General features: G+C 40.5%; 58 protein-coding genes and 1 tRNA gene (1 of these 59 running past the window's edge). 35 read left to right on the top strand and 24 right to left on the bottom strand.

Annotated elements, in window-relative coordinates; all coding sequences use genetic code 11:
* The 5 genes from KO534_RS23295 to KO534_RS23275 form a co-directional block, all read left to right on the top strand.
* A protein-coding gene (locus tag KO534_RS23295; RefSeq protein ID WP_215933920.1) for a metallophosphoesterase crosses the window boundary here: on the top strand, positions 1 to 150 show its 3' portion. Its footprint begins 819 nt before the window's first position; only the last 150 of its 969 coding nucleotides appear in the window; its start codon lies off the left edge, out of view; it ends in the stop codon at positions 148 to 150.
* Positions 151 to 152: 2 nt separating this feature from the next.
* On the top strand, positions 153 to 2,102 hold the full coding sequence (locus tag KO534_RS23290; protein WP_215933918.1) for a phytase: 1,950 nt from the start codon (positions 153 to 155) through the stop codon (positions 2,100 to 2,102).
* A gap of 268 nt (positions 2,103 to 2,370) precedes the next feature.
* Positions 2,371 to 3,912, top strand: coding sequence for a glucan biosynthesis protein (locus KO534_RS23285; protein WP_215933916.1), 1,542 nt, complete (start codon positions 2,371 to 2,373; stop codon positions 3,910 to 3,912).
* A complete protein-coding gene (gene mdoH, locus KO534_RS23280) occupies positions 3,888 to 5,993 on the top strand; it encodes a glucans biosynthesis glucosyltransferase MdoH (protein ID WP_215933914.1) in 2,106 nt (701 codons plus the stop codon). The genes KO534_RS23285 and mdoH overlap by 25 nt, the downstream gene beginning before the upstream one ends.
* A gap of 83 nt (positions 5,994 to 6,076) precedes the next feature.
* Positions 6,077 to 6,538 (top strand): EVE domain-containing protein, encoded by a 462-nt coding sequence (locus KO534_RS23275; RefSeq protein ID WP_215933911.1) that lies wholly within the window; start codon positions 6,077 to 6,079, stop codon positions 6,536 to 6,538.
* Positions 6,539 to 6,647: 109 nt separating this feature from the next.
* On the opposite strand, the gene KO534_RS23270 is transcribed toward KO534_RS23275, so the two are convergent.
* Both KO534_RS23270 and KO534_RS23265 read right to left on the bottom strand, forming a co-directional pair.
* Positions 6,648 to 6,980, bottom strand: a complete 333-nt coding sequence (locus tag KO534_RS23270; protein WP_215933909.1) for a DUF1820 family protein — start codon at positions 6,978 to 6,980, stop codon at positions 6,648 to 6,650.
* Between the two features lie 224 nt (positions 6,981 to 7,204).
* Entirely contained in the window at positions 7,205 to 7,780 is a 576-nt protein-coding gene (locus tag KO534_RS23265) for a TetR/AcrR family transcriptional regulator (protein WP_215933907.1), read from the bottom strand.
* Positions 7,781 to 7,927: 147 nt separating this feature from the next.
* Between KO534_RS23265 and KO534_RS23260 the strand changes: the two genes are divergently transcribed.
* A complete protein-coding gene (locus KO534_RS23260) occupies positions 7,928 to 9,568 on the top strand; it encodes a M28 family metallopeptidase (RefSeq protein ID WP_215933905.1) in 1,641 nt (546 codons plus the stop codon).
* Positions 9,569 to 9,631: 63 nt separating this feature from the next.
* On the opposite strand, the gene slmA is transcribed toward KO534_RS23260, so the two are convergent.
* Entirely contained in the window at positions 9,632 to 10,222 is a 591-nt protein-coding gene (slmA, locus tag KO534_RS23255; RefSeq protein WP_215933903.1) for a nucleoid occlusion factor SlmA, read from the bottom strand.
* 9 nt (positions 10,223 to 10,231) lie between these two features.
* A complete protein-coding gene (coaBC, locus tag KO534_RS23250; RefSeq protein ID WP_215933901.1) occupies positions 10,232 to 11,446 on the bottom strand; it encodes a bifunctional phosphopantothenoylcysteine decarboxylase/phosphopantothenate--cysteine ligase CoaBC in 1,215 nt (404 codons plus the stop codon).
* Between the two features lie 118 nt (positions 11,447 to 11,564).
* On the opposite strand from coaBC, the gene radC reads away from it, so the two are divergent.
* The 5 genes from radC (at position 11,565) to mutM (ending at position 14,316) form a co-directional block, all read left to right on the top strand.
* Positions 11,565 to 12,239, top strand: a complete 675-nt coding sequence (gene radC / locus KO534_RS23245; RefSeq protein ID WP_215933899.1) for a RadC family protein — start codon at positions 11,565 to 11,567, stop codon at positions 12,237 to 12,239.
* Between the two features lie 279 nt (positions 12,240 to 12,518).
* Positions 12,519 to 12,755, top strand: coding sequence for a 50S ribosomal protein L28 (gene rpmB, locus KO534_RS23240; RefSeq protein WP_007625404.1), 237 nt, complete (start codon positions 12,519 to 12,521; stop codon positions 12,753 to 12,755).
* An 11-nt stretch (positions 12,756 to 12,766) separates the two neighbouring features.
* The gene (rpmG, locus tag KO534_RS23235; RefSeq protein WP_006008015.1) at positions 12,767 to 12,922 is read left to right on the top strand and encodes a 50S ribosomal protein L33; all 156 of its coding nucleotides are present in this window, start codon (positions 12,767 to 12,769) and stop codon (positions 12,920 to 12,922) included.
* A gap of 104 nt (positions 12,923 to 13,026) precedes the next feature.
* A complete protein-coding gene (locus KO534_RS23230; RefSeq protein ID WP_215933897.1) occupies positions 13,027 to 13,500 on the top strand; it encodes a hypothetical protein in 474 nt (157 codons plus the stop codon).
* Between the two features lie 3 nt (positions 13,501 to 13,503).
* Positions 13,504 to 14,316: a bifunctional DNA-formamidopyrimidine glycosylase/DNA-(apurinic or apyrimidinic site) lyase gene (mutM, locus tag KO534_RS23225; protein ID WP_215933895.1), complete on the top strand. Its 813-nt coding sequence runs from the start codon at positions 13,504 to 13,506 to the stop codon at positions 14,314 to 14,316.
* Between the two features lie 19 nt (positions 14,317 to 14,335).
* On the opposite strand, the gene coaD is transcribed toward mutM, so the two are convergent.
* The 4 genes from coaD to KO534_RS23205 all read right to left on the bottom strand — a co-directional run bounded on the left by coaD (position 14,336) and on the right by KO534_RS23205 (position 17,239).
* On the bottom strand, positions 14,336 to 14,821 hold the full coding sequence (gene coaD / locus KO534_RS23220; RefSeq protein ID WP_215933893.1) for a pantetheine-phosphate adenylyltransferase: 486 nt from the start codon (positions 14,819 to 14,821) through the stop codon (positions 14,336 to 14,338).
* A gap of 80 nt (positions 14,822 to 14,901) precedes the next feature.
* On the bottom strand, positions 14,902 to 15,933 hold the full coding sequence (locus tag KO534_RS23215; RefSeq protein WP_215933891.1) for a CDP-glycerol glycerophosphotransferase family protein: 1,032 nt from the start codon (positions 15,931 to 15,933) through the stop codon (positions 14,902 to 14,904).
* The gene (locus KO534_RS23210) at positions 15,930 to 16,325 is read right to left on the bottom strand and encodes an adenylyltransferase/cytidyltransferase family protein (protein ID WP_215933889.1); all 396 of its coding nucleotides are present in this window, start codon (positions 16,323 to 16,325) and stop codon (positions 15,930 to 15,932) included. Before KO534_RS23210 ends, KO534_RS23215 begins: the two co-directional genes overlap by 4 nt.
* A gap of 191 nt (positions 16,326 to 16,516) precedes the next feature.
* Positions 16,517 to 17,239, bottom strand: coding sequence for a 3-deoxy-D-manno-octulosonic acid kinase (locus KO534_RS23205; RefSeq protein ID WP_215933887.1), 723 nt, complete (start codon positions 17,237 to 17,239; stop codon positions 16,517 to 16,519).
* A 107-nt stretch (positions 17,240 to 17,346) separates the two neighbouring features.
* Between KO534_RS23205 and KO534_RS23200 the strand changes: the two genes are divergently transcribed.
* On the top strand, positions 17,347 to 18,423 hold the full coding sequence (locus KO534_RS23200) for a glycosyltransferase family 4 protein (protein WP_215933885.1): 1,077 nt from the start codon (positions 17,347 to 17,349) through the stop codon (positions 18,421 to 18,423).
* A gap of 18 nt (positions 18,424 to 18,441) precedes the next feature.
* Here the strand turns inward: KO534_RS23200 and waaA are convergent, their stop codons facing one another.
* Positions 18,442 to 19,743, bottom strand: coding sequence for a lipid IV(A) 3-deoxy-D-manno-octulosonic acid transferase (gene waaA, locus KO534_RS23195; RefSeq protein ID WP_215933883.1), 1,302 nt, complete (start codon positions 19,741 to 19,743; stop codon positions 18,442 to 18,444).
* Between the two features lie 199 nt (positions 19,744 to 19,942).
* On the opposite strand from waaA, the gene KO534_RS23190 reads away from it, so the two are divergent.
* The 7 genes from KO534_RS23190 (at position 19,943) to glpG (ending at position 27,618) form a co-directional block, all read left to right on the top strand.
* Positions 19,943 to 20,398 carry a substrate-binding domain-containing protein gene (locus tag KO534_RS23190; RefSeq protein WP_252732383.1) on the top strand — a complete coding sequence of 152 codons (456 nt, stop codon included), beginning with the start codon at positions 19,943 to 19,945 and terminating at the stop codon, positions 20,396 to 20,398.
* Positions 20,399 to 20,404: 6 nt separating this feature from the next.
* Complete coding sequence (locus tag KO534_RS23185; protein WP_215933881.1) at positions 20,405 to 21,586, top strand: TonB-dependent receptor; 1,182 nt, start codon at positions 20,405 to 20,407, stop codon at positions 21,584 to 21,586.
* A 3-nt stretch (positions 21,587 to 21,589) separates the two neighbouring features.
* Positions 21,590 to 24,049, top strand: coding sequence for a putative bifunctional diguanylate cyclase/phosphodiesterase (locus tag KO534_RS23180; RefSeq protein WP_252732382.1), 2,460 nt, complete (start codon positions 21,590 to 21,592; stop codon positions 24,047 to 24,049).
* A gap of 126 nt (positions 24,050 to 24,175) precedes the next feature.
* Positions 24,176 to 25,369, top strand: coding sequence for a glycine C-acetyltransferase (locus KO534_RS23175; protein WP_215933879.1), 1,194 nt, complete (start codon positions 24,176 to 24,178; stop codon positions 25,367 to 25,369).
* Positions 25,369 to 26,394, top strand: coding sequence for an L-threonine 3-dehydrogenase (gene tdh / locus KO534_RS23170; RefSeq protein WP_215933877.1), 1,026 nt, complete (start codon positions 25,369 to 25,371; stop codon positions 26,392 to 26,394). Before KO534_RS23175 ends, tdh begins: the two co-directional genes overlap by 1 nt.
* Positions 26,395 to 26,428: 34 nt before the next feature.
* On the top strand, positions 26,429 to 26,746 hold the full coding sequence (gene glpE / locus KO534_RS23165) for a thiosulfate sulfurtransferase GlpE (protein WP_215933874.1): 318 nt from the start codon (positions 26,429 to 26,431) through the stop codon (positions 26,744 to 26,746).
* A 14-nt stretch (positions 26,747 to 26,760) separates the two neighbouring features.
* Positions 26,761 to 27,618, top strand: a complete 858-nt coding sequence (gene glpG, locus KO534_RS23160) for a rhomboid family intramembrane serine protease GlpG (RefSeq protein WP_215933872.1) — start codon at positions 26,761 to 26,763, stop codon at positions 27,616 to 27,618.
* A 13-nt stretch (positions 27,619 to 27,631) separates the two neighbouring features.
* On the opposite strand, the gene KO534_RS23155 is transcribed toward glpG, so the two are convergent.
* Positions 27,632 to 28,048: a flagellar basal body-associated protein FliL gene (locus KO534_RS23155; RefSeq protein ID WP_215933870.1), complete on the bottom strand. Its 417-nt coding sequence runs from the start codon at positions 28,046 to 28,048 to the stop codon at positions 27,632 to 27,634.
* Positions 28,049 to 28,202: 154 nt separating this feature from the next.
* On the opposite strand from KO534_RS23155, the gene KO534_RS23150 reads away from it, so the two are divergent.
* Positions 28,203 to 28,769: a chorismate--pyruvate lyase family protein gene (locus KO534_RS23150; protein WP_252732381.1), complete on the top strand. Its 567-nt coding sequence runs from the start codon at positions 28,203 to 28,205 to the stop codon at positions 28,767 to 28,769.
* A 6-nt stretch (positions 28,770 to 28,775) separates the two neighbouring features.
* On the top strand, positions 28,776 to 29,654 hold the full coding sequence (gene ubiA, locus KO534_RS23145) for a 4-hydroxybenzoate octaprenyltransferase (protein WP_215933868.1): 879 nt from the start codon (positions 28,776 to 28,778) through the stop codon (positions 29,652 to 29,654).
* Between the two features lie 85 nt (positions 29,655 to 29,739).
* On the opposite strand, the gene ubiK is transcribed toward ubiA, so the two are convergent.
* Positions 29,740 to 29,985 (bottom strand): ubiquinone biosynthesis accessory factor UbiK, encoded by a 246-nt coding sequence (ubiK, locus tag KO534_RS23140; protein ID WP_215933866.1) that lies wholly within the window; start codon positions 29,983 to 29,985, stop codon positions 29,740 to 29,742.
* Between the two features lie 148 nt (positions 29,986 to 30,133).
* Here ubiK and rep point away from each other — a divergent pair, with 148 nt between their 5' ends.
* Positions 30,134 to 32,149 (top strand): DNA helicase Rep, encoded by a 2,016-nt coding sequence (rep, locus tag KO534_RS23135; RefSeq protein ID WP_215933864.1) that lies wholly within the window; start codon positions 30,134 to 30,136, stop codon positions 32,147 to 32,149.
* Positions 32,150 to 32,165: 16 nt separating this feature from the next.
* Here rep and KO534_RS23130 read toward each other — a convergent pair whose 3' ends face one another.
* Both KO534_RS23130 and KO534_RS23125 read right to left on the bottom strand, forming a co-directional pair.
* A complete protein-coding gene (locus KO534_RS23130; protein WP_215933862.1) occupies positions 32,166 to 34,757 on the bottom strand; it encodes a bifunctional diguanylate cyclase/phosphodiesterase in 2,592 nt (863 codons plus the stop codon).
* 160 nt (positions 34,758 to 34,917) lie between these two features.
* Positions 34,918 to 35,313, bottom strand: coding sequence for a c-type cytochrome (locus tag KO534_RS23125; protein WP_354667973.1), 396 nt, complete (start codon positions 35,311 to 35,313; stop codon positions 34,918 to 34,920).
* Positions 35,314 to 35,544: 231 nt separating this feature from the next.
* Between KO534_RS23125 and KO534_RS23120 the strand changes: the two genes are divergently transcribed.
* Complete coding sequence (locus KO534_RS23120) at positions 35,545 to 36,675, top strand: PQQ-dependent sugar dehydrogenase (RefSeq protein WP_215933860.1); 1,131 nt, start codon at positions 35,545 to 35,547, stop codon at positions 36,673 to 36,675.
* Positions 36,676 to 36,767: 92 nt separating this feature from the next.
* Here KO534_RS23120 and KO534_RS23115 read toward each other — a convergent pair.
* The 3 genes from KO534_RS23115 to mutY all read right to left on the bottom strand — a co-directional run bounded on the left by KO534_RS23115 (position 36,768) and on the right by mutY (position 38,413).
* Positions 36,768 to 36,843: transfer RNA gene (locus KO534_RS23115), tRNA-Phe, on the bottom strand.
* Positions 36,844 to 37,026: 183 nt separating this feature from the next.
* Positions 37,027 to 37,299, bottom strand: a complete 273-nt coding sequence (locus KO534_RS23110) for an oxidative damage protection protein (protein ID WP_215933858.1) — start codon at positions 37,297 to 37,299, stop codon at positions 37,027 to 37,029.
* Between the two features lie 46 nt (positions 37,300 to 37,345).
* Positions 37,346 to 38,413 (bottom strand): A/G-specific adenine glycosylase, encoded by a 1,068-nt coding sequence (gene mutY / locus KO534_RS23105; protein ID WP_215933855.1) that lies wholly within the window; start codon positions 38,411 to 38,413, stop codon positions 37,346 to 37,348.
* A gap of 78 nt (positions 38,414 to 38,491) precedes the next feature.
* On the opposite strand from mutY, the gene KO534_RS23100 reads away from it, so the two are divergent.
* The 11 genes from KO534_RS23100 to KO534_RS23050 all read left to right on the top strand — a co-directional run bounded on the left by KO534_RS23100 (position 38,492) and on the right by KO534_RS23050 (position 48,621).
* On the top strand, positions 38,492 to 39,220 hold the full coding sequence (locus KO534_RS23100; protein ID WP_215933853.1) for an alpha/beta fold hydrolase: 729 nt from the start codon (positions 38,492 to 38,494) through the stop codon (positions 39,218 to 39,220).
* Between the two features lie 98 nt (positions 39,221 to 39,318).
* The gene (gene trmB, locus KO534_RS23095; RefSeq protein WP_215933851.1) at positions 39,319 to 40,038 is read left to right on the top strand and encodes a tRNA (guanosine(46)-N7)-methyltransferase TrmB; all 720 of its coding nucleotides are present in this window, start codon (positions 39,319 to 39,321) and stop codon (positions 40,036 to 40,038) included.
* On the top strand, positions 40,038 to 41,063 hold the full coding sequence (locus tag KO534_RS23090) for a methyltransferase (protein WP_215933849.1): 1,026 nt from the start codon (positions 40,038 to 40,040) through the stop codon (positions 41,061 to 41,063). Before trmB ends, KO534_RS23090 begins: the two co-directional genes overlap by 1 nt.
* Positions 41,064 to 41,082: 19 nt before the next feature.
* Positions 41,083 to 42,501 (top strand): glycogen synthase GlgA, encoded by a 1,419-nt coding sequence (gene glgA, locus KO534_RS23085; RefSeq protein WP_215933847.1) that lies wholly within the window; start codon positions 41,083 to 41,085, stop codon positions 42,499 to 42,501.
* 41 nt (positions 42,502 to 42,542) lie between these two features.
* On the top strand, positions 42,543 to 42,827 hold the full coding sequence (locus KO534_RS23080; RefSeq protein WP_252732380.1) for a hypothetical protein: 285 nt from the start codon (positions 42,543 to 42,545) through the stop codon (positions 42,825 to 42,827).
* Positions 42,828 to 43,028: 201 nt separating this feature from the next.
* Entirely contained in the window at positions 43,029 to 44,678 is a 1,650-nt protein-coding gene (locus KO534_RS23075; protein ID WP_436836599.1) for an ATP-binding protein, read from the top strand.
* A 161-nt stretch (positions 44,679 to 44,839) separates the two neighbouring features.
* A complete protein-coding gene (gene arcA / locus KO534_RS23070; protein WP_215933843.1) occupies positions 44,840 to 45,547 on the top strand; it encodes a two-component system response regulator ArcA in 708 nt (235 codons plus the stop codon).
* A 111-nt stretch (positions 45,548 to 45,658) separates the two neighbouring features.
* Entirely contained in the window at positions 45,659 to 46,147 is a 489-nt protein-coding gene (locus tag KO534_RS23065) for a TlpA disulfide reductase family protein (protein WP_215933841.1), read from the top strand.
* Between the two features lie 12 nt (positions 46,148 to 46,159).
* Positions 46,160 to 46,384: a DUF4266 domain-containing protein gene (locus tag KO534_RS23060; RefSeq protein WP_215933839.1), complete on the top strand. Its 225-nt coding sequence runs from the start codon at positions 46,160 to 46,162 to the stop codon at positions 46,382 to 46,384.
* Entirely contained in the window at positions 46,375 to 47,697 is a 1,323-nt protein-coding gene (locus KO534_RS23055) for a DUF3570 domain-containing protein (protein WP_215933836.1), read from the top strand. Before KO534_RS23060 ends, KO534_RS23055 begins: the two co-directional genes overlap by 10 nt.
* 90 nt (positions 47,698 to 47,787) lie before the next feature.
* Complete coding sequence (locus KO534_RS23050) at positions 47,788 to 48,621, top strand: FAD:protein FMN transferase (protein WP_215933928.1); 834 nt, start codon at positions 47,788 to 47,790, stop codon at positions 48,619 to 48,621.
* Between the two features lie 49 nt (positions 48,622 to 48,670).
* Here KO534_RS23050 and KO534_RS23045 read toward each other — a convergent pair whose 3' ends face one another.
* The 8 genes from KO534_RS23045 to KO534_RS23010 form a co-directional block, all read right to left on the bottom strand.
* Positions 48,671 to 48,946: a peptidylprolyl isomerase gene (locus tag KO534_RS23045; protein ID WP_215933834.1), complete on the bottom strand. Its 276-nt coding sequence runs from the start codon at positions 48,944 to 48,946 to the stop codon at positions 48,671 to 48,673.
* Positions 48,947 to 49,081: 135 nt separating this feature from the next.
* Positions 49,082 to 51,256 carry a glutamine synthetase III family protein gene (locus tag KO534_RS23040; RefSeq protein WP_215933832.1) on the bottom strand — a complete coding sequence of 725 codons (2,175 nt, stop codon included), beginning with the start codon at positions 51,254 to 51,256 and terminating at the stop codon, positions 49,082 to 49,084.
* 114 nt (positions 51,257 to 51,370) lie between these two features.
* Positions 51,371 to 52,078, bottom strand: a complete 708-nt coding sequence (locus KO534_RS23035) for a hypothetical protein (RefSeq protein ID WP_215933829.1) — start codon at positions 52,076 to 52,078, stop codon at positions 51,371 to 51,373.
* Positions 52,075 to 52,854 (bottom strand): hypothetical protein, encoded by a 780-nt coding sequence (locus KO534_RS23030; protein WP_215933827.1) that lies wholly within the window; start codon positions 52,852 to 52,854, stop codon positions 52,075 to 52,077. Before KO534_RS23030 ends, KO534_RS23035 begins: the two co-directional genes overlap by 4 nt.
* Positions 52,844 to 53,215, bottom strand: a complete 372-nt coding sequence (locus tag KO534_RS23025) for a cupredoxin domain-containing protein (protein ID WP_215933825.1) — start codon at positions 53,213 to 53,215, stop codon at positions 52,844 to 52,846. Before KO534_RS23025 ends, KO534_RS23030 begins: the two co-directional genes overlap by 11 nt.
* Positions 53,208 to 54,527 carry an ATP-binding protein gene (locus KO534_RS23020; RefSeq protein ID WP_215933823.1) on the bottom strand — a complete coding sequence of 440 codons (1,320 nt, stop codon included), beginning with the start codon at positions 54,525 to 54,527 and terminating at the stop codon, positions 53,208 to 53,210. Before KO534_RS23020 ends, KO534_RS23025 begins: the two co-directional genes overlap by 8 nt.
* Positions 54,528 to 54,529: 2 nt before the next feature.
* Positions 54,530 to 55,204 (bottom strand): response regulator, encoded by a 675-nt coding sequence (locus tag KO534_RS23015; protein ID WP_215933822.1) that lies wholly within the window; start codon positions 55,202 to 55,204, stop codon positions 54,530 to 54,532.
* A gap of 92 nt (positions 55,205 to 55,296) precedes the next feature.
* Positions 55,297 to 55,800: an FxsA family protein gene (locus tag KO534_RS23010; RefSeq protein ID WP_215933820.1), complete on the bottom strand. Its 504-nt coding sequence runs from the start codon at positions 55,798 to 55,800 to the stop codon at positions 55,297 to 55,299.
* Positions 55,801 to 56,128: 328 nt separating this feature from the next.
* On the opposite strand from KO534_RS23010, the gene KO534_RS23005 reads away from it, so the two are divergent.
* A partial coding sequence (locus KO534_RS23005; protein WP_215933818.1) for a protein-disulfide reductase DsbD occupies positions 56,129 to 57,671 on the top strand: 1,543 nt, incomplete at its 3' end.

Genomic DNA, 57,671 nt, shown 5'->3' with positions numbered 1-57,671 from the left:
TTAAGGAAAGTAGCACAACGATCATTTACGCGTTTTGCCGAAGCCACTGCAGGTATTGCATCCGTTTCTGTGAGCTCCAATGAGTTATTAGTGCAGTTTATTTCTGGCGCAAATAAAGTGTTGTATCAATATAGTATTCATAAGGATTAAGCGTGAAACCAATATCAAACATCGTTTCTTGTTGTGTGCTTTGGGCATTGTTAAGTGCTTGCCAAGCACCCAATCACTCAGCTGAAAATCCCGTTTCTCTATCTTTAATACCACTAGAAAGCAATAGCAATGTAGCGGGAAAAATAGCCAAGCCTATTCGTCATCAACAGACCGAGTATTGGTTGCTTACTAGTGAATCCTCAGGTGTGTTGTTAACGGACCAACAAGGTAACGAACTGAGTAACATTGACGGTCACATTGAACTGCTTGATTGGCGTGACAATATCAAAATTGGTAATCAAACTTTTGGGTTAATTGCCGCTTTAGATAGCAATCTAGGGCAAGTCGTGATTATTCAACTAGATTGGCAAAATTTACAATTGTCAGAACTAACCCGACTCAACAACTTTAGTGCACAAACTGAAAGCCTATGTTGGTACCAAATGCCTCAAGGACACTTATCCTTATTTACCACAGACGCATTAGGGCAAGTAGAGCAGCGAATTGTGATAGATGCTTCGAAACGGGCGTTAACCAATGTGATTGCGCATACTTTTATTGGCGCACCACAAACCAAGTCTTGTGCAGTAAATGATCACACACAATCGCTCTATATAGCAGAAGAGAATATCGGTGTTTGGCGCTATTTTGCCGATCTCGAGTCCGAGCTTTCCCGTGAGTTAGTCATCGCAACTCAACCTCATGGGCCCATTAATAGTGAAGTGAGTCACATTGAAGTCTTAGCATCAGGAGACTTGTTAGTTAGCACACCAGAGCAGCAAGGTGTTTGGCTAGTTGATCCTGAAAACAATGACCAAGCAAGGTTTGTAGATTTTGAAGGCACTCATATGCTAGAAACTGTAACGGCTAGGTTAGATGATGAGCAGCTTAAATTAGGTATATTTGATGATAAAACAGCAAGGTATTTCACATCACAGCTGCATTATTCTAAAAAAGCGCAATCAATTATTCAGCCAATAATGCCTGCCGTGCAAGCGTACGCACAAAGTACACCTATGGCTGCATACGGAGACGCAGCCGATGACCCCGCAATTTGGATTAACTTTGATGACAGCGCCCAAAGCCGAGTCTTGGGTACCAATAAAAAACAAGGCCTAATGCAATACGACCTACAGGGTAACTTATTGCAAGAACTGAATGTGGGGCGGGTGAATAACGTGGATATCCGTTATGGCATGATTTTAGGAGGAAAGCGTTTTGACATCGCTACCGCTAGCAACCGCAGCTCAAAGTCCATTAGTGTGTTTTCAATAGAGCCGAATACAGGTTACATGACCCATATCTCCGATATCAAAACGGATATCGACGACGTTTATGGATTGTGCATGTATACCAATGGAAACCAGTATTACGTATTTATCAATGGTACAGACGGGCATTTTCAGCAGTATTTATTGCAACAAGATGCGGCAAAAATTTCAGGTAAACTAGTCAGGGAGTTCTATGCTCCAAGCCAACCCGAGGGCTGTGTGGTAGACGATCAAAATCAACAACTCTACTATGGCGAAGAAGCCGTTGGGGTGTGGCAAGTTTCTGCAGAACCTATAGAGGAAGCAAGTAGACTCATAATTCAAACCAATGAAACTTTTGTGGCTGATGTCGAAGGTTTGGGATTATATCGCTACAAAGAACAACGTTTTTTGTTTGCTTCGAGTCAAGGCAACGATAGTTATGGGGTGTTTGCTTTAGATAGAAACAATCAATATCTTGGCAGTTTTAAGATAGATATGAACTTGAGCTTAGGATTAGATGGTGCATCTGAAACCGATGGATTAGCTATCACTGCATACCCTTTGGGTGAGAGTCTTCCTGCTGGGCTTTTAGTGGTACAAGATGGACGAAACCGCTTACCAGCGGCTCCTCAAAACTTCAAGCTGGTGGATGGTAGAGATATACAACTGCTATTACAAGACTGGCTGATTAATGAATAGCTGGCATACCTTAAATAGTCACTACAAAGAATGATTACATCAACGACTTGAAACAGCTGCGTCATTTTTACCTAGCCTGAGAAACTCTTAGGCCAAGTGTTTATCTATCCAATTAATGGTAAATAATATTCACTTGGCCTGATTGCTGCAAATACCTTGTTTTATCCAATTGCTTCTGCGCATAACTTTGTTTTTCATAAGGTTATGTGAGCTTACTTTTCAGTAATACAGAGGTCCTTTATGTAGGTAATTAACAAGGAGTTTCATTTTGTACAAGAAATACATCTTTGCTCTAGTGTTAGGTGTTAGTTTAATTCCGTATCAGCCAGCAACCAAGGCACAGCAACCATTAGTAGCGGACAGTAAACCAGAGCGCAAAGATAGATTAACCGAGCCTTTTGACAGAAAATGGCTTGAATCTAAAGCGATGGAACTAGCCACTAAAGAGTATCAAGTAAAACAAATTTCAGCTGACAATCCACTCAGTCAAATGAGCTATGATGACTACAAAAAGATACAGCTTGAAAGAGGATCCACTATTTGGTCGAAAGAGAATAGAAATTTTCGAGTAAACCCATTACATCCCGGTTTTTTGTTCAAAATCCCAGTGAAGCTAAATTTAGTCGTAAACGGTGTTGCAAGACGAGTTTTCTATACAACAAAGATCTTTAATTATGATTCTGAACAAGAGGAGCTTAAAAATACCGATGCGCAAGGTTATTCGGGCTTTAGCGTCACTCACCCTATTAATACACAAGATAAGTGGGATGAGTTTTTGGTGTTTCAGGGGGGCTCTTACTTTAGAGCGGTTGGTCAGACCAATTGGTACGGATTGTCTGCAAGAGGCTTAGCAATAAATACAGCTAAACCTTCCGGGGAAGAGTTTCCAGTATTTACAGAATTCTGGCTCGAGCGACCAAATAAAAACAACGACAAGTTAATCATTCATGCGTTGATGGAAAGTGAATCGTTAACTGGGGCGTTTACATTCACAGTGAAGCCACAGCAAAATACAGAAATACTGGTTAATAGCACCCTGTATCCAAGAAGAGACATCGAATCATTTGGTATTGCCCCCTTAACTTCAATGTTTTTGTTTAACGGCATGAACCGTTCTCGTTTTGATGATTTTAGGCCCGCCGTCCATGATTCAGATGGTTTGTTAATGATAAAAGCCAATAATGAGAAAATTTGGCGACCTTTAGCTAACCCCAAAAGATTACAGGTCTCAGCCTTTGAGGATGATGCGATTAAAGGTTTCGGATTAATGCAACGCTCCAGAAATTTCAATGATTTCAACGATATGGAAGCGCATTATCATAAACGTCCGTCAGCTTGGATTACACCCATAAATGACTGGGGGGCGGGGCATGTTGAGTTAGTAGAAATTCCAACTAAAGCAGAAATTCACGATAACATTGTAGCTTTTTGGCAACCAAATCAAATACTAAAAGCCGGCCAACCGCGAGAGTTTAGCTATAAAATATCTTGGGGCAATGATGCGCCTGTAAAAAATATCGAAGGTAAAATTGTCACAACCGCGGCTGGGAAATCTTTGGGTTCTGAAACAGCTCGAGAATTTGTAATTGAATATGCAGGGCAGTCTATTCCATCTGATTTAAGTATTAATGCGATTACTAGCTCGGGACAAATTGTCGGCGTAACAAGTCAGATTATTCCTGAAACTAACCATCTTCGTGTGGTCGCTAAGTTTGAGCCAGGTGCAGAAAGCGTAGCGGAACTTCGAGTATCGTTGTCTCAAAATGATAAACAATGGGGTGAAACATGGCTATACCGATGGACCAAATAGCTTTTGAAAACTTGGGAGTGCCCTCTGAGTCACCTCTTCACATGCCAGCTCAAGATTTTACAAAAAAACCTCAGGTAAAACATGCGCAACAAGGTTGGACTCAGTTTTTTGCGAGAGTCATTACTTTTGGCGGAGCATTGGCGTTAACAACCTATGCTACCTACCAAATGGTACTCATTGTGTCCCAAGGCACGGTGACTACCATGCAGTGGATAATGGTTGGGTTGTTTTGTCTGACTTTTGTATGGATTGCCTTGGCAGCTAGCGCATCATTTGCTGGGTTTATTTTTGCACGGCAAAGAGTTAATTCTGCTTTGACAGATATAACCCATAAAAAAACAGTGCTACTTATGCCGGTATACAATGAAGAGCCTAGTGAAACCTGCGCCGCTCTTTATAGTATGGGCAAAGAATTGATCGCTAATAACCTTGCTCAGCAGTTTGAAATATTCATTATTTCAGATTCCAATGACCCAGATGTTTGGGTTAAGGAAACTGCCGCAGTAAAGCAACTCAAAGATGCTTTGTCTGGTGAAATTAATGTGTGGTATCGGCGCAGACACAACAACAAGGCCAAGAAAGCAGGGAATGTGCACGAGTTTGTGAGTCGTTGGGGCGCACGATATGACTATATGTTAGTGCTTGATGCCGACAGTTTGCTGTCGGCTAATACTTTGAAAGTACTTATGCAAGAAATGGCAAGTGATGATAATGCGGGCATTATTCAAACCTTACCTTCTTTATATAGAGGTGATACCTTATTTGCTAGGCTTCAACAATTTGCCGGTACTGTGTATGGCCCCATAGTTGCCCATGGTATCACTGCTTGGCAAGGCAATGATGGCAATTATTGGGGGCATAATGCCATTATAAGAGTCAATGCGTTTGCAGAGTCGGCAGGGTTACCCACTATAGGCGGGGTCAAACCATTTAAAGGGGATATTTTATCCCATGATTTTGTTGAGGCCGCACTTATGAGAAGAGCGGGTTGGGCAGTGCGAATGTTACCGGCTCTTAAAGGATCGTGGGAAGAAAGCCCTCCTAGTTTATCTGATGTTGCCACTCGCGATAGGCGCTGGGCGCAAGGAAACATTCAACACCTTGCAGTGCTTAAAGCAAAAGGTTTGCGTTGGCCTAATAGGTTTCATATGTTGACTGGTGTAATGGGATATATGGCATCACCCATTTGGTTTGCTTTGATACTCATTGGAATAGTAATGGCTGTTCAGATCCATTACGTGAATATCGAATATTTCTCCGATCAACCTTCATTGTTTCCGCAATGGCCAGTCTTCGATTCTGAACGTATGGTGGCATTATTTGTCTTTACCATGGGAATTTTACTTTTACCCAAAGTATTAGGCTTAATTCGGGCATTTTTTCAAAGTTCTTTGAGAAAACCATTAGGCGTTATTCGTTTGATTTTGGGGGCCGTAGTTGAGATTTTCTTTTCTGTACTTTATGCCCCCATTTTTATGTTGATCCATAGTCAGCATATTTTCGATATATTTCGTGGCCGAGATTCAGGATGGAATACACAACAAAGGCTGCACAATGGCACTCCTTGGTTGCAATTGTTTAGGCTGCATTTTTGGCATACTGCGATTGGCATTGCCATGACTGTACTGCTTTATCATTACTCTCCCACTTTATTGGTTTGGTTGTCTCCTACTCTAATTGGATTGACCTTTGCTATTCCATTATCTGCAATGAGTGGCAGCAAAAGTATCGCAAAAGTTTTGCGTTTCCTCGGTATTTTGAATATCCCTGAAGAGGTTATTAGCCTAAATATCATTACTCAGCGCGATAAATTTGCAGCTCAACTTAAAGACTATCTACAAGATGTGAGTATTGAATCTTTAATTGAAAAGCATAGCTACCAACATAATCACTTTAGTTTGTTATGTAATCCGCCTAAGCCAACCAGAGGTGAGCCCAATACAGATAGTATCATTGCAAAATATAAAATTAATGATGCTACCCATCCACATGAAGCGTTAAGCTGGATGACCAAATTGGAGAAATTGGCGGTACTTAGTGATAGCACTTTGTTTAATAAGTTAATCAAAGTTCCTGGTTAGCATGGTCTCAGTGGGATGGTTATCTTGCTTGCAAGTGAATGTTTTAAACTATATGGTTTTGCAGGGATTCATGAGGAAAGATAATGCAATATTGGTTGTTTAAAACCGAACCCGATGCTTTCAGTATCGATGATTTAGCCAAGATGCCAAATCAAACTGAACATTGGGATGGTATTCGTAACTATCAAGCGCGCAACTTTTTGCGAGACCAAATTAAGCTTGGTGATCAGGTTTTTATCTATCACTCTAGTTGCAAGGATGTGGGAATTGTTGGCTTGGCTGAGGTAGTGAAAGAAGGTTATCCTGATCACACTCAGTTCAATCCAGAAACTCAATATTTCGATCCTAAGTCTACACAAGATAATCCACGTTGGTACATGGTAGATATTAAGTTCAAACAAAAGTTTGAGACATTATTGCCACTTAAAACTATCAAGCAGATGGCCAATATAAGTGAAATTGGTCTAGTTAAAAAAGGAGGTCGCTTGTCAGTGATGCCGGTTACTGAGCATGAATTTAAGATTTTGCTAAAGGAAACCTCATAAAATAACTGAACTTGAAGATAGATTTTCAATCGATTCTAGGTTCAAAAGTGTTGACGACCCTGATTGAACCTAGCGTATTGAATACTGATAGTGTTCGGCTAATTGAGCACTAATTAGGTGTGTTTTTCGGGGTATAAATAGGTGTAGGGAAAGCGGTCACCTTATCCGAAAGCGTGGTGATTTTTGAAGTGCCTTGCTTTTTTACTTCATCTATTCGCAATACACTATGCATAGGTATGTAGGTGCGCGTGACATCGGCAAATTCATCTTTAAGCTTTTCATGGCTAGGGTCTAACACCAAACTAGTATGGGTGTCCCAAACAAAGTCTCCAATTTCAACAAATCCAAACATACTTCCTTGGCATACTTCACGTACATAAAGTTCATAGCGCTCGCCGTTAGCGATAAATTGGATACGAAACAAATGTTTTTTACTGGTCATATTTACTACTCAATATATTAAGCGATTTTACCCTTTTCTAAATAGGGCTCTCAATAGGATGTTTCAACTCCCTATCAATGGAGGTAGCCTCAACAATAGCAAGGTTAATAACAGCAAGTATGAGAAATTTTTATCGAATGGCGTTTTGATAGGGTAAATGTTTTTACGTATATTAAGAGGCTTTTATTTTACAAAGCCTTTAATTAGAAAAGGAAACCTCTAGATTAACGGGTTACCGCAAGGGGACCCAATAATGCTTGAGTGGCTAATTGTAATTCATCAGTATCACCAGCCAAAATGGCATTAACAGCGAAACCTTGAACATAGCTGGTTAGTTGCAGTGCGGTTGACTCTATATTTATATGCGAATGTACTTGGCCCAAACTTTGGGCTTTTTCTAAACACCCAATAAAATCTATCTGTAATCGATCAAGATAGTGGCGGCCAATTTCTTGTACTTTTTGGTCATCAAAACCCAACTCAGTAATACAATTGATTAATAAACATCCTTTGCCTTTGATGTGCTCTACGTAGTCTGTAAAAAATGCGTTAATAGAATCAAGGCCTTGGTTAGATTCTAAATGTTTAACTAGTTTGTTTAGATGAGCTGTTTGATAGTGTTTTAATACCATGTAAAGAAACGTTTGTTTGCTGCCAAATTCGATATAAAAGCCTCTTCTATTGAAGTCGGTTCTAGCAATAATTTCATCCATAATGGCACCGTGATAGCCATGTTCTAAAAATACATCAATTGCTTGGCTTAACACATCATCAACGTTGTATTGGGCTTTTCGTGGCATCGCAGTTTAACGGGTAATTGGCAGAATAGTTGTTCTTCACAGGGTAGCCCAGTTAAATTATCTGTCAAGGTTGTAGTTGGCCTACATCTCGCTTAATCTGGCCTGCGAAATAATTACAATAACTAAAATAATATTAGGGAGACCATAATGAAATTACGTCTTGGCTTAGGTGCTATTTTGGCGGCTGTACTCATAGTTGGGTGTCAGTCTGAAGGGGTACAGCAAACACCTGAAGTGTCTGCGGATGCATCCCGGATGAAATCTCATCTCAGATTTTTATCCGATGATTTATTGGAAGGAAGAGACACAGGTGCACGAGGGCATGAAATTGCTTCTCTTTATATTGCTGCTGAGTTTGAAAAATACGGTTTAAAGCCAGCTGGGGACAATGGCACATATATGCAGAGGGTGAATTTTGTTCAAGCGAATATTGAACAATCTTCCATTCAGTTGTCATTAAAGGGTTCACAGGGTGAAATGTCATTAAGTTACCCTAAACAATTTCTGACGGCTCCTAATCCACAGCAAGAGTTAACACAGATGGCCGGCAAGCTAGTGTTTGTTGGTTACGGTATTATTGCCCCTGAATTGCAGCATAATGATTATCAAGATATGGATGTGAAGGGCAAAGTTGTTGTGGCCTTATCGGGAAAACCTAAGTCTTTTCCAAGTGAAGAGGGGGCACACTTTGGTTCAAGCCGTGAAAAGCTTCGCCACGCATCCGAAAACGGAGCTATTGGATTTGTCACTATCAGCACACCTACCGCAGAAAAAGTGCGGCCATATCAAAACTTATTGAATTATTTGCATACTCCATCTGTGCGTTGGTTAGATCAAGCTGGCATGCCTTCTGGCGTGTATCCGCAAATTAAAGGTTCAGCATATTTTAGTCAAGAAGCGGCAGAATTAGTGTTTGCCGATGCTGAACAAAATTTAGAGCAAATCTATTCGATGCTTGAAAAAGATGAGTCGCCTAAAGGTTTTGATATACCACTTGAAATCCAACTTGAGTCTACTAGTACTCATAAGCTTATCTCTAGTCCTAATGTAGCAGCAATCCTAGAAGGCTCAGATCCAAAGCTTAAGAATGAATATGTAGTGTACTCGGCACATTCAGATCATATTGGTTTTGCGAAGACAGTAAAAAAAGACAAGATTAATAATGGCGCTATGGATAATGCCACCGGAACTTCTGTACTGCTGGAAACTGCGCGATTATTCAGTTTGCTTGAGGAGCGTCCTAAGCGTTCTATTTTGTTTGTTGCCGTAACGGGAGAAGAAAAAGGGTTATTGGGTTCAGACTATTATGCTAAAAATCCTACCGTTCCAATGGGGTCAATGGTTGCTAACGTGAATCTTGATATGCCAATACTGATCTACGAATTTGCAGACGTCATCGCATTTGGTGCTGACCACAGTGATATGAAAAGCTCGGTGGCAAAAGCCGCTGAAAAAATTGGATTAGAGTTAAGTCCGGACCCTATGCCTGAACAAGCCTTGTTTACACGTTCTGACCATTATAGCTTTGTAAAACAGGGTATTCCTGCGGTGTTTTTAGTGCCTGGTTTTAAATCGGCAGACCCTGAAGTTGACGGCGGTAAACAATTTAGCAATTTCCTTAAAACAAATTATCATAAGCCTGGGGATGATTTTAGCCAAGCGTTTAACTGGAAAGCTGCGACTAAATTTGCTGAGGTTAATTACCACATAGGCATGACACTGGCCAACCAAGCTCAACGCTCTAGTTGGAATGAAGGTGACTTTTTCGGTGAAAACTTTTCAAAGTAGAGTGTAATAATCCAAAAAGCGGACTCAGTTGAGTCCGCTTTTTTATATTAAACGTGTATCAATTTAAGCAAAAAATTGTCTATTAATTAATTGCCATTGTTCATTAAAGTTTTCTGTAGGTCTTTTGGTAAATTCACTGCGAATAAATTGATTAATACGTCCATCAGCAAAACAAATTAATATATTCGCAATAATACCTTCTTCAGCGGGTAGGGTTTTCCCCTCACGTAACTTACGCTCCCGTAACACTTGTTTTAATTGGGTTTCTAAACGTTCAAATAATTGCGAAATACGTTCTCTTAATCTGTCTTGTTCCCCCATCAAAGCATCGCCGTTTAAAATACGTGTGATCCCTGGATTTTTTTCGGCAAAACCTAAAATAAGATGCAATATAAGCTGGCAGCGTGTGGCTGTGTCTTTTTCTTCATTTATTATCTTGTTGATACGCGAAAATAAGGTTTCTTCAATAAATTCAATCAATCCTTCAAACATTCGCGCTTTACTTGGAAAGTGACGATATAAAGCGGCTTCAGATACGCCTACATGCGCCGCTAACTTGGCTGTAGTGATCCTTTGTCCTGGACTGGTTTGTAACATGCTAGCCAGTGCTTGAAGAATTTGAGCACGGCGATTAGGGCGTTTTGTAGCTGGCATTATGGGTTCCTAGGCGATAGTGGCGTTTGTGTCTTCTGTGTATCTTTGGGCTACCAGTTGCATCAACTGCCTAGCGAGTAACTGCTTATCGGCAAGATCCAACTTTTTTTCACCCTTTGACCAAAATACACTTAATGCATTTTGTTCACTGTTAAAACCAATTGAATTATCGGATACATCATTTGCAGCAATCATATTGAGCTTCTTACGCTGTAACTTACCTAAGGCATATTCCCGCAAATTCTGGGTCTCTGCGGCAAATCCTAAAGTAAAAGGTGCATGTTGCAAATGTGCTACATCACTAAGAATATCAGGATTTTTAACAAAAGTAAGTGTTAACTCACTGTCTGACTTTTTGATCTTTTGAGAGGTTTTTTGTTGTATTCGATAATCAGCTACGGCGGCACATCCGATAAAAATATCGCAATTGTGTGTCGTTTGCATTACGGCATCATGCATCTGCTGTGCGCTAGAGACTGATACTGTTCGAATTTTCGGTGGTGGCGCTAAGTTAACAGGCCCACTAATTAAGGTCACTGTTGCCCCTAGTTCTTGCGCAGCGATTGCCAATGCATAACCCATCTTTCCAGAACTATGATTAGAGAGATAACGTACCGGATCGATTTCTTCTCGAGTTGGACCTGCGGTTATCGTTATACGTTTGCCGGCTAATACTTGTTCGGTGGGTTCTTGGGTCAATAAATCTACAATATCGAGAGGCTCAAGCATACGTCCAGGGCCTACATCGCCACAAGCTTGTTCACCTTGAGCCGGACCTAAAACCTGTATCTTACGTTGCGTCAGTAGTTTTAAATTGGCTTGGGTTGCTGCAGCGAACCACATTTGTTGATTCATGGCAGGTGCAATAACAATCGGAGCATTAGTGGCCAGACATAAAGTAGATAATAAATCATCCGCTAAACCATGAGTGAGTTTAGCCATAAAGTTCGCCGTGGCGGGTGCAACTAATAATTTATCTGCCCAACGGGCTAGTTCAATATGTCCCATAGCGGCTTCAGCGTCTTTATCTAATAAATCATCAGATACAGGATTACCAGATACCGCTTGCAATGCTAAAGGGCTAACAAACTCTTTTGCTGACTGTGTGAGTACCACGCGCACGTTAGCGCCATTAGCGACCAGTTTGCGCACTAAATCAGGGGTTTTGTATGCCGCGATACCGCCTGTAATGCCGAGAATAATATTAGTGTTTTCGAGTTGCATTGCTTCTTTTATATTGTTCCATTGTGCTCGATAGACACATTATTGGCTGGAATTGACTCTATTTGCTAGGCTTATTTTGAAGTAAATCACCTTCACCAGCAATTTAAGGCAAGGAAGCATGAAGATCACGGATTGGCCCAAACACGAGCGTCCCCGAGAAAAACTCTTATCGCAAGGTGCTGTCGCACTATCGGATTCAGAGCTGTTAGCAATTTTTCTACGTACCGGTATTAAAGGGTTAAGTGCTATTGATCTGGCAAGAAACTCACTTACAAAATTTGGTGGATTGCGGGGACTGTTAAGTGCTTCTGAGCGTGATTTTTGTGAAACTAAAGGTTTGGGTCAGGCGAAGTTCGCACAACTACAAGCCAGTTTAGAAATGAGTCACCGTTTTATGGCTGAAACCTTAGACAAGAGCGATGCCTTCAACTCAGTAGAACAAACACAAGCCTATCTTATTGCTAAGTTACGAGATCAACCCCACGAAGTATTTGCGATGTTACTACTCGACAGTCAACATCGATTGATAAAATATCGCCCCATGTTTTACGGCACCATAGATAGTGCTTCAGTTTATCCTAGGGTTTTAGTACAACAAGCATTACTCGATAACGCTGCTGCGGTCATCCTAGCCCATAATCACCCTTCAGGCATAGCAGAACCAAGTCAGGCAGATAAAAGCATCACCAAGCGGGTCATAGATGCCTTCAATCTGATGGATATTAAGGTACTTGACCATTTTGTAATTGGTGATGGTATAGCAGTCTCATTTGCGCAAAGAGGTTTACTTTAGCTTTACATCGCTCTTGACTTACATGGCATAGAATAAAAACTATAGGCTTAGTCACTACCACTTATAAAACCAACATTAGAGCGAAAAACTCAGCTTTGATAGGTTTTTACGGCCACAAGCTATAAAAGAGCTGTTTTTCTACACATTATTCTTGAACTCATTCCTAGTTTGCTGTATAAAATGCGCCCTCTTGTTAATAGCGTTAGCTGACTCGTAGATTGATTACGATTAAACGTGAGTCAGAGCTAAATTTTTTTAGATTGTTTGGAGACAAAGGCCATGGCCAAAGTATGTCAAGTTACAGGCAAGCGTCCAGCGGTAGGTAACAACCGTTCTCACGCTAAAAATTCGACTCGTCGTCGTTTTTTGCCAAACCTTCAATCCCACCGTTTTTGGGTTGAAAGTGAAAACCGTTTCGTTAAGTTGCGTTTATCTGTTAAAGGTATGCGTATTATTGATAAAAAAGGCATAGATACAGTATTGTCTGATATGCGTGCCAACGGTGTTAAAGTTTAAGGAATCAGATTATGCGCGATAAAATTAAATTAGTGTCTAGTGCTGGTACAGGCTTTTATTACACTACAGATAAAAACAAACGCAATATGCCTGGCAAAATGGAGATCAAAAAGTTTGATCCTAAAATTCGCCAGCACGTTATGTTTAAAGAAGCCAAAATCAAGTAAATTCGCTAATTTTGTCTCCTGAAGAACCCGGCTTATGCCGGGTTTTTTGCTTTCTCACCTTATGTCATAATCTCCATACTCAATTATTTGGTTGTTATTCTTAGATGGGTAAGTTATCTCAGCGGGCTTGGAACAATGTCATCATAGTCAGTATGTTAATACTGATCATGTTGTTTAATTTCAGTGGTAATTTTCTAAATAGTGGGAGTGATGAAACCTCCACAACCCGTAATCTTGTTCCTAGTGACAAAATAATTACTACTATGGTTTTCGAACAACTCAAAGTAGAGCGCATTGGTCAAGGTTGGCGCGCTATTTCTGGCGAGCACACAATAAAGTACACAAATGAAATGCTTGCGAACTTAATTGAAAATTGGGTCAATGCAGAGATTAGTTTGATTGAGCAACACAATAGTTGGCATTCCCCTACCGCTGCGGTAGAACTATGGTTTGCTGGGCAAGCCTTGCCTACTGAATACCACTTTAAACAACAGCAGGACCAGACTCTGGTCAAGATTAACCAGCAAATCTATGAGCTAATCAGTCCTAGTTATCAATCCTTAACCCCGCAAGAGTAAAACATGCCTGAATTACCTGAAGTAGAAGTGAGTCGTTTGGGCATCAGTCCTCACCTAGAAAATCAAACGATTCAGAAAATTATTGTGCGACAGCGTCAATTACGTTGGCCCATTCCTGAAGAGGTGCATCAAGCTGAAGGTTTAGTGATTAGCTCTATTCGTCGAAGAGCAAAATATTTGTTACTAGACACCGTTAAAGGCAGTATTGTTTTACATTTAGGCATGTCGGGAAAATTGTGTGTTGTGGACAAACATACCGAACTGAAAAAACATGATCATTTAGACATAGTGATGCAAAATGGTAAGTGTTTACGGTTTAACGACGCTAGAAGATTCGGTAGCTGTTTATGGCAAGGTTGTGATGAGCCACAGCTCAGCTTATTGTCTGCTCTTGGTCCTGAACCACTAACCGATAATTTTGATGGTGACAGATTGTTTGAATTGTCCCGTGGCAAATCGGTAGCAGTGAAAAAATTTATTATGGACAATAAAGTAGTAGTAGGTGTCGGCAACATTTATGCAAACGAGTCGTTGTTCATTGCCGGTATTGATCCTAGAAAACCAGCCTCTAAAGTGACTAAAAAACGCTACATGCAACTTGCTGAGATCATCAAAAAAGTATTAGCTAGTGCTATTGAGCAAGGTGGTACTACCTTGAAAGATTTTATGCAAGCAGATGGCAACCCAGGTTACTTTGCACAGCAATTGCTGGTTTACGGTAGAGCAGGAGAGAACTGCGATGCGTGCCTCTCTCCTATTCAATCGGTTACCATTGGGCAACGTAACACATTTTATTGTGAAACCTGTCAACGTTGAGATAAATGGATTGGCACCCTTATTTATCGTGTAATTTTTGTTGTAATGCGTCGATTACCGCAGGATGACAAAACTCATTCACACGGCCTCTGTGAAGTGCAACTTCTTTGACTAAGGTGGATGAAATAAAGGAGTTTTCTTCGGATGGTGTCATAAACACACTTTCGAGTTCCGGGTTGAGTCTTCTATTCATATTGGCTAATTGAAACTCATATTCGAAATCCGAAACGGCTCGAAGCCCTCGAACCAAAACACTGGCACCTTGGCTCTCGGCAAAATCCGCAAGTAAGCCCCTAAAACCAATCACCTCTACATTACCTAAATGTGCGGTTACGTGTTTAATGAGTTCAACCCGTTCTTCTAAGCTAAACAAAGGTTTCTTATTTGGATTAGAAGCTACACCCACAATCACATTGGTAAACATTTTGGCCGCGCGTTCAATTAAGTCGGCATGTCCGTTTGTAACAGGATCGAACGTACCAGGATATATCGCTTTTCTATGCATAATAGGCTTTATTGCTTCGTTTCATTTAGGCTAACCCGATTAGGTAATATTTTACTAATTTATTTGTATTATGTTACGTATTAAAATTTCCAATAGCACAATTTTTTGCGTGTTCTTAACTTCCGTAACCAATTCCTAGGCTTACGTTTTAAACCAGCAGGAGGTGCTTGAATAATTTTTTCTGCCGCATCCAATACTCTTGTAGATGAATTCCCATCTACATAAGGGTGCATCAAACTAGTATTATATCGAATTTTCTCTAATAACAATGAATCTGCCTTTAAGGCTTTTCCAATCGTCGAGAATAAATCTTTTGCCTCGGATATATTTAATAAATGAGGCTCCGGTTCTTTATTTTTGAATGTGACGATTGGTTTATTAAGCAAACCAAATTCGGTAATAATTGATGATGTATCAGAAACGATAATATCCGCAGCTTGCAGTACAGGAGCGAGCGCAGCTGTCTCTATGACATGTACGTTTTCGCTGGTTAGTCCTTGATATTGCTCAACTAAATCCTTGGGCATTTTAGGATGAAATTTTATTATCCATTGCCATTCATTATGGGTCTTACTTAATTCAGAAATTTCAGAAAATAAAGCTCTTGCCGAGCTTAGAGCGGGTGAAAAAGTAGGAGCATATAGTATTGTTTTTACATCGCGTTTATTGGGCCAGTCATATGCTTTTGCGTTGAATAATGTATCTGTTTTTGGCCAGCCGGTTTCTATTACAGAGAAATGAGGGTGCACTGCGCGCATCTTTTCGAAACGTTGTGTGAAAAAAGGGCCTTGAGTGCAATATAAATCAAAACAACCGCGCTCTCGAAAGTGACCTTTTTTCTTCCACTCGAAGCCGTGAAAAACTTGTACTTTTAAGCCGGGGATAAAGTCTGGAACTAAATTGCCGGGTACAAATACCGCTCTAGGATTGTATTTCACCACTTGTTCAACATTTACGAGTACTTTTTCATCAGGTTGAAAGTAACCTACTTCAATTTCGTTTCCTTCGACAAACCAAGCAACCTCATCTCCACGTAAACGAATTTCTTGCTGCAGCGGCCGTAGTATTTCAAAGGAATAATTGTGAGCGATATAGAATAAATATTGCTTCACTTAGTTTCCTTAATTATTTCAATTACTTCAGTAGTAGAAATAGAAGGGGTTCTTGGAAGATATACGACTTTACAGTACTCGTTTAAGTGGTCAAATCGACCCTGCCAATCATCACCCATAACCAAAATATCGGCATTATTCGAAATAATATACTCTGCCTTTAACTCTAACGAATCTTCAACGAATACTTCGTCGACAAACCTAAGTGAAGAAATGATTTCCAATCGACTTTTTAAAGGATATATCGGTCCTCGGCCTTTTTTATTTTGATTAAGTTCATCAGACGAGACTCCTACAATCAGATGACTTCCTAGCGACTTCGCACGCTTGAGTAACTTTATGTGTCCGATGTGTAACACATCATATGTACCAAATGTTATGACTCTACTCATTGCTCGCCTATTGTTAAGAAAACTACAGCTAAGACTAATTTCACTTAGCATAAAGCCGTATGATATCGGTTAGTTAAAGATTATAAAAGCCGCTGACGAAGTCTTACTGAAATCATCTTTGATGGCGGTAAATATTGGAATGTTGAAGTTATCTCGATGTTACCTGAGTGTGCCAAAGCTAATTTTTTGATTCAGCGAGAAATCGCTTGGTTATAAGCACTGATTAGCGATTTCCAGTCTGCTATTTGCCAACGAATATTGCTCAAACCTTGTTCTTTTTCAAAGGAGCGTTTTAGTCGATTCATATTTGAACTCTTCCACTTATTACCTTGTTTTACCTCGCATTTATCAAAGTCGATAAGATAAGTTTCATAGCCATCATCTAACATAATGTTATGGATATTAAGGTCATGGTGATAAATTTGATTGTTATGAAATTCTGCAATTGTGCGTCCAATTTTTTTCCAAATATCTGCGCTCAATTGAGTATTTAACAAAATGTGATGTAAATCTTGAGCCTTAGGTATTTTTGTCGAAATAATATCGGCTCGATAACTGAAACCATTCTTATGCAAAATGGCGGCAATGGGAGTGGGGCAGGGCAAATCCAAGGATTGCATATGTTGCAATAACCTAAACTCTTGCCACGGGCGAGATTGTTCTAGTCCAGTATACAAATATTGGTCATCCAGAACTTTGCCAATTAGTCCCCCTCGACAATAATGGCGCAATACGTATTCTTTTTTGTTGTGCTTGAAAAAGTAAGTCGTGCCGCGCCCTATAGCTTGACCTGTAATTGCATTTCGAGCTTGCCAAAATTGGCCAGTAAACATCTTTGGGGAAAGTTTAGGGAAGTGTTCTTTATCGAATAGCATCACATGTGAGTTAATAGTTTTTTGCTGGATAATAGCCATGTTACAATTTTGTGTCCGTAGTAATATGTGCATTGTATACGTAATACATAGTTAAGTGCAGACTCAGATAGACCTTTATATCCCAACAAATAGAGTAATCCCCACCTATGAAAAAGCAGGTTTCTAGTGAATCATCGTCACATGAAGTTGAATTAATTATTGGAAATTCCAATTCAAACTTTTCAGGTGTGACCTCCACTATGTTGCAAGTCATGTCCTATCAAAAAAACATGGTCAATCTACGTATTATGGGGCCCCATTTTTTGCCTGACCCTAGCTTAGCGATTAGTTTTTGGGAAACCGCAAAAATGTGTCGGTCGCCCCTTAAAAATGGTAAATGGCGAGTATTCCACGCCCGTCGTGTAGATGAAATGATTCAAGGCATACTGCTAAAATACTTGTTTAGAGCGAAAATTAAGTTGGTATTTAGTTCTGCTGCGCAGCGTAAACGTTCCGCTTCAACCGTGTGGTTAACGAGAAAAATGGATGCCGTTATTGCCGTCAGTAAAAGGTCAGCAGGGTTTCTATGTGATCCACCTGATTTAGTTAACCCCCACGGTGTGCAAGTGAGTGATTATTTACCCGCCAAAGATAAACCGCAGGCATGGGCAGAGTTAGGATATGGGGGAAAGTATGGAATTGGTATTTTAGGCCGAGTCAGAAAACAGAAAGGTGTTCATCTGTTAGTAGAAGCCTGTCTTGAATTGTTTGACAAATATCCTGACTACCACTGTGTTGTGGTGGGAGCCATTTCTTCGAGTAATAAAGAGTTTGTAGAACAACTAAAAAGTAAAGCTGCAAAAGCAAAACTATCGGATAGAATCACTTTTACAGGTGAGTTGCCATTTGAAGATATACCTAAAATTTTCAGTGCTTTGTCTTTGGTCGCTGCTTTAAGTGATAACGAGGGCTTTGGGCTAACTGTATTGGAGGCCATGAGCAGTGGTGCAGCAGTGTTAGCGACACAAGCCGGTGCTTGGGAAGAAATAGTACGTCCAGAAGTTGATGGGTACATTGTACCTGTGAATGACCAGCAAGCCGTTACCCAAAAAATGGACATGTTATTGTCTGATCCACAAAAATTAGAACAAATGGGCATAGAGGGGCGAAAGCGAGTAGAGAACCATTATCGTGTTGAAGACGAAGCAACTCGATTAATCGAGTTTTTCCGTAATTTACAATAAAGCAGTGCCATAGAATAATTAGCTGGCGAGTACAGTCAGTGTTTTTTCTAGGGCGCCACTATTATTGGTTAACACTTGCTTAGCGGCAGCTCCCGCACTTTTCCTTTGTTCTGGATCGCTGAGCCAAGTATTACATGCCGATTCAATTTGTTGCGCATCGGATACATACAATAAGGCTCCGCTTTCCGCCAAAGCTTGGCAGATAGCAGGGTTGTTGTATGTAGATTGGCCCATTAAAATAGGCACGCCTACAGCAGCCGGCTCCAACGCATTATGCCCACCTCTTTCCGCTAAACTTCCACCTACAAAACTAATATCAGCTAAAGCATAGATAGAGCGTAATTTGCCCATTTGGTCGCATAATAGTACTTGAGTACTGGATTGACATGGCTGAGATTCGCTCATCAATACCGTTTCTATATTCTGTTTTTGTAATAGTTGATGAACCTTGTCAAAACGCTGTGGGTGACGAGGGACAATAATTAGCAGTAACTGTGGGTACACTTTTGCCAATGTCAAATAAGCATCCACTAAAATTTGTTCTTCGGGTTCGTGGGTACTTCCGGCTACGAGTATAAGACGCTGCTCTAAAGAAAAATTGCTTTTAATCGTTTGGCTTAGCGCGATGTCTTGGTTAGAAACACTTAAGTCAAACTTGATGTTATTGGTTAAGGTCAGTTTTAGAGAGGGCACTCCGAGAGCTAAGTAATTCTGGTAATCTCTGCGACCCTGAGCACAAATAGCGGTTATTTTGGCAAACATAGGTTTAAACAACGCTGGAAAATTTTGATAAGTTTGCTTTGATTTGTCACTCATTCGGCCATTAATAACAATCACTGGGATATGCGAACTCCAACATTGGTGACATAAATTTGGCCACAATTCCATTTCATTAATTAATACTTTAGAAGGGCGTTTGGTTTTTAGAAATAACTTTACGAAGAGTGGGAAATCATAGGGTAGATAAGCATGACTAACACGGTCTGAAAATAGCAATTTTACTCTATCTGCACCAGTGGTGGTGTTTGTGGTAATCGTAATATGTTGTTGCGGAGACTGGAGCAATAGGTGTTCAACCAAACCTTGTATCGCCACTACCTCTCCTACAGAGGCGCAATGGATTACTAACGCATCCATTTTCTTATTTTGATTTTGAGTAAAACCATATCGAGATAATCGTGCTTTTGTGTACCCAGGTTTACGCCTGATCAATTTATAACTAAAGTTAACCAAAGTGAATGGAATAATTATTAGCCACAATAGTGAATAACCGAGTAATACAATATTTTGCTTAATACTGGGCTTAAAAGTCTTAGTCATGTTGTATATATGTAGATGAGAGTTTTTAAAACAAACACAACTGTAGCAGACTTTAGCCATCGAATAAGTGTTTTAGGGTAAATTACCTCAACCTTCAGGTATTCATAACAGTATGAATAATAATTAATTTCTAATAAGTAATAGCTTTTTTATTAAACTCATTTAGTATAAAAATTCACCCCCAGAATGGAGTTCGTTTTTGAATCAAACTCGTCTACATCTTTTCTTGGCACTATTGATTTGTTCGGGCTGCCTATTATTTGTTGCTTTTTCGGTTGGCAGTCAGGTACCTGAGGTAAAAGTTGTGGTGAATCCTTCTGTAGACTCCAAAGATCTGAGTGTCGAACAAATACGTAGAATTTTCTCGATGCGGCAAACCACTTGGTCGAACGACCAAACAATTACAGTGTATGTACTTGCAAATCAACATCAAACCCATCAAGTATTCAGTACTAAAGTACTCGGAATGTTTCCATATCAATTGGATCGTATTTGGAACAAATTGGTGTATTCAGGATTAGGAGAGGAGCCGATTAAATTACAAAGTGAAGAAGAGATGCTTGAGCGTGTCAGTCAAGAGCCTGGCGCAATTGGTTATGTAATGCAGCCGATTAACCTTGATAAAATAAATGTAATCAAAGTGTTGGAGAAATAAGCCTATATGAAACTTGTAACACGGATTACCAGTTTGATTCTTGGGATGTTGTATATGACATTTTGTGATTCTGCTGAGTCGCTTAAAATAAACGGTTTTGTGGCTCAAGGAATGGTGCAATCAAAAGATTCAAATTTCGTCACTGATGATGGTGACGTGTCGGTTAAGTTGACGGAAATTGGAGTCAATAGTGCTTATAGATTTAATTCTTCATTACGAATGGCAGGGCAAGCGGTATATCTAGAGGGAGGGAATCGTTATCCCGATGGTTTTAGAATTGATTATTTGTTTTTAGAATGGCAATTGCTACAAACTGCTAATTGGCTTATCAAAACCCAGATTGGCCGAAACAAAAATTATCATTGGCTATATTCGTCAACCCGCGATGTACCTCATACTCGCCCGTCTATTGTGTTGCCACAATCACTCTATTTCGATGTATTCCGTGACGTTGCTATAGGTGTTGATGGGATAGTATTGTTAGCACAAACTGACAATAAATGGGGAGAATGGGACTTTAATTTCAGTTATGGCAATTCACAAATCAGTGAAGAGCAGAAAGAAAACTTAATAGGAACAAGTGCTTCAGGAAAGCTGACACATGATACCGATACGCAGATTAGTGTGTATTGGCGTCCCAGTTTAAGCAAGTTTCAATATGGTTTCTCTTTGCTTGATGCTGATTTCAGTTACAAACAGGGAGATAACGACACTTTGTTTAGTGGTGAAGAGACTTCCCAAAGAATAATGTTTAATTTTTTGTACCAAGGGCAAAACTGGGAAGTCGCTTCTGAAGTTATGCGTGAAAGGGTCATCGTAGAAAATTTACTGTTTCCCAGTTTTCAAAGTGACCTCACCGCAGAGGGGGGATATTTGCAAGCAAGGTATTTTTTATCCAGTCAATTAACCTTGCTTGCGAGATTAGATATTTATGATCGTGATAGAAGAGACAGAGACGGCAGTAACATTCAGACTTTGAGTCAAGGATTGGTGCCCAGTTATTTTGGTCTAATGGATCAGGCTACGGTGGGAATGACTTGGAAGTTCGCCAAAAATATTCAAATACAAGCCGAGTATCACAAAGTAAAAGGTACTGCTAGATTAGCACCTATATTTACACCGAATACCATTTTAAACGACAGCAAATATTGGGATATGTGGGCAGTGCAGCTTATGTATTGGTTTTAATCAATGCGCAAGTTTGTCAGCTTACCTACTAAAATAATGGGCTTGTTAATGGCTTTCTTATTGATAGCCAGTGCCTCATTAACTTATCTTTGGGTAAATAAAAATAATCAAGATTTTTACGTTCAGCAACAAACCGTGCGTGAGCAAGACAAAAAACAATTTGATTTGATCCGAGATTTATTGCGAACCAGAGTTGAGTTTTGGTTTGAATCCTTTGTTCACTTTCAAGCCAACTACGCAGATAATATTGATGCTACCGCGTTTTTCTTTGAACATGAGTTCGACTATCTGCAGCTTAATTGGCAAATTAATGACTTATGGTTGTTCAATAGCAAACTCGATTTACGCTTTACAACCTCTAGAACTGAAAAAAACTATATTTTAAATGATATAGAACAAGTCATTAATACCCAGTCTTCGGTTTCGCATATTCGCTGCGTACAAGAGTGCCAGCAGCAAATTAGTATGCCAATTTTGTCTAGTTCTGGGGAGCTGGTGGTGTTATCGGTTAGCAGTTCGTTAATGGAAGCGTTGGCGGCTGTTAATCGTTCGACTTTTGCTAAGTTGGCGGTTTTAGGTCCAGAAAATGCTTCTCTCAATGCAGTAGAATTACAAAACTTAATCATCAAACCGCCAATTAGTTTTGCCAATAGAGAATTTATGCAGAAAATTCTTACGGCATTACCTAAAGATCTTCCTCTCTCGAGAATGCTTGATTCTGGTTATCGGTTAGCGCTTGACAGCAATGTGTATTTGTTAAATTTATTGCCAATCGATCCACATCTCGAAAATCCAATTTACCTAATGTTTGTGCATGATATTAGCGAGTCATCTATGGCTCATAATCAATATCAAGAGCAGGTATTATCAACATCCATAATTGCTGTAGTGTTCTGTGTAATCGCTCTGTTTTTGCTGACATGGCGAATTCGTCGTCGTTTGCTGCTAATCGCCGAGCAACTCCCTCTTTTGGCACAAAAAAAGTACCAAGAATTTCGTACTCATAAATCGGTAAAAAGCTGGCTTTTCTCCGATGAAATAGAATTGCTGCAAGACTCTGCCAATTTACTCAGTGAGGAACTTGAGTCCTTGGACCAAAAGATTGAACAAAATACTCGTGAATTAGAAAATATCGCCATGTACGACCGATTAACAGGTCTACCAAATCGAAATATGCTAAATCACCAGTTAAAAAAGCTGTTGGCAATCATGAAACGTGAATCCAACAAATTAACGGTAATGTTTTTTGATTTCGACAAGTTTCGTAAAATCAACGACACCCACGGCCATGATGTAGGAGATGCATTTTTGGTTAACGCAGCTTTAAGAATTCGTGGATGTTTGCGTGACTCAGATATGTTGTTCCGTTTTGGTGCTGATGAATTTGTAGTGGCATTTTTAGAAAACAAACACAGCGAAGGTGCGCCTTTTTTAGCAACCAAATTGATTGAATCATTCAGAGAGCCAATAGCGGTTGATGAATTGTTGTTTTATACATCTAGTAGTATTGGCATCGCTAGCTCTGTGGATAGTTCGATACTGATGGACGATTTGGTAAGGCAATCAGATATGGCTATGTACGCTTCAAAAGACGCGGGAGGTAATAAATACAGTACCTTCAATGATCTAATGCAAAAAGCGGTTATACGAAAAGTAGAGCTAGAAAACGAAGTACGCGATGCCCTTGAAAAAGGCGAGTTTAGTTTTGCGTTACAACCCCAGGTAGAAATTGCAACGGGTAAACTATTTGGGTTTGAAGCTTTGATTCGTTGGAACCATCCCGAACGTGGTTTCGTTCCTCCAGATGAATTTATTCCGCTGATTGAAAATACCGGAAATATGTTAAAAATCGGCTATTGGGGGCTCAATAAGGCGTTCGAAATATTGCAACAACTAGATGAATTGGGGTTGTCTGATTTAAAAATAGCTGTCAATTTATCCGCCAGTCAATTTTTGGATCCAGATTTACTGCCATTTCTACGTGAACAAATAAAAGCGTTTAATCGCAATCCTTCACAAATCGAATTGGAGTTAACAGAAAGAACAGTGGTGGCTGACATCGAGCAAACCCTCGAAACCATGCGGCAACTTAAGGCAATGGGTTTTATATTTTCAATTGATGATTTTGGTACAGGGTATTCGTCTCTAGCTTATCTAAAACAAATGCCCGTTGATATTATTAAAATTGATCGCAGCTTTGTTTCAGGTATGAGTGATAATAATGCAGATATGCAGATCGTTTCTTCTACTATTGCAATGGTGCAAAAGTTAGGAATGCAAGTGGTTGCAGAAGGCGTAGAAACATGTGCTCAGATGAAATTGTTGCAAAGTCTTAGCTGTGAAATAGGTCAAGGGTATTTTATCGCTCGCCCGATACCAGAGAGTGAGTTATACCAAATGTTATCTGAAAAACTACAGCTCGGTATCTGGGATAAGTTAGACAAACTCGCTCGAGCGACCTAGCGGTATGGGTATCAGCTGTACAAAAAAATTGCCACTTGCATAGAGGCGTCTACGCTGAAAAATATCAATCAGCAAATTGAATATATATGATCCACACTTTTGCCATTCTACCATTAGGATTTCCTCATGAAACATGACTTTTATAAACGTTTGTCTCACCAAATAGCCGACACTAAGGCTCAGGGACTTTTTAAAAACGAACGTATTATAACCTCAAGCCAACAAGCGGATATTGAAGTCAATAATGAGCAACACGTTCTTAATTTTTGTGCCAATAACTATTTAGGTTTAGCTAATCACCCAGAATTAATTAAGGCTGCAAAATCTGGATTAGATAGTCATGGTTTTGGCATGGCTTCAGTGCGTTTTATTTGTGGAACTCAAGATATCCATAAACAGTTAGAAAACACTATTAGTGACTTTCTAGGTACCCAAGAGACAATCCTTTACCCCTCTTGTTTTGATGCCAACGGTGGATTATTTGAAACTATTTTGGACGCCGAAGATGCCATCATTTCTGACTCACTTAATCACGCAAGTATCATCGATGGAGTTAGGCTTTCCAAAGCGAAACGGTATCGCTATGCAAACAATGATATGCAGGCCCTAGAATCACAGCTGATCCAAGCTGATGCTGATGGTGTTCGAACCAAGCTTATTGCTACAGATGGCGTATTTTCCATGGATGGTGTGATTGCTGACTTATCCGCGATATGCGACTTGGCGGATAAATACCAAGCCTTAGTGATGGTTGATGATTGTCATGCCACTGGGTTTGTGGGGGCTAATGGTAGAGGAAGCCATGAGTATTGCGATGTAATGGGCAGAATCGACATATTGACTGGTACTTTGGGCAAAGCCTTGGGTGGCGCGTCTGGTGGTTACACCTCGGGGAAAAAAGACGTCATCACTTGGTTACGGCAACGTTCTCGTCCATATTTATTTTCGAATTCTGTCGCTCCGCCAATAGTTGCAGCGTCATTAAAGGTGTTTGAAATGATGCAAAATGGTGACGGGTTACGCAAACAATTAATCACCAACGCCGCATATTTTCGTCAAAAGATGACAGAGGCCGGGTTTACCCTCTCGGGTAAAGATCATGCCATTATTCCTGTGATGTTAGGAGATGCGCAGTTAGCTAGTGATATGGCCGATAAGATGCTGCAAAAAGGTGTTTATGTTGTAGGATTTTCATTTCCAGTGGTACCAAAAGGGCAGGCTCGCATTCGAACCCAAATGTCTGCTGCTCACAGTATTGAACAAATAGACTTAGCTGTTGCCGCATTTATTGACGTTGGCAAAGAGTTGGGAGTGATTTGATGAAAGCCTTATCCAAGTTACATTCCCAAAAAGGCATATGGATGACGCAATGCGAAAAACCCACGGTTGGCCACAATGATTTATTAATCAAAATTCACAAAACTGCAATTTGTGGCACTGATATGCATATTTATCAATGGGACACATGGGCGCAAAATACTATTCCGGTGCCTATGGTTGTAGGTCACGAATATATAGGTGAAGTAGTCGAGATGGGGCAAGAAGTCCTGGGGTTTGCCCTTGGTGATAGAGTCTCGGGTGAAGGGCATATTACTTGTGGGCATTGTCGAAATTGCAGAGCCGGCCGGCGCCATTTATGCAGAAATACCACGGGAGTAGGCGTCAATAGACAAGGGGCGTTTGCCGAATACTTAGTGATCCCTGCATTTAACGCTTTCAAAATACCCTACAATATATCTAGTGACCTCGCAGCCATTTTTGACCCCTTCGGCAATGCCGTTCATACCGCTCTATCTTTTGATTTGGTGGGTGAGGATGTGTTAATTACAGGTGCTGGGCCAATAGGTATTATGGCCGCAGCAGTAGCAAGACACGTTGGGGCCAGAAATGTTGTTATCACCGATTTAAATGAATATCGTCTTAATTTGGCAACCCAGATGGGGGCTACTCGCGCAGTGAATGTAGCTAAAACTTCGCTAAAAGATGTCATGGACGAGTTAGGGATGAGTGAAGGTTTTGACGTTGGTCTAGAGATGTCGGGAGTGCCTGCTGCGTTGCGTGATATGCTCGATAAAATGAATAATGGTGGTAAAATTGCTATGCTAGGTATTCCTCCTAGCGATGTTGCGATAGATTGGACCCAAGTTATTTTCAAAGGCTTGATGATAAAAGGTATTTATGGCCGTGAAATGTTTGAAACATGGTATAAAATGGCTAGCTTGATCCAAGGTGGTTTAGATTTAACACCTATGATAACTCATCAATTTGCGATCGATGATTTTCAAAAAGGCTTCGATGTGATGGAATCAGGTCAATCCGGTAAAGTGATCCTTAATTGGTGTTAGTATGAAGTTCGTATATCTGAGGAGCGTTATTTAGATGGAGCAATTTGCCCATATCTCTGTTCAAGAAACACAGAAAAAATTGTTGCAAGGTGGCGTGCGTATAGTTGATATTCGCGACGATGCGGCATTTGCAGCTGGACATATCAAAGGCTCCACTCAATTAACCAATGGTTCGCTGCATAGTTTCATGTCTGAAGTAGAATTCGATACGCCTGTTATTGTCTGTTGTTACCATGGCATTAGCAGTCAACAAGCGGCACAGTTTCTAATTCATCAAGGTTTTGAAGAAGTGTATAGTTTAGACGGAGGGTTTGAGGCGTGGCGCCAAAACCAACCGTTTGAAACCTCATAGGAAGTTTTATTCATTTGTCTACTCCCCTTAAGCTGGTCGCTTTCTCTAAAGAACAACCGGCAAGATTACTGACTATTTACCTCATTGAGCAAGGTATTCAAGCAGAGTATCAATACTCAGAAAATGACTATGCACATGCCGTCATGCTGTTAGATTCATCAGAACAAATACGAGCTAAAACACTGGCGGAAGAATTTGTTCTTAATCCGAATAATGAAAAATATCAAAAAGCGGCTTGGCAGTCAGGCGAAACAGTTAAGTTAATCCCAGAGAAATCTTTTTCTGCTGCTAAAACCCTCTATGATCTAAAACAAGCTCCTTTTACCTCAAGTATATTGGCTATTTGTTTGCTTATTTATCTATTAGCTATGGTCGGGATAACGGCTCCTTATTTATGGCTAAAAATCCAACCCATCGATGTACTTGTTGATTCGGGGCAATGGTGGCGTTTATTAGGTCCTGCATTGATTCATTTCTCTGTGTTGCATATTGCGTTTAATCTGTTGTGGTGGTGGAGTTTAGGTAGACAGATTGAAATCACTTTTGGCATTACTAGCCTGTTAATGTTATTCGTTTTTTCTGCGGTAGTATCCAATGTTGCTCAATTGTTGGTAAGTGGTGCAAATTTTGGTGGTCTTTCTGGCGTAGTTTATGCTTTAGTTGGGTGTGTTTGGTGGCTGGGTTGGCTAAAACCAAACTGGGGGTTAACGTTGCCTAAACCTATAGTCGTATTTTTATTAGTTTGGCTAGTTGTTGGCTACTTAGATGTTTTACCTGTACATATGGCCAATACCGCACACCTAGTGGGGTTAGTTTGTGGCTGCTTGTTTGCCTGGTTTTTGGTAGCTAAGTCAAAGAACTCAAATGTTTAATAAATTTTGATGATTAACTCTGGAAATACAAGTATTTAGTGAAAATCACATCCTTGATCATTTCAGAGCCCGTTTCTCTTAACATGAGCTCTCTGAGTTTTTCTAAACAGTTTCTCCTGATATCTTCTCTTCCTGTAAGAGATTTTACTTTTTCTGCTGGCTGGCTACCGAACGCTTCAATAGTGGCAGCTCGTAGCAAAGGAGAGTGATGTTCCGCAGCTTCAAGAAATTCTGCATCTTCTAACATTAACTCTATCGATACTCTTACAAAACCTAGTTTTCTTGCACTAGAGCCTAAGTAATTAGTTACTATTTCTGGCTCAAGACTGAAGTAAGCATAGTTTTTTCTCGTTGTTTCCTGCCCACTTACCACAGAGTGATAACTTAAAAGAGTCAGTAAACTAACAAGTACCCATATCGTTTTTTTCATCTTTAGTTTCATTTTTTAGTTATCGTTGCAGTTAATATCAGCTTAGCAATTTTTGTTCGTCTCATAAAACTAAATTCATTACAAATGTATTTAACTTTAGTCTAAGTCACGCTCTTGTTATTATCACGTTTTACTAATCAATAACGTTGTAAAATTGAATTTATCATATAATTTCCCAATTGGTATTGCATCATCATGGGCAGCTCCAGAGTGTTTTACTATCCCTAACCCATGTTTAGAAAGTTGGTTATTAAACACTGGCTCATTGACTGAAAGATTACAATCACAATGCGCGTCATTCCAATTGACCCTGCTGGGGCAACAGCATGTACAGATTGCGGCCGAGGAGTTTCGACAAGTTTGCGCTCCTCAGCAACAGCTAAATCTGCAAGAGTGGCAAGTGAGAGAGGTGTTATTGTGGGGAGATAACCAACCTTGGGTTTTTGCGCGCTCGATTATTCCGCAAAAATTATGTGAAAATGACTTTGTTAACCTCAACACTCAACCTTTAGGTCAGCTGATTTTTAATGATGAAAGATTCACACGATTGCCCTTTGAATTAACCAATATGCGCGCCAGTCGAACCTTCTTGTCTCAATTACATCTCTCGAACGAGATGGAATTATGGGGGCGTCGCTCTGCATTTAGCTTTGAGGGCCTTAAAATGACTGTCAGTGAGGTGTTTTTACCTAATTCGCCCGCCTATCGAGAGATGAAATAAACGAACATGGATAATTTAGGGCTATTCTCAACCGCAAAGTTAAACGCGTATTGGCGCTTAATGCGCGCCGACAAACCAATCGGTATCTATTTGTTGCTTTGGCCCTGCGTATGGGCGTTATGGATAGCTTCAAACGGTGTTCCAGATTTCCATCTATTGGTTGTGTTCGTACTGGGCGTTGTGGTGATGCGTTCTGCTGGTTGCGTAATTAATGATTACGCTGATCGTCATGTCGATGGTTTAGTGGAACGCTCTGCAAATCGCCCTTTGGTGGCAGGGGAAGTAACAGAAAAAGAAGCGCTTGGCCTATTCTTAATATTGATATTTTGCGCGTTATTGTTAGTTTTAACGTTATCGTGGCAAACCGTTGTTATGTCAGTGGGGGGCTTGATTTTGGCTACTATTTACCCCTTCATGAAGCGCTACACTCATTTACCCCAAGTTGTGCTTGGCGCAGCATTCGGTTGGTCAATACCAATGGTGTTTGTGGCTACAGGGCAAAGCCTCGACTGGGTGGTATGGGCTTTGTATTTTGCCAATTTAGCGTGGACTGTGGCCTACGATACACAATATGCCATGGTTGATAAAAACGATGATATTAAAGTAGGGGTGAAATCAACGGCTATCTTATTTGGCCAATACGATAAGTTGATCATCATATTACTACAGCTGTTTTGTTTGGCATTGCTTACTGCAGTTGCTGTGTGGCTAAAATTGAGCTGGCCTTTTTACCTTTCGTTAATTATCAGTTTAGGATTGTTCTTATATCAACAGCACCTTATCAAAGACCGCGACAGAAGCTTGTGTTTTAAAGCTTTTTTGCATAACCACTATGTCGGTTTAGCTGTGGCTCTTGGAGTTGTAGTACATTACTATTTATCCTAATTGAGATTTATTGAAGCGTGACGCAAACCACACAAATTGTATGAGTGGTTCACATTACCGCTGCTATTAAGCTTACTCAGTTAGGTTAAGCTTCTGGTTGTTCCAATTTAGCGAGTCGAGCTTCCAAATCGGCTAATTTTTCTCGAGTACGCATTAATACTTGGCTTTGAATATCAAACTCTTCGCGACTCACAAAATCTAAGCGGCTGATTTGTGATTGCAATACCTGTTTTACCTTAGCTTCTGCGCCCTCTGCCATATTTTTTACGCCAGGTGGCAGAGCTTCGGATATTTGCTTAGCGATTTCTTCTAGTTTTTTAGGATTTAGCATTGGAATATGTTTACCTTGTCGAGTTTAAATTGATTTCTTAAACGTAATTTGGATCCAGTTTACAGCCTATTGAACGTTAATCTACTTGGACTGACCAGCGTATTCTCTTACAATCACTGCCCCATCATTATAGGCTGTTTAATTTAGCATGAAACTTAATCCTGGTCAGAACCAAGCTGTCACTTTTATTTCTGGGCCGTGCTTGGTTTTAGCTGGTGCTGGTAGTGGCAAGACCCGAGTTATCATTAATAAGATTGCCTATTTGGTAAGAGAATGCGAGCTACCAGCACGTTATATAGCCGCAGTCACCTTTACTAATAAAGCCGCACGAGAAATGAAAGAGCGCGTGGCGCAATCTTTAGGTAAAAAAGAAGCCAGAGGGCTAAAAATATCTACTTTTCACACTTTAGGCTTAAATATCATTAAGTCTGAAGTTAAAACTCTGGGGCTAAAACCTGGTTTTTCTTTATTTGACGACAAAGATAGTATGTCGCTACTCAAAGACTTAACCGAAATTGAATTTGATGGTGACAAAGAGCTGTTGTCAGCCTTGCAAAGTTGTATATCTAACTGGAAAAATGCTCTCATACTGCCAGAGGACTTAAAACGCCAGACGCTTTCTCCTAGTGATCGTGAGCATGCAGAATTCTATGCCCGTTATCACAATCATTTACGCGCCTACAATGCCCTAGATTTTGATGATCTAATTCTATTGCCAACCTTACTGCTTAAAAACAACGAGACAGTTCGACAAAAATGGCAGAATAAAATCCGTTATTTGTTAGTTGATGAGTATCAAGATACCAATACAAGCCAGTATGAGTTGGTGAGACTACTAGTGGGTGAACGTTCTAGGTTCACTGTGGTTGGTGATGATGACCAATCCATTTATTCGTGGCGCGGTGCGAGACCACAAAATTTAGTATTGCTACAGACAGACTTTCCAAATTTAAGAGTCATTAAACTAGAACAAAATTATCGATCTTCTGAGCGAATTTTGCATTGTGCCAATATTCTTATACAGAACAATCCTCATGTGTTTGAGAAAAAGTTATTTTCAGAGTTGGGTTATGGTGAACCACTGCAAGTAATTACTGCCAAAAATGAAGAGCATGAAGCCGAGCGAGTAGTAGCTGAATTGATGGCCCATAAATTTATGGGGGCCACAAAATATAAAGATTATGCCATTTTGTATCGCGGTAACTTCCAATCCCGAGTGTTCGAAAAAGTACTGATGAGTAACCGCATCCCTTATAAAATAAGTGGTGGAATGTCGTTTTTTGGTCGTACTGAAGTCAAAGATATAATGGCTTATTTGCGGCTATTGGTTAATCAAGATGACGACAATGCCTTGTTGCGCGTGATTAATACACCTACTCGCGGCATAGGTAGAGTGAGTTTAGAGAAGCTTGGAAATCTAGCTAATCAAAACCGCACGTCCATGTTTGAAGCTGCCTTCGACCCTAATCTTCAGGAGGTTTTGACGGGTAAGGCCTTAGTCTCGGTAGAGCAATTTAGCCGCTGGATTGTTGAGCTTTCAGATAGGGCAGTTAGAGGCGATGGCATTGCTACTATACGCGAAATGATTAAAGCCATGGGTTATGAAGAATGGTTATACGAGTCCAGCACTAGCCCCAAAGCGGCTGAAATGGCAATGGCGAATATCAGTACCTTGTTCGGTTGGATTAGTGACATGCTTGAGGGTAGCGAACTGGACCCTCCCATGACACTTCAAGAGGTCGTTAATCGACTGATTTTGCGGGATATGATGGAGCGCGGCGAAGATGATGAAGAATCTGACCAAGTACAGTTAATGACGTTACACGCTTCAAAAGGATTGGAATTTCCTTACGTATTTATGGTGGGTATGGAAGAAGGGCTATTGCCACATCAAAGTAGTATTGATGAAGACAATATTGATGAAGAAAGACGCTTAGCCTACGTGGGAATTACTCGTGCGCAAAAAGTCTTGTTTATGACGTTAGTGAAAGAAAGACGCCAATATGGCGAAGTGATCAATCCTGAACCTAGCCGATTTCTACATGAGCTTCCCCAAGATGATTTGGTATGGGAGCATAAAAAGCCAAAAGTGTCTGCTCAAGAACGTCAGCAAAAATCTCAGGTGGGAATAGCGAATCTACGAAATATGATGAATAAGAGTTAGCGGAAACGAGACTAATCTAGCTGTTTACAACTCTATTTTTAATTTCGTTAAATTCAATTTTATTGGCTGTTTGCACATACTTACCTTGGCCTAACTCGCATCCTACATCCACCAAGGCTTGATACTGTTCTTCTGTATCTATACCTTCGGCTATTAATTTAAACTTCAAATGATCTGAAATAGACAACACAGATTGAATTAACTTTAAGTTTCGCTCAGAGCGAGGAAGGGTCTTCACAAAATAGTGATCCACTTTTACGTAGTCAAAAGGATAAGAATACAAATAACTAAGAGACGCCAAACCACTGCCGAAGTTGTCTAATACCAAGGTAATGCCAGCGCGTTTCAAAATTTTAATCGCAGGTAAGAAGAACTGAGAGCGGCGATTTAAAGCGTTTTCGTCGAATTCAATGACTAATTGCTTTGGATCCACTCCTGCGGCATAAACTTGTTCAATCAACTGTTTCGCTAATGATGTTTGAGTTAGGTGGTGGATGGATAAGTTAATTGAGATTTGATTCTTGCTCGCTTCAGGATCTAGTTGCCAATTCTGCAAAATTTCACAAGCTTTCGTTAGCATGAACTTGTCCATTTCCACAGTCAGGCCACATTGTTCAGCAATCTGCCAATACTGATCTCGTTTAATTTTTCCTATTCTTGGGTGTTTCCAACGGACGTAACACTCTCGGTAGATCAACTCGCCACTAGCCAAATTTAATACTGGTTGTGAATAACTTTCAAAGGCCTTGGCTTTGAGTATTTTCCTAAATTCGCTTTCAATCTCCATTTCTTCAAGCAGCTTTTCTCGCATGGTTTTATCGAAAACGATATAACGCCCGCGTCCTAGAGACTTAGCTTGGTACATTGCCGCATCTGCATCTCGAAGTACTTCGTCTGCAGTTTGGTAACCACTTTCAATGTAAGCGATACCTATACTCGCCCCTGAATACATATCTCTGCTTTCAATATTAAAGGGCTTGGCAATAGATTGGATTATACGCGAGGATATTTCTTCGACATCGATAGGAGAGTCGTAGTTATCAAACAATACTACAAATTCATCACCGCCCAAACGAGCAAGTAAGTCATGACCTCGTATACATGAGCTAATTCTAGTTGCGACTTCTTTTAAAAATTGATCCCCTGCCATGTGACCTAAAGAATCATTAATTTGTTTAAATCTGTCTAAATCAATAAATATGACAGCAAAGTTACTTTCTCTATATCGTTGTTTGCTGGCAAGCGCCAATTCGAGTCGGCTATTAAACAACACTCTATTTGCTAAGCCTGTGAGTGAGTCATGCTGTGCGTCATACTCCAACTGTTGTTGTGCTTGCAAGCGTTCTTCAATTTGTTTTTGTAAGAACAAATTAGTACTGTTTAGCTCTTCGGTACGCTCTTTAACTTCTTCGGCGAGTCTTTGATTATAGGCTTGAATTGCATCGGACGACCGCTTGCGGCCCAACGCCACAGCAATGTGGTGCGACACAAAACGCAAAAATTCTAGGTCTTTATGGTTATATTGTTTTTGTTTGCCATAACTCTGCACTGCTATTACACCGCAAATATCGCCATCTATAATCAGTGGTGAGCCAATCCAAGAGTTCATTTTGTCGTGGATACTTTCCACTAACTCCAAAGACAGCTCGTTTGATTCATACAATTGGTGCGCATTGGTGACGTCTATCAACTCAGCACCACCGTGCCTAATAACATATTCTGTTAAACCCAATCCCATAGGACGAGGTTCAATTTGTGATTGAACTTCGTCTTTGTAGTAAGGGAATTGCAAGGTTTGTTTTCGAGTATCTATAGTGGCGACATAACAGTTAGGTGCACCAATTAATCGCGATAATGTGTCATGAATAGCAGCATAAAAGTCATCCATGTTGCCTTCAACTGTTGCTGAAAGCTCTGATATTTCAAACAATGCTTGCTGCAGGGATTCAATTTTTTGTCTTTCGCTAATTTCTTCTTGTAACTCTTCATTTATTTGTCGTAACTGTTTTGTGCTTTGGCGAATAGACTTTTCAGTTAATTCTCGACTTTTGACCCTATCTACACAATTGACTATGTGTTGAGAAACAAAAAGCAATATTTCCAAGTCAGCCTGGCTATAGCGAATCGACTCATCATAACTTTGCACTACCATAGCGCCGATTACTTGAGAGCCTCTTTTTAGAGGAACCCCTATCCAATCTACTGGATGTGCTCCTATATCTTTGACCGATATGTCAGCAGTTTGTTCTCTATAGGTTTCTTGGGTTAGAAATAAATGATTACCGGTACGCAGGATATAGCCAGTGAGACTGTTTTTAAGATCGTCCGCGGAGATTTGCGAGACTACTTGTTCATCGAACTCGTCCACAAAATACACAAAATCAATAATCTCTTTTTCTTCATCATAAAAAGCGACAAAGAAGTTTTGGGCAGACATAAAGCCAGCGATAATGTTATGTATTGCAGGGTAAAGGCTAGATAATTCATTGATTGAACTAGCCAATTCAGAAATATCGAAAAGCGACTTTTGAATAGATTCCGAACGCTTATATTTACGCGTTATCTTCTGTAATTGAGGAACGAGCTCTCGCAGTTCTTCTAAAGACATTTGATCGGCAATTTGTTTCGGCGTTATCGGCAAAATATATTAGTCTTCTAAATTGAAAATAGGTGCAGATATTAAGCCATCAAAAATAAACTATTAAGATCAAAAAGACCACCCTAATAGTGGTCTTTTTTACAACAAGTGAGGGGTTATCAATGTAAACCTAGATACCTTCAATCATATGTTCAATAGCTGCTTTGATTTCGTCATCTGTACAATCACCACAAGTACCTTTTGGGGGCATGCCACCGATACCGTTGATTGCATTTTTCCATACAGTATCAAAACCTTTGTCTAAACGAGGCCCCCAATCAGCCGCGTCTTGAAACTTCGGTGCATTTAAAACACCTGTGCTATGGCATGCAACGCAGGCTTTGGCGTATATATCTGAACCTGCTCTGGGTCCTGAAGAAGCCGATTCAGGTTTTGCACCTGCCACATGCACTTGACCAACAGGCTGAATACGAGTCTTAATGTCATCTTCGCTCATTTCTTGTGCTTGTACCGCTAACACGGTAAAAACACTCATACAGATACATAATAAGGCTTTAAATTTCACAAAATTCTCCAAAACAAGCTTTGTTTACTTAAAAAATCTGAGACAGATTATAACTACTAATATTGTGTGAACAACTAATTAACGCATAAATCTAAGTGAATTAGTATTTTTCGCGTCTACAATCTGAATTTTTAATTGTATAAGAGGGCTTCATTTGTAGCAGGCTTACTCATTATTCTTATTCGGTGATATTCTGCACGACAAGTGACACTTTCTAATAAGGAATCGACTATGGACATTATTATGCGTCTACTTGGCTTGATGTTTTGCATCATTTTATCTGTTGCTGCCTGTGCTCAGCAGCCAAATATTTCAGTTTCAAACAGTAATCAGTCATATGAGTATCAATTAGTCACCAAGGGGGTAGATATTCCATGGGGTATGGATTGGCTCAATGCAACCGATATAATTGTTTCTGACCGCAAAGGAGAGTTAAGGATTATCAGCAATGGCAAACTTTTGAGTCAAAAAATCACTGGATTGCCAGCGTTAAGAGCTCAAGGTCAAGGTGGTCTGTTGGATGTTATAGTCGATCCCAATTACTCACAAAACAACCTGATTTATTTTGCGTATTCTGGATTAGAGGGGGAGGGAGAAGGCGCGCACACCTCTGTTATGCGAGCGAAATTGCAGAATTTTAAGTTGTTTGAACAAACTATTATTTTTGGTGGCGGCCTTAACTCGACCAAAGGCCAACACTATGGCAGTCGCCTCACGTTTGATAAACAAGGTTATTTGTATATTTCCAACGGCGACAGAGGCAATCGTGATGTTAACCCACAACGTCTAGACCGAGCCGCAGGTAAAATTCATAGAATTAATAGTGACGGTAGTATTCCTAAAGATAATCCATTTGTTGCACAACAAGATGCCCTCCCTACTATCTATTCGTATGGCCACCGCAACCCACAAGGCATGGCAATGCATCCAGTATCAGGGGATATTTGGACCCACGAACATGGCCCTAAAGGTGGCGATGAAGTAAATATTATCCAACCAGGAGCCAACTATGGCTGGCCGGTCATTAGTTATGGCGTGAATTATAGCGGCACATCATTTACTGATTTGACTGAAAAAGAAGGGATGCTGCAACCTGCTTGGTATTGGGTACCCTCAATTGCACCATCAGGAATGACATTTGTTACTAGTGACATTTACCCCGACTTGAAAGGTAAAGTGTTAGTTGGTTCATTAAAGTTCGCTTATATAGTGGCACTTGAGTTAGAGGGAAACAAAATTATCAGTCAAGAAACCTTGTTTCCAGGCATAGGCCGAGTTCGTAATGTGAAACAAGGTGCTGATGGTTATTTATATGTGGCTACTGACGGTGGCGGGATATTCAAAATAGTGCCCAAAAAATAAATTGTCAGTTATGTAAGCTGGTAAGGATAAAGTTTTTATAGTTAGAAAACCAAAAAGCCCCGAACATTTCTGTTCAGGGCTTCTATGAATAATGGTGCCCAGACTCGGAATCGAACCAAGGACACGAGGATTTTCAATCCTCTGCTCTACCAACTGAGCTATCTGGGCTTCAACACAACAGGTTTTGTCTATAAGACTGCGTCCGTTTCGCTGAGGGTGCGTATTAAACGGATTTAGTGCTTTTAAGTCAACCCCTTTTTAGGGATATTTTGCAGATTGTGTATCGATTGAACAAAATCTCGGCTAAAACAGCTAAGTTCGTAGCTAAAGTTGTCCAAAAACTGTTTTATTTTAACTCTTCGGAGGGACATAACCTTCGATATCGGGTTCTCTGCCTTCGAATAAATATCCTTGCATTTGTGTTTCTAAAAATGTTCGCGCCGCGGGTTCCATCATATTCAGTTTATTTTCGTTAATCAGCATGGTTTGTTTCTTTTGCCAATCGGCCCATGCTTCTTTGCATATATTATCGAAAATTTTCTTACCTAACTCACCAGGATAAAGTTGGAAGTCTAAGCCATCTGCTTCTTTTTGTAGTCGTTGACAAAATACTGTTCTGCTCATAATGCTCTAATTTAATGGTGGGGGTGTCACTAGAAGCTCACCCCTATTAAAATGATGTATTGATTGTACTAAATAGTTTCTTGGTTGGCGCGGATAATCCGACATTTTGCGGTTCGGTTAAGTCGTACCACATTTGGGTGTCTTCCATTATTCGGTCCAAAGGTTGTTGTTTTAGGTGTAATACAATAGGTTGAATGTCTAAATGAAAATGACTAAAAGTGTGCCGAAAAGCCGCAAGTGGCTGTTGTTGGAAATCCGTTAATCCTAAACTCGCCGCATGTTCTGTTATTTGCTCTTGTTGTTCTACTTCGTGGAAACACCACAATCCTCCCCATAGTCCAGCTGGTGGGCGTTTATATATGAGTAATTGCTTTTGCCACATGGGGATCAACATGAAAGTTGTACGAACCGGAATCACTTTTTTAGGTTTTTTGTGAGGTAATTCAGTTTGCCGACCTTGTACAAAGGCCAAACACTCCTGTTGTACAGGACAACTATCACATTGTGGTTTACTGCGGGTGCAAAGCGTGGCTCCCATATCCATCATGGCCTGAGTATAGTCACCTGTTCTGTTACTTGGTGTTAATTTATCAGCGTATTGCCAAAGCTGTGTTTCTACTTTTTTGTTACTCGGCCAGCCTTCTACTGCAAAATAACGGGCTAATACTCGTTTAACATTACCATCTAAAATACTCTGATGTTGATTGCAGGCCAAAGACAAAATTGCGCCCGCTGTAGATCTCCCTATTCCTGGTAAAGCGACTAATTGCTCTATATCTTCAGGGAATATCCCTTGGTTTTGATCTCTAATAATTTGAGCGGCTTTTTGCAAGTTACGGGCACGGGCGTAATATCCTAAACCTGTCCAGTGATGTAATACTTCATCTTGCGGTGCATTGGCTAAACTGAGAACGTCAGGAAAACGCAGCATAAAGGCCTGATAATAAGGGATAACTGTTTTCACCTGCGTTTGTTGCAGCATTATTTCTGACACCCATACTTTATAGGGCGTCTTATTGAGTTGCCATGGCAGATTTTTTCTGCCGTTAAGGTCAAACCAAGCTAAAACTTTTTGACTAAATGAGTTATTTATAGCGTTAATATTGTTCGGCACCGAGTAAGGTTCTGTTGTTCTGCAGATAATTACCCGATAATACCCTAACAAAGTAGAAATAGTTCAGTTGAGAGTAGATTGCTTAAAACAAAAGATTCAATTTATCAAATTAGCCAGCCCATCGTATTTTTTCCTGGAACACTCTGTGATGAAAGAGTGTTTAATCCATGCTGGCGATATCTAGATATGCCTATGCGAGCTTTTGTCCCTTTGCAGTGGGCTGAAAATTTAGAGCAGATGAAAATGTTGAGCGCCGACAGATTGGCGTATTTTGAGCCGCCAGTACACTTAGTGGGTTTTTCTATGGGCGGATATATAGCTGCACTGACAGCCATTGAAAATCAAACTAATATTGCCTCCTTAACGCTTATTTCCAGTGCCTGTGATGCACTGCCCAAAGATGAAATTCAGCAACGACAACAATTGCTTAAGTTAATTGGTGCCAAAAAATATAGTGGTATGACTAAGAAACGTCTAACTAGTTTTTTTCACGCAAACCATCAGCAACAAAATGACTATCTAAATGTTGTAAAACAGATGGAGCAGGATCTGGGGGCTGATGTGTTAGCAACCCAAATTAGCGCTACCCAGGCCAGAAAAAACTTATTACCTGCGTTAGCTAAATGCGCTTTTCCTATCCACATCATTAGTGGCGAGCAAGACAATTTAGTGAGCCAATCAACCATACTGGCGATGCACAAACAGTTAACAAACAGTGATGTAACAATACTTGAAGAAGCAGGACATATGTTGCCAATTGAGCAATCGGAGAAATTAGCTGAATATTTAGCATCAAAAATTGCCTAAATTGTGCTGACTGGCTTGCAATCAAGCCGTGTCGCCGGATAATGCGCCGCATCTATGCTGGCTAGTAACCAAGCAAAATTTAAAGAAGAGAAATTAATATGAGTCAGTTTAAATCTGAACAAGAAGCAGCCGAATCTGGCGTGTATATCCGAAAAATTCAGAGTTTTGTAAAAAGAGAAGGGCGTTTGACGTCTGGACAGGCCAAATCTATTGAACAAAACTGGCCAATCATGGGGTTAGAGCATAAAAATGGTATGCAAAACTTTGCTGATACTTTTGGACGTGTTGCGCCTTTAGTTTTGGAAATTGGCTTTGGAATGGGTAAGTCTTTAGTAGAAATGGCATTAAATGAGCCTGACAAAGATTTTATAGGCATTGAAGTACATCGACCAGGAGTCGGGACTTGTCTTAGCGAAGCGGCTGAAAATAATGTGCAGAATCTAAGGGTGTATGAACACGATGCGGTAGAAGTGTTTGCTGATTGTATTGCAGATAATACTTTAGCTCGAGTACAGTTGTTTTTTCCGGACCCTTGGCATAAAAAGCGTCATCATAAAAGACGTATTGTGCAACCAGATTTTGTTCAAAAATTAAGAAGTAAACTAGCAATAGGTGGCGTGTTTCATATGGCCACCGATTGGGAGAATTATGCTGAGCACATGTTAGAAGTAATGTCTGCTGCCGAAGGTTTTAAAAATCAATCAAACACTAACGATTATGTGCCAAGACCCGAGCAGCGACCGTTAACAAAATTTGAGCAGCGAGGGCATAGATTAGGCCATGGAGTTTGGGATTTAATGTTTGAGAGGGTGTCTTGATGCTTTCTGCTCCGAGCCAATTATTAATGCGCAGTGCAGACACCTTCGCGCAAGGTAAATGGTTGTTGGTTAACCCAACCGACAGCCATGTAACACAACAACTTAACAATCCTGAAATTAAAGTGTTTCATCAATACTTTGATATTTACCAACAAAGTTGTGCGGTAGGTCATTCGGAACAACATAAATTTGCGGCGGCTTACCCTTGTGACGAAAAATTTGATGGCGCGGTCATTTATATGCCTAAGTCCAAAGATCAGGCAAAAATGTTAATTGCCAATGTCGCAGCTTGTTTGAATAAAAATGCTAGCCTTTTGCTAGTCGGCGAAAATAAAGGTGGGGTAAAAAGCGCGGCGAAATTTCTAGACTCTGTTAGTACTCAAGTTAATAAAATAGATTCGGCGCGCCATTGTGCTTTATTCGCTGCGCAACTAGATAAACCGGTCAAAGCATTTGATTTAACTAAGTGGCAAAGCGAAATTACCATCAACGCTGGTGGTTTAAGGTACGAAATTTGTTCGTTACCTGGTGTGTTTAATCATGGTTCCTTAGATATTGGCACCGCAATATTGTTGGATAATTTACCCGATATCAAAAAAGGGCGACTATTGGATTTTGGGTGTGGAGCGGGAGTGATTGGCTGCTACCTTGGATTAAAAAGTCCTGAAAGTGAAGTGGTAATGAGTGACGTTAGTGCTTTGGCTGTGCACTGTGCCAAAGAAAGCGCAAAAATTAACAACCTCAATGTTAAAGTCATCGCTTCAGATGGCTTAATGGATGTGCAAGGTAAGTTTTCTGCGGTCTATACTAACCCCCCATTTCATACAGGAATTGTGACCGATTATTCGGTTACTGAGAACTTCATTACGCAGCTTAAACAGTATTTAGCGCCAGGCGGCACGTTGACATTAGTGGCCAATAAATTTTTACGTTATTCTGAATTACTAGAACAAAAGTTCAATTCGGTTAGCTCAATAGCCCAAACAACCAAATTTACTCTCTATCAGTGTGCTCGAATAAAATAGAATAAGGTAAGCTTCTCGAATGAAAATATTGTTTGTTGTGTCTGAAGTTGAAGATTTAGTTAAAACTGGAGGTTTGGCCGACGTAGGCAAAGCTTTGCCTTTGGCGTTAGCAGAGTTAGGTCATACTGTCACAATCGTGATGCCCTATTACAAACAGCTAGCTGATAAGTTTGACGCTGCTGATTGTTGTGCCAGTCAAAGATTGTTTGCAGGGCATAAAGCCTATGACTTTGCGGTAAAAAAATTAGCTCTACAAGGCGTACAAGTATTGGCTGTGGATTACCCAGAATACTTTGCTCGTAACGGCTTATATTCTGATGATTACCATGCCTATGCTGATAATGCCGAACGTTTTGCCTTTTTCGCACACGCCGCATTACAAGCCTCAAAAGCAGTAGGTTTTCAACCTGACGTCGTGCACTGCAATGATTGGCATACTGCTCTGATTCCCTATTTTGTGAGTATTGACGACACCGGCTTTTTTGATCAAGCAAAAACAATTTTCACCATACATAATGGTGCCTATCAAGGTACCCATAAATTTTCTGAGATAAGCTATTTACAACCCCATTATCAGTTGCACAGCCAGTTAGATGGCGATGCACTGAATTTTGTGCGTATGGGGATTCGTTATGCCAATAAAATTAATGCGGTTAGCCCGAATTATGCATTGGAACTATTAACCCCTTTGGGTTCACATCATCTATTCGAAGAATTTCAAAACAGAAGAAATGATGTGTCGGGTATTTTAAACGGTTGTGATTACAGTCAGTGGGATCCGATCAACGATCCGCATATCGCAAAAAACTACCATCATGCTGATTTGAGTGGCAAAAAAGCCTGCAAAGCTGAGTTACAAAAAGAGTTCCGGTTACCTAAAAAATCAGCGGTTCCCATAATTGGAATGGTGTGCCGTTTAACGGAGCAAAAAGGTTTTGGTTTTATTTTGCCAATGCTAGACAAGTTGATGCAACACGATGTACAGCTTGCCATTGTAGGAACGGGCGACCCTGAAATAAGTCAGTTTCTGCGACAAATGGCTGACAAATACCCTAAAAAAATGGCATTTGTTGAAGATTTTAGTGTACGCAAAGCTCACATGATCGAAGCTGGTAGTGACTTCTTCTTGATGCCGTCTTTGTTTGAACCTTGCGGTCTAAATCAAATGTATAGTTTGGCATACGGAACTTTACCGATTGTTAGAGCCGTTGGCGGATTGAAAGATACAGTGATCGATTTGGCAGACAGTCCCCAGATGGCAACTGGGTTTGTATTTGAACAACCCGATAGCGAAGCATTGTTGTCATGCATCCAAAGAGCCTTGTTGTTTTATCATGAGGCGCCTAGTGCATTTGTGAAAATACAGCAGCGAGCCATGCAAAGTCGTTTTACATGGGATGTGGCAGCCAGAAATTACCAAACTTTGTATATGAGTTAGAAAGTATGCAGCGCTGTTTGTGCTTGGTTATTATGTGTTTTTTGGGAACAACAACAGTGGTTAATGGCGCTTCCTTCGAATGTTTGCAGGCATCAGAAAATCAGGCCGCATGCGAACATCGTTTATACAAAAGATCGGCTGTGCCTGTGGCGTTATTAGGTGTTAGCAAAGGTGACGCTATTTGTATCTGTTTGAGTGATCTCAAGGGCTTGACCGAAACTGCAGAAAGCAAAGTTGCACAACTCGAGCAACAAGAGACTTTACAGAAAATCACACAAAAATATCAGTTGAGTGAGCAAGAGCTTTTAAGGTTACTCAGGAACTAGACAGACCCAAGTTTCAGTTTCAAAAAGTACAATGCATTTTTATGCACGTCATACGCACAAAAAATTGCCTGCAACCCTTAGAACGCTATTTTTTTGGCGTAAAAAACGACATAAATTCAGTCAATTAGTTTCAATTTGAACGTTTTTGTATCAATATCATTTCTGACGGGTTGTCAGACTTAGGAATACGTTACAAGTAATATGGCCTCAGACTCTAAATCTATATCAATTAAAAGCCTGATTGTTTGGGTAGTGATGGCAATTACCTCATTGTCATTAATTTTGTCTTCAGGGGTTAATTTGTATAGTCAAATTAATACCTACAGACAATCTCTAGAAGACAATGTGGAAATCTATGCCGAGATTATTGGACGGGATTCGGTTGAGTCCCTGCTTCTAGACGAAGGATTAGTCGAAGATAAAAATCTACAAATACTATCAGCGTCTGAATTAGTGGAAAATGTCCATATTTACAGAGCCAATGACGACCAAACCATAGAATTTTTTGCCAGTTACAATAAAGAAGGCATTGCGCCTGTAAAAGCCAAGATTGACCAAATAGAGCAGTTATATTTACCTAAAATAGCTGCGGGCATAATTGAAATTATTCGCCCAATTCAGCACGAAAATCAAGTGGTAGGCTACCTCTACTTACGTGCCACCGCAGACGAATTACAAACTCTTACCTCCAATTCAATTTTATTCTCAATCAGCGTATTAGTTGCATGTTTGATTATTTGTTTTTTACTGACCTTAAGACTACAAAGAGCCATTACTTCTCCTATAAATGGATTGGTCAAATTGGTACAACGTATTTCTCGTCAAAAGGATTATTCGAGTCGTGCTGAATTAAATGGAATTAAAGAACTAGATATTTTGGGCACCGCTTTCAACAACATGTTGCAACGAACCCAAGAACATATGCAGCGTCAAACCATTGCTGAAGCCGAACAGGCAAAGTTAAATATTAGTTTAGAAGAAAAGGTTAAACAGCGTACTAACGCTTTAAAGGAAGCTAACAGTGAACTGATTCAAACCTTAGAGAAACTCCATCAATTTCAACGCCAAATGGTTCAAAATGAAAAAATGGCTTCGTTAGGAGATATGGTGGCCGGTGTTGCACATGAAGTTAATACACCAATCGGACTGGGGGTGACGGCATCTACTATGATGTTAGACAGACTTACTGATATGCGTAAAGCGTTTGAAGATAAAACCCTTAAAGCCAGTGCGTTGTCGAAGTTTATCGCTGAGGGGGAAGAGAATCTCAATATCATTTATCGTAACTTAAATAGAGCGGCTGAATTAATATCAAGCTTTAAACAAGTCGCGGTTGACCAAACTTCTGAGAACAATCGAGTATTTTCTTTTAGTCGTTTGATGGATGAAATTTTGATGTCGATGCGTCCAAAATTAAAGAAGGTCAAACATCAAATCAACGTCAATTGTGCAGACAACTTAATCGTAGAGTCTAAAGCTGGGCCAATCAATCAAATTATTATTAACTTAATAATGAATTCTATTATTCATGGGTTTGAGAACATGGAGCAGGGGCAAATAGACATTACCATAGCAGCCATAGGTGACACTAAAGTCAGCATTGAATTTAAGGACAATGGAAAAGGTATACCAGAACATTTACGTAAGCGTATTTTCGACCCTTTTGTGACGACCAAACGAGGTCAAGGAGGCAGTGGGCTGGGTATGCATTTAGTTTATAACCTAGTGACCCAAGCGTTAAACGGTTCAATATCAATTGTCAGTGAAGAAGGTGAAGGAGTGGCCTTTACAATTCTGTTTCCAGTTAAAAAAGTGAAGCAGGACAAAACACAGGTTGGTACCTTTTTATAAAAACAAGTGATGTTTAGGTCGACCATAAACAGGCGATTTTTGAAATGTAATAGCATAATTGCACGAAATTTGGTTATATCTGCAATTTTTGGTAGATAAAACCCTGATTTTTAGATATTTTCTGATAAACTTTTACACAAATTCCTAATCAGGCCTGAAACATGCAGACTCCAAACATATTAATTGTCGAAGATGAAGTGGTCACACGCACTACCCTTAAAAGCTTGTTTGAAGCAGAAGGGTACAATGTATTTGAAGCCGAACACGGTGAACAGATGCATGGCATCTTTGAAAACAACACCATCAATTTGGTGATCATGGATATCAACTTACCTGGTAAAAACGGCTTACTTTTAGCGCGCGAAGTGCGTGGTCGTAAGAATGTAGGCTTGATATTTTTAACCGGTAGAGATAATGATGTAGACCGAATCTTAGGTCTAGAAATTGGTGCCGATGACTACCTTACTAAGCCTTTCAATCCCCGCGAATTAACTATACGAGCGCGAAACTTATTGGCACGTACTACTAATAGTAGCGAAGATGACGACTTGCCAAGTCGAGTGAACTTTAACGGTTGGATTTTAGATGGTGATAGCCGGAGTTTGATCTCTCCGAGTAGCAAAGAATTTCGCTTACCACGCAGTGAGTTTAGAGCGTTACATTTGTTTTTGAATAATCCAGGTAAAATACTGACTCGTGAACAACTGATTATGGAAATGACTGGCCGTGAGCTGCGACCTAATGACCGCACAGTTGATGTGACCATTCGCCGAATCCGTAAACACTTTGAATCTGAAGTGAATGCTGACGATTTGATTGTGACTATTCATGGTGAAGGTTATCGTTTCTGCGGCTCCGTAGATTCATAACTTATTAACCCATCATTTTAAAAAGCTCCTTCGGGGGCTTTTTTATTGCTTTAAGTTTTACTTAAGATTTAACATCTAGAATAACTTCACATTATCTAGAAGGTAGATGTTTTGAGTTATATTCGCTTAAGTACCCTGTTTTTTGTTGTGGCTGTTTCTAGTCTATCTTTAAGTTTTGCGCAGCAAAAATTAGCGCCTGACTTTGTCATTTCTAATGCTGAGTTACCAAGCAAATTATCAGAGTTAAAAGGTCAGGTTGTCTATCTCGATTTTTGGGCAAGTTGGTGTAAACCGTGTCGTAAATCCTTTCCCTGGATGAACCAAATGCAGCAAAAATATGCTGACCGAGGCTTACAGGTTATTGCGATAAATTTAGATACCGACGCTGCTTTAGCCAAGCTATTTCTAGAAAAAGTACCGACTCAAATCCCTATTGTCTATGACCCCGAAGGAAACATTGCTAGCGATTACCAGTTATTGGGAATGCCGAGCAGCTATCTTGTAGATAAAAAAGGAAATATTCGTTTCTCACATAAAGGTTTTTTCAGTCGTAACAAACCCTTATACGAACAAGAATTAGTTTTACTGCTCAATGAATAGGAGTTGTCTGTGATGTTAAAAAAAGTACGAATTATGCTCGTTTTTATATTGTTCGCTTACCTTGCAGGTTGCGCCAATCTTGGAGTCAAACCATGGGAACGAGATTTATTAGCTAAAGATGAAATGGCTTTGGATGCAGAGGGAAATGACCTGGGGTTAGATGATCATATCTATTTTAGTAAAGAAGCGACCAGTGGTGGACGTGCTTTTGCCGGTGGAGGTTGTGGATGCAATTAACATCTCAAAGTAACCTAACCAAGCAAACCAAAAAAATCACCAATGTCAATTCGGCACTTGCTGCAGCTACATGTGCTTTGCTAGGTTCAGCCTCAGTGGTACAAGCAGAAGAGAGCGTTTGGGAAATGGATACCGCCTTACTCTATTATGGCGAAACAGACAGAGTAACGGCCGTCGAAGGTGTGTTCTCAGCGAAAAAAGATTTTGGTGATGAGCATGTTTTTTCTGGAAAATTGGTACTTGATACACTCACTGGGGCGTCTGCGACGGGAGCCGTTTCGCAACCCAATGCACAAACATTTACTCGTCCATCAGGCAAAGGGCAGTATGAGATTAATGGCGGAGACGTTCCTTTAGATGACACTTTTAAAGATACCCGTTTACAACTAGAAGCGCAGTGGACTCAACCTCTTTGGGACGACATGCGAGGTAGTGCGGGAGTGCATTTTTCAAAAGAGTATGATTATTTATCTGTTGCGGTTAATGGTTCTCTTGCAAGAGATTTCAATCAGAAAAACACCACCATATCGGCGGGGGTGTCGCTGGCGTTTGATACTATTGATCCAGAAGGTGGACGTCCCGTCGCTTTCTCTGAAATGGTCGTAAATCAAGGGCAGTTCGCCAATGACCAAGCCTATCAAGTCGCATTTGACGCCACTAGACAAAAAGATTCTGATGACAAAAATACAATTGACCTAATGTTTGGCGTAACCCAAGTTATCAACCGCAGAATGCTGATGCAATTTAACTATGGCTATTCTACGTCTGATGGTTATCACACCGATCCTTTCAAGGTTTTAAGTATCGTTAATGACCAAGGGGTAACTCAGTCGTTAGTACACGAGGACAGGCCTACAGAACGCACTCGGCATAGTTTCTATTGGCAAACCAAGTATGCCTTGGACAGCGGTGTTGCGGATATTTCCTATCGATACGCCACTGATGACTGGGATATCAATTCTCACACTATTGACTCTAGGTTGCGGTTTAACATCAGTGATAACACTTATATTCAGCCTCATTTTAGGTATTACCAGCAAGGAGCGGCTGAGTTTTATCAACCATTTTTGATGGAGGGTTCAATGCTACCAACCTTTGCCAGCGCTGATTATCGTTTAGGAGAAATGACTGCGTATACAGTGGGTCTAAAATATGGAATGAAAATGCCTAGTGGTAACGAGTGGGCATTTAGGTTGGAATATTATCAGCAAGATCCCAAAAACGCCGGTTTTGATGAGCCTGGGGTGTTACAGCAGCTTGATTTATACCCCAGTGTAAAAGCGGTAATTGCACAAATCAGTTATAGCTTTTAAAGTAGCGTTTTGTTTTAAGGGTGACCTTTGGAATCTGAATCTTTCAGCATCGTGCAACAAAACGACCATATAGTGGGTCGTTTTACCGCTATGGCAAGCCCATGTGAAATACTACTTGAAACTCAAGATCTAATACTTGCTAATCACCTAACTTCACTTGCCTATTCAGAAACCAAACGTATCGAACAAAAATTTAGCCGATATTTATCCAACAACCTTATGGCCAATATTAATCATAGTGAAGGGCAACCTGCAGTGATTGATGAAGAAACCTTTCGATTGCTGCAATTTGCCGATAGCTGTTTTGAATTAAGTGAAGGTCAGTTTGATATTACCTCAGGCGTATTACGTAGCGCGTGGAAATTTGATGGTTCAGATAATATTCCTACTTCTGAAACTGTGAAAGCACTTATGTCGGGTATCGGTTGGCATAAGGTTAAATTTGATAAAAAATCAATTACCTTGGCTAAGGATATGGAGTTGGATTTTGGTGGAATTGGTAAAGAATACGCTGTGGATTGTGCTGCCAAATTATGTTCTAAATATGCACCGAACCTATCGGTGGTTATAAATTTTGGTGGCGATATTCAGGTAACCCAACCACGAAAAAATAAACAACCATGGAACATAGCAATCGAAAGTCCTGAAGCAAACAAGGCTACAACTAAAATTCTACAAATAGTGAGTGGTGGATTGGCTACTAGCGGTGATGCTAGGCGTTTCTTATTAAAAAACGGCAAGCGTTATAGTCATATTCTCAATCCTAAAACCGGCTATCCCATCGAAAATTCACCTAGGTCAGTGACTGTCGCTGCGCCGCATTGCATTCAAGCTGGACTCTTGGCGACTTTATCCTTATTGCAAGGAGCCAACGCAGAATCATTTTTGCATCAGCAAGGCATTAAGTTTTGGTGTTATCGATAAAGTTGTGGATACAGTGCATTTGTTTATGCTTTCAAGATAAATACGACAGTTAACTTCGATACAGTGTCTTAATCAAATGAAAGCCGAATTGGGTTTTGATTGGCCCATGCACGGTGAGTATTTCCTTTTTAAATACCACATTGTCAAAGGCTTTAACCATAGTCCCTGGGCTGAATTCACCTAAGTCACCGCCTTTTTTACCTGAAGGACAAATGGAATGTTTTTTGGCTAACTGGTGGAAGTTTCCACCCTTATCGAGCTGGCTCTTGAGTTTTTCGGCTAGGGCTTTATCTTTTACTAAAATGTGGCAGGCGCAGGCTTTCATGTCGTTATGCTCAATGTGCTCATTCTTAAAACGTGGTTTCAGGATAACATCTAGTGAGCGTCAAGCGAGGAGTAAAAACAGAAAAAGAGCCTAAGCTCTTTTTCTGTCTGATTATCAAGGGTGCTTCAAAAAAACTTATTTAATAAATAACATTTCTTGATACTTAGGCAACGGCCACAAGTCGTCAGATACCACAAGCTCGAGTGCGTCGGCGTGAGAGCGCACTTCCAGCATTAGTGGACATAACACATCAGCACAATGGTTCATATGAGCTTCTGTGCTGTCAAACTCTTCAATACTCATAGCTTCTTTGAGTTTGCCAACTGCGGCCATCATGGCGTCGGTTTCAGAGGCAATTTCATCGATACTATTGTGACTGATTGTAATATTTAGATTGCTAAGATTAGTCGCGGCGCTTGAAAGACTATCAAGATACTGAACGGTCGCCGGATATATTCTGGTGTTCGCTATACCAACAACTAACTTGGCTTCGACTTCAATCGACAATATGTATTGTTCCGCGTATACCTCAAAACGGCTCGCAAGCTCAGCTGGCGAGAGCACACCAGTAGACTCAAATAACTTAATGACCGACTCTTCTTTAAACGCAGGTAATGCATCGGCGCTGGTAGGTATATTTTTTAAGCCTCGCTCTTCAACCGCCGCTTTATGCCATTCACTTGAATAACCATCACCGCCAAATATCACGTTGCCATGCTCTTGCATAAGTTCTTGCAGCACGGTAATGACTGCGGCAGTTTTATCTTCACCTTTAGTTATGACCGACTCAAGTTTATCTGCTATCCAATTGAGTGAGTCCGCCAACATAGTATTCATAGCGACTAACGGACCAGACACAGACTGTGACGAACCTACTGCTCTGAATTCAAAGCGGTTTCCAGTAAATGCAAATGGAGAGGTACGGTTACGATCACCTGGATCACGTTCAAATTGTAGGATTTGCGACAAACCAAGATCCATCAAACCGCCTTTGGTTTTTGCTAGTAATTTGCCTTCTTTGATATCGTTGAAAACACTCTCCAACTGGGTACCCAAATAGACGGACAATATGGCTGGTGGTGCTTCGTTGGCCCCAAGTCGGTGGTCGTTAGCGGCAGAGGCAATAACGGCACGTAAAAGCGGGCCATATTTGTGTACACCGCGAATTACGGCCCCGCAGAATAATAAGAAGTTGAGGTTGTCATGGGGTGTGCTACCCGGATCTAATAAATTACCCTGAGTGGCATTTCCTACCGACCAGTTAACGTGTTTACCTGAACCATTAACGCCTGCAAAAGGTTTTTCATGTAACAAGCATAAAAAGCCGTGCTCTTTGGCTGTGCTTTTCATTAGAGTCATTAACAGCTGTTGGTGATCAGCTGCAACGTTAGCCGCTTCAAAGTATGGCGCAATTTCAAACTGGCCGGGGGCAACTTCATTATGGTGAGTTTTAGCCGGAATACCTAAGCGGTAGAGTTTGTCTTCGAAATCTTGCATGAACACTTGTACTCGAGCCGGTATGGCCCCGAAATAGTGATCATCAAACTGTTGACCTTTGGCCGGAGGTGCACCAAATAATGTGCGCCCCGCCAATAATAAATCTGGTCGCGCGTTGGCGAAGTGTTCGTCGACCAAGAAATATTCTTGTTCTGCACCACAGCTTGAATTCAATGTGGCAATCTCGGTTTCACCCATAAGAGACAGAACTTTTTGCGCGGCTTTATCCATGGCTTTGTTTGAGCGAAGCAAAGGAATTTTTTTATCGAGTGCTTCGCCAGTCCAAGACATAAACACACTTGGGATCATCAATGTCGCGCCATTAGCAGTTTGCATCACATAGGCAGGGCTAGTGGGATCCCATGCAGTATACCCTCGTGCCGCATTGGTCATACGCAAGCTACCATTAGGGAAAGAAGAACCATCTGGCTCTCCTTTAATCAATAAACTGCCAGTGAATTCAGTTATTGCACCACCGTCTGAATTAGTGATGATAAATCCATCATGCTTTTCAGCAGTAATATTGGTCATAGGGTAAAAGATGTGGGAGAAAAATTTCACGCCTTTGGTTATTGCCCAATCTTTCATGGCTGCAGCTACAATATCAGCTGTAGCTGAGTCTAATGTTGCACCTGTTTGAACGGTTTTTTTAATCGCTTTGAATGCGTTTTTTGATAACGCCTCTTCCATTGCAGCCAGACCAAAAACATCTGTCGCCCAAATTTTGCTCAATGGTTCAGGTGTTTTGCACGCTTTTGGTGCTCGATTAGTGATTTCAGTTATTGCATTTTTACGTGATGTCATTCCACTCATATCTTGTCCTTCGCTTATTTTTAAAGGGGATTCAAAGATTTACTCAGTAGTCATAGAGAAAATCTTTGCGGGTCTAAGCAAAGACAAAGCACCTTTTAGGCCAGATATGGAGTATTAAAATTCGTATTCTAAGGCGAACCTTAGAGTATGGTCTTTGGAGTCGCCGTTTAGGCCAGCAATAAAGGCCAATTCCCACTTAAGCTGTTTTTGCCCTGTATACCTGTGCACCCCCATAAAACCGGGGCCTACCCCAACAAAGTCCTCACCCGTGTAAATTTCGATAGAGGGTTGTAATGCAGCTAAATAGCGATAGCGATATTTGAGCCGAAATTCAGTTTCAAACTCATCTTCAATGTCTTTGCCCCATTCATAAACCAACAAAGCATTGATGGTTAAACTGGTTTGCGTAAATTCTTTTTCAAATAAAATACCGCTGGTAAATTCGTAAATGTCTTCTTTATGTTGTTTTTCAAGCTCAAACAGTGCCCCCCAATCGGCCCAAAATTCGCCTTGTTCTGTTAACATCCAGCGGGTTTCTATTTCAAAAGCCTGTAAACCAAAGTCGCCGGTATCGTCTCTTTCTCCAACGATATAGGCTTCAATTGTCAGGTATTCTGAAAGGGCATGTCCGTAAGCTAAACGTTGCGCTAAAACATTACCATCATCGTTTTGCCTAGATGTAAATCGCCACTCTAACTCTCGTTCATTGGCCAAAACGTAGGGACTGTAAACCTTGTCAACTGGAATGCCGTCAGCCCAGCTTAGTGGGATAAAAAATAGAGTGTATAAAAGCGCAGTAGATAAGCGATAAAGGGCGTTCATTGGTTGTTACCTGAGTGCGTAGTTGAAGCTAGATTGAGCCAATAAAAAATAGCGAGAGGCAGGGTTAAAGCGCAAACATAAACCACGACTTGCGCAATAGATGGGGTAGCCTGGTAGCCGAACAAAACATTAAATAAATGACCAAACTCAAACTCATTGCTGAGAAAGTGTTGGCTATTCCAAGCAGTGGTTGATGCGTTGATAAGATCGATCTGAACTAATAAAGGTATCGCGTTGACGAGTTGCCCCGTTGCATAAATAAGCACCAACAGCCAGGTCGCCCAAAGCCCGCATCTTTGTTTTAACCATTGAGCCGCAAGATACAACAATATGGCTAAGCTGAGACAAATTCCTAAACCTAAAAATGTACCGAGTAACATAGATTGCAGCACGTTGCTTTGATTCAAGTAACCATTAAAATACAAGATAAAGTTACTGCCTTTAGACACTATGGTCAGACTAACCATTATGCCTGTAACCCAGTAAACAAAATATCGATTCGACCACTTAGGAAAAGTTAACCCACAAGCTAGAACTAAGGCCAACAGATACACCAATAATTGCGAAAACCATAACGACAATTCAATACCTATGCCACCAAACCACTGCCCAATAGTATGGATTTGATTGATGTATATCAGGCTCAAAATGGCACTCGCGACTAAAGATATTAAAAGCCATGATTGGCTCTTAGGTAGGTGTGCGTACAGGTAAGCAATTAACACCAAAATGGGCAACGCATCACGCAAAAATAAAATGACTGTGTTAATGAGCATTGGGCATCTTCAACTTTTGTCGTTCAACAATGACAGCACCGCGGGCAGTATTAGGATTATATTCACCAAAGAAATTGTATTCTCCAGGCTGGAGTGGTCCAATAAATATGGTTGCTTTTTGATTGGCAAAAATCACTTTTTCTCTATTGAGAGAAAAACTATCAAATTCTTCTGGCGTATTGTCTTGATTCTCTATTATCAATTTGACCTTTTGGTTTGCAGGAATAGTGATCCGCGATGGGAAAAACAGGTGATCTTTAAGCTGAACATGGTACTCAGTTACCGCTGCTAACACAGGGAAACACCCTAAGACACATAATGTGCCAAGGGATAGTGGTATATAACCTAACCATTTATGCATTGGGCTGACCTTGCGGAAAAATCAGTTCAACTGATAAGCCCGATAATTGTTTAGAACGACTTAATTTTAGTGTGGCTTTATGTAACGCAGCGATATGTTTTGAAATGGCTAAACCTAAACCACAGCCAGATGTGTTACTTGTGTGTCGATCTCCTCCAATTCGGTAGAAACGTTCAAACACTCTTTGATATTCAGATTCATCAATGCCCGGACCTGCATCTTCTACCTGAATCACAACCTGACTGTTCACTTCCTTCAACGTCACTCTAATCAAACCGCCTTCTGGTGAATATTTACTCGCATTGGAGATTAAGTTTTGCAGCAGAATGCCCAGTGAAAATTCATCCCCTCGAATATTGGCACCTTTGCCAATTAGTTCTATTTCTTGCTTTTTGGTTTCAATTTGTGGAAATAAACTAGCGATAACAGTTTGGCAAAGTACTGCAGTGTCTAGTGTTTCAAACTGACCTTGGTATTGTTCGGGGTTGGTGCGGTTAAGTAATAAAATTTGCTCGACTACATGACTCATGCGTTCGATACCTTGCTGCAGATATTGCATGTTGGTGTCTGTGGTATTGTTAAGTTCTATTGCCAAATTATGTGCATTGATCTTCAACACACTCAAGGGCGTGCGTAATTCATGAGCTGCATCAGAGGCAAAGCGTTTTTCTCGGGAAAAAGCAGCATCTAGTCGCTCAAACAATTGATTTAAGGTTTCTAAGACTGGGCTGAGTTCGTTATTTTGATTTTGCTGCTCAATAGAACTGAAGTCGTCAGCTTTTTTGGTTCGTAATTTTTCCGATAACAGCCGTAAGGGGCGCAGCCCTGAACTCACCAACAAAAATATAATGACCGCTAACAACGGAATACACAATACCAGTGGCGTCACGGCGGCTAGGATCATTTGTTCCGCTAGCTCAAAACGTCTGTTTACAGGCTGTGCCACCAAAACCCATTTGTTACTCGATTCAAAAAAGTGCCCGTAGGTACGCCAACGCTGGGCTAAAAAATTGTTCTCAGAGAATTCATTTTTGAAATCGCTAATAGCAGTGTTTAACTTTGGGTGGGAGTTAACTAATAATTTATTGTGTTGCCATATTTGAAAAATAAAAGCGGCATCTGTTTGTGGTGTTAATGATTGGGTACTTAAGTCGGTAATGTCGACTAAAACAAGTGTCAAAGAGCGTAGCTCATTATCAAATACACTGGTCGCTTTTGCCATACTGCTACGGTAACCCTGAATCGCAGCGGCAAAAGTGACCAATGTAATAACCGACAATAAAATCAGCGTTAGATAACGGCGTATAGACACATTTAGGACTCTATTTTGGAGGAGGCTTTAACGCTGTACCCTACACCGCGAATTGTTTTGATAAAAGCCTCAGGGAGTTTTTTACGAAGGTGGTGAATATGCACTTCCACTGCGTTACTCGCTACTTCTTCACCCCACTCGTATAATTTAGATTCAAGCTGCTCTCGTGATTGTATTCGCCCAGCCTGTTCTAACAGCACTTTTAACAACATAAATTCTTTGCGTGATAGCTCGACAAAGTTACCTGCAACAGTTAGTTCGTGGGAAGCGCAGTCTAAATTTACTTCTCCTATCGTAATAGTCGAACTGGTAGCTGTGCCTAATCTTCTCTCGATAACACGCAGGCGAGCAATCAGCTCGTTTACATCAAAAGGTTTACTTAGATAATCATCAGCCCCTTTATCAAGCCCTTTTATTTTGTCTTCAATTGAATCTCGAGCAGTTAATATCAACACGGGCAGTTTTAAATTTCTTTGTCTTATTTGTTTCAGTAACACTAGGCCATCCATGTCAGGTAAACCTAAATCGAGGATCAGCATGTCACATTCATTGGTATCGATGGCAAGCAACGCGGATTTGGCATCGGCCACATGATTAGCTGTAAACCCTTCAGTTCTGAGTGATTGATGCAGCGCGGTAGCTAATGGTAAATCATCTTCAACTAATAAAATTCGCATAGTTTAATGGGTTCTTTAAGGCGGACTTTCACTTCGCTCAAAAAGCAACAATCGGCAATTCACCTTAGTTAAGTGAAACGTAAAGTCCAAGTTTAATCAGGTTTTCTTAAGTCATCCTTAAGGGGCAGGTTTTCTGCAGGGTTTTCTTTGCGTTCAAATTCACCCTCTATGATATCTTCAGATTGATTGCTACTGTGAGTTTGGTGTTGAGTATAGTTGCCATTAAAGGATTGAGTGACCACCTTAACTGATAAGTGTTTGAGTAATCCTTTGGCGATGATTGGGCGTGTCATAGGTAAGCTCAATAAAAACCCGATCCCGTCTGTAATAAAACCAGGTGTAACCAATAAAATCCCTGCAATGACCAGCAATAAACCTTCAGCCATTTCTTGACCAGGCATAGTGCCAGACTGCATTTTTTGTTGAGCTTGCATCAAGGTGCTAAGCCCTTGTTGTCTAACTAATTGCGCTCCCGAGAAGGCAGTTAAGATAACGATAGCTACCGTATACCAGCCCCCAATTTGTTCCCCTACGTTAAGTAAAATGGCGATTTCAACAATAGGTAAAATGGCGAACAATAAAAATAGTTTAAACAAAGGAGCCTCGTTATTTGGGTGATACCTACAACGTTAAGGTATAACCTATTTTTGATGGGGTTTGATATAATACTGGTATTAAAACTCCAAAAACCAAGTGATGCATTGTTACAGAGTGTTGCGTCATTTGTCTAATTAGTTAAATGTCTCGGGGGTGTTTATCTTAATTTTGGGTAAATTGACTCAAGGGTGAAATTTGCTGAACTAATTTGGGGTCTGTAAACAAAGTGAGGTGCAGTCTTAATTATTTGTTAAGGTTCGTCCATTAAAGTATAAATAATACCCACTGGCATTTCGCCAAATTACCTTAAAAGAAGAAGTGTTGTAGATGAATTTGAGTTTGAGATATTTTATTTTAGTGCTGACTTTTGGTTTGTTCTCAACTGCAAGTTTGGCGCAAATCGCGGATCCATTAGCCGATTTGTTTGCTGAAGAACCAGAGTTTTTACAGGTTGACCAAGCGTTTCAATTTGATTTCGCCCAGCAAGGCGATCAACTCACCTTAAGCTGGAAAGTAGCAGACGGCTACTACCTATATAAAAAGCAGTTTAAGACAGTCGCTAAAGAAGCTGAATTGGGAGCCCCTATTTTTCCTGCTGCCGAACAAGTAGAAGACGAGTTTTTTGGTTTGTCAGACGTTTTTCGAGGACAACTGGATATAACTTATCCTATTGTTACTTCGGTACAAGATGGCATAGTGAAAATTCGCTATCAAGGCTGTGCAGACGCGGGATTGTGTTACCCACCAACTACTAAAGAGGTGTACCTAAATCAAGTTGGCACCACTGAAATTGAAAATATTAAGTCTACAACAACTTCGTCAGATGCAGTGCCTGCTGAAAAAACCGTTTCGGAACAGTTTGAGTTAGCCAGCTTGTTGTCTAGCGAACAAAGTTTAGTCATCACTTTGTTGTTATTTTTAGGCCTAGGAATTGGCCTAGCTTTTACGCCTTGTGTATTCCCTATGTATCCAATTCTATCTGGGATAGTTATAGGTCAAGGTAAGAGTATAAGCACGTCACGGGCTTTGACGCTATCGTTTGTATATGTACAGGGCATGGCAATTACCTACTCGTTATTGGGGCTAGTCGTGGCTTCGGCAGGGGTGCAGTTTCAAGCAGGCTTGCAACACCCTGCTATCTTAATTGGGCTGATCGTGATTTTTGTGTTGTTGGCTGTAGTCATGTTTGGCGCTTATGAGCTTCAGTTGCCCTCTGCATGGCAAGAAAAGCTTAATGCCATGAGCAACAAACAAACCAGTGGCAGCTACATAGGTGTGCTTATTATGGGCGCAATTTCTGGGTTAGTGGCGTCTCCTTGCACTACCGCACCGCTAACAGGGATTTTGTTATTTATAGCCCAAAGTGGTGATTTGGTCTTGGGGTTCAGTGCTTTATATGTGTTGAGTCTAGGAATGGGGATCCCGCTCATGTTATTTGCTATTACCGGAGGTAAATTATTACCCAAAGCAGGTAATTGGATGAATGTGGTTAAAGTTACTTTCGGCTTTATGATGTTAGCGGTCGCCTTAATGTTTGTAGAGCGTTTGGTTAGCCATATCGCGACAGATATCGCTTGGACTTTACTCGGTTTAGTCACTTTTACGTATTTCTATGTGATGAATCAAAATACGCCTACCTCTTTTTACAAAGGGCTTAGGGCGTTGTTGATCTTTATTGGTCTGTTTATTTCAGCTGGTTATGGATATCAAACCATCAACTCCATGGGGTATGGCAACGGTGCGGTTCAATCTACGAGTCAGTCAGTTGCCCATCCTACATTTGTAAAAGTCAGTAACCTTGAAGAGTTTAATCAGGCGTTAGCCGATGCCAATGCTCAAGGTAAATCGGTGATGTTAGACCTTTATGCAG

The organism is Paraglaciecola arctica (assembly GCF_018861065.1).
GTDB classification, from domain to species: Bacteria; Pseudomonadota; Gammaproteobacteria; order Enterobacterales; family Alteromonadaceae; genus Paraglaciecola; species Paraglaciecola arctica_B.
Note: the sequence above shows the minus strand (reverse complement) of the source record. Positions and strands in the feature narration are given on the sequence as shown.

Bases quoted from the DNA above. Each gene is read 5' to 3' on its own strand.
- mdoH (WP_215933914.1), top strand. From the start codon at position 3,888: ATGGCTATACCGATGGACCAAATAGCTTTTGAAAACTTGGGAGTGCCC.
- KO534_RS23275 (WP_215933911.1), top strand. From the start codon at position 6,077: ATGCAATATTGGTTGTTTAAAACCGAACCCGATGCTTTCAGTATCGAT.
- KO534_RS23270 (WP_215933909.1), bottom strand. From the start codon at position 6,980: ATGACCAGTAAAAAACATTTGTTTCGTATCCAATTTATCGCTAACGGC.
- KO534_RS23265 (WP_215933907.1), bottom strand. From the start codon at position 7,780: ATGCCACGAAAAGCCCAATACAACGTTGATGATGTGTTAAGCCAAGCA.
- KO534_RS23260 (WP_215933905.1), top strand. From the start codon at position 7,928: ATGAAATTACGTCTTGGCTTAGGTGCTATTTTGGCGGCTGTACTCATA.
- slmA (WP_215933903.1), bottom strand. From the start codon at position 10,222: ATGCCAGCTACAAAACGCCCTAATCGCCGTGCTCAAATTCTTCAAGCA.
- coaBC (WP_215933901.1), bottom strand. From the start codon at position 11,446: ATGCAACTCGAAAACACTAATATTATTCTCGGCATTACAGGCGGTATC.
- radC (WP_215933899.1), top strand. From the start codon at position 11,565: ATGAAGATCACGGATTGGCCCAAACACGAGCGTCCCCGAGAAAAACTC.
- rpmB (WP_007625404.1), top strand. From the start codon at position 12,519: ATGGCCAAAGTATGTCAAGTTACAGGCAAGCGTCCAGCGGTAGGTAAC.
- rpmG (WP_006008015.1), top strand. From the start codon at position 12,767: ATGCGCGATAAAATTAAATTAGTGTCTAGTGCTGGTACAGGCTTTTAT.
- KO534_RS23230 (WP_215933897.1), top strand. From the start codon at position 13,027: ATGGGTAAGTTATCTCAGCGGGCTTGGAACAATGTCATCATAGTCAGT.
- mutM (WP_215933895.1), top strand. From the start codon at position 13,504: ATGCCTGAATTACCTGAAGTAGAAGTGAGTCGTTTGGGCATCAGTCCT.
- coaD (WP_215933893.1), bottom strand. From the start codon at position 14,821: ATGCATAGAAAAGCGATATATCCTGGTACGTTCGATCCTGTTACAAAC.
- KO534_RS23210 (WP_215933889.1), bottom strand. From the start codon at position 16,325: ATGAGTAGAGTCATAACATTTGGTACATATGATGTGTTACACATCGGA.
- KO534_RS23205 (WP_215933887.1), bottom strand. From the start codon at position 17,239: ATGGCTATTATCCAGCAAAAAACTATTAACTCACATGTGATGCTATTC.
- KO534_RS23200 (WP_215933885.1), top strand. From the start codon at position 17,347: ATGAAAAAGCAGGTTTCTAGTGAATCATCGTCACATGAAGTTGAATTA.
- waaA (WP_215933883.1), bottom strand. From the start codon at position 19,743: ATGACTAAGACTTTTAAGCCCAGTATTAAGCAAAATATTGTATTACTC.
- KO534_RS23185 (WP_215933881.1), top strand. From the start codon at position 20,405: ATGAAACTTGTAACACGGATTACCAGTTTGATTCTTGGGATGTTGTAT.
- KO534_RS23180 (WP_252732382.1), top strand. From the start codon at position 21,590: ATGCGCAAGTTTGTCAGCTTACCTACTAAAATAATGGGCTTGTTAATG.
- KO534_RS23175 (WP_215933879.1), top strand. From the start codon at position 24,176: ATGAAACATGACTTTTATAAACGTTTGTCTCACCAAATAGCCGACACT.
- tdh (WP_215933877.1), top strand. From the start codon at position 25,369: ATGAAAGCCTTATCCAAGTTACATTCCCAAAAAGGCATATGGATGACG.
- glpE (WP_215933874.1), top strand. From the start codon at position 26,429: ATGGAGCAATTTGCCCATATCTCTGTTCAAGAAACACAGAAAAAATTG.
- KO534_RS23155 (WP_215933870.1), bottom strand. From the start codon at position 28,048: ATGAAAAAAACGATATGGGTACTTGTTAGTTTACTGACTCTTTTAAGT.
- ubiA (WP_215933868.1), top strand. From the start codon at position 28,776: ATGGATAATTTAGGGCTATTCTCAACCGCAAAGTTAAACGCGTATTGG.
- ubiK (WP_215933866.1), bottom strand. From the start codon at position 29,985: ATGCTAAATCCTAAAAAACTAGAAGAAATCGCTAAGCAAATATCCGAA.
- rep (WP_215933864.1), top strand. From the start codon at position 30,134: ATGAAACTTAATCCTGGTCAGAACCAAGCTGTCACTTTTATTTCTGGG.
- KO534_RS23130 (WP_215933862.1), bottom strand. From the start codon at position 34,757: ATGTCTTTAGAAGAACTGCGAGAGCTCGTTCCTCAATTACAGAAGATA.
- KO534_RS23120 (WP_215933860.1), top strand. From the start codon at position 35,545: ATGGACATTATTATGCGTCTACTTGGCTTGATGTTTTGCATCATTTTA.
- KO534_RS23110 (WP_215933858.1), bottom strand. From the start codon at position 37,299: ATGAGCAGAACAGTATTTTGTCAACGACTACAAAAAGAAGCAGATGGC.
- trmB (WP_215933851.1), top strand. From the start codon at position 39,319: ATGAGTCAGTTTAAATCTGAACAAGAAGCAGCCGAATCTGGCGTGTAT.
- KO534_RS23090 (WP_215933849.1), top strand. From the start codon at position 40,038: ATGCTTTCTGCTCCGAGCCAATTATTAATGCGCAGTGCAGACACCTTC.
- glgA (WP_215933847.1), top strand. From the start codon at position 41,083: ATGAAAATATTGTTTGTTGTGTCTGAAGTTGAAGATTTAGTTAAAACT.
- KO534_RS23075 (WP_436836599.1), top strand. From the start codon at position 43,029: ATGGCCTCAGACTCTAAATCTATATCAATTAAAAGCCTGATTGTTTGG.
- arcA (WP_215933843.1), top strand. From the start codon at position 44,840: ATGCAGACTCCAAACATATTAATTGTCGAAGATGAAGTGGTCACACGC.
- KO534_RS23060 (WP_215933839.1), top strand. From the start codon at position 46,160: ATGTTAAAAAAAGTACGAATTATGCTCGTTTTTATATTGTTCGCTTAC.
- KO534_RS23055 (WP_215933836.1), top strand. From the start codon at position 46,375: ATGCAATTAACATCTCAAAGTAACCTAACCAAGCAAACCAAAAAAATC.
- KO534_RS23050 (WP_215933928.1), top strand. From the start codon at position 47,788: ATGGCAAGCCCATGTGAAATACTACTTGAAACTCAAGATCTAATACTT.
- KO534_RS23045 (WP_215933834.1), bottom strand. From the start codon at position 48,946: ATGAAAGCCTGCGCCTGCCACATTTTAGTAAAAGATAAAGCCCTAGCC.
- KO534_RS23040 (WP_215933832.1), bottom strand. From the start codon at position 51,256: ATGAGTGGAATGACATCACGTAAAAATGCAATAACTGAAATCACTAAT.
- KO534_RS23035 (WP_215933829.1), bottom strand. From the start codon at position 52,078: ATGAACGCCCTTTATCGCTTATCTACTGCGCTTTTATACACTCTATTT.
- KO534_RS23030 (WP_215933827.1), bottom strand. From the start codon at position 52,854: ATGCTCATTAACACAGTCATTTTATTTTTGCGTGATGCGTTGCCCATT.
- KO534_RS23025 (WP_215933825.1), bottom strand. From the start codon at position 53,215: ATGCATAAATGGTTAGGTTATATACCACTATCCCTTGGCACATTATGT.
- KO534_RS23015 (WP_215933822.1), bottom strand. From the start codon at position 55,204: ATGCGAATTTTATTAGTTGAAGATGATTTACCATTAGCTACCGCGCTG.